At 71.6% G+C, this 54,745-nt stretch carries 53 protein-coding genes and 3 pseudogenes (1 of these 56 cut by a window edge); 21 read left to right on the top strand and 35 right to left on the bottom strand.

What is annotated here, in order from left to right; translation table 11 throughout:
- A protein-coding gene (locus LCH29_RS12440) for an SDR family NAD(P)-dependent oxidoreductase (protein ID WP_446461764.1) crosses the window boundary here: on the top strand, positions 1 to 491 show its 3' portion. 229 nt of this gene lie to the left of the window's left edge; 491 of the gene's 720 nt are visible here — the last part of the coding sequence; its start codon lies beyond the left edge, outside the window; its stop codon occupies positions 489 to 491.
- A 35-nt stretch (positions 492 to 526) separates the two neighbouring features.
- Here LCH29_RS12440 and LCH29_RS12435 read toward each other — a convergent pair whose 3' ends face one another.
- On the bottom strand, positions 527 to 1,075 hold the full coding sequence (locus tag LCH29_RS12435) for a DinB family protein (RefSeq protein WP_446461763.1): 549 nt from the start codon (positions 1,073 to 1,075) through the stop codon (positions 527 to 529).
- A 101-nt stretch (positions 1,076 to 1,176) separates the two neighbouring features.
- Entirely contained in the window at positions 1,177 to 2,184 is a 1,008-nt protein-coding gene (locus LCH29_RS12430; RefSeq protein WP_446461762.1) for a LacI family DNA-binding transcriptional regulator, read from the bottom strand.
- Positions 2,185 to 2,363: 179 nt separating this feature from the next.
- On the opposite strand from LCH29_RS12430, the gene LCH29_RS12425 reads away from it, so the two are divergent.
- From LCH29_RS12425 to LCH29_RS12415, 3 genes are all read left to right on the top strand, one after another.
- The gene (locus tag LCH29_RS12425; RefSeq protein WP_446461761.1) at positions 2,364 to 3,860 is read left to right on the top strand and encodes an argininosuccinate lyase; all 1,497 of its coding nucleotides are present in this window, start codon (positions 2,364 to 2,366) and stop codon (positions 3,858 to 3,860) included.
- A 78-nt stretch (positions 3,861 to 3,938) separates the two neighbouring features.
- A complete protein-coding gene (locus tag LCH29_RS12420; RefSeq protein WP_446461760.1) occupies positions 3,939 to 5,243 on the top strand; it encodes an MFS transporter in 1,305 nt (434 codons plus the stop codon).
- Positions 5,244 to 5,291: 48 nt separating this feature from the next.
- The gene (locus tag LCH29_RS12415; RefSeq protein WP_446461759.1) at positions 5,292 to 6,218 is read left to right on the top strand and encodes a Vgb family protein; all 927 of its coding nucleotides are present in this window, start codon (positions 5,292 to 5,294) and stop codon (positions 6,216 to 6,218) included.
- Between the two features lie 12 nt (positions 6,219 to 6,230).
- On the opposite strand, the gene LCH29_RS12410 is transcribed toward LCH29_RS12415, so the two are convergent.
- The 3 genes and pseudogenes from LCH29_RS12410 to LCH29_RS12400 form a co-directional block, all read right to left on the bottom strand.
- Positions 6,231 to 6,434, bottom strand: coding sequence for a hypothetical protein (locus tag LCH29_RS12410; protein WP_446461866.1), 204 nt, complete (start codon positions 6,432 to 6,434; stop codon positions 6,231 to 6,233).
- Positions 6,435 to 6,472: 38 nt separating this feature from the next.
- Positions 6,473 to 6,873, bottom strand: a pseudogene (locus LCH29_RS12405) (nucleoside hydrolase); the annotation flags it as partial.
- Positions 6,874 to 6,928: 55 nt separating this feature from the next.
- On the bottom strand, positions 6,929 to 7,753 hold the full coding sequence (locus tag LCH29_RS12400) for a class I SAM-dependent methyltransferase (RefSeq protein WP_446461758.1): 825 nt from the start codon (positions 7,751 to 7,753) through the stop codon (positions 6,929 to 6,931).
- A 158-nt stretch (positions 7,754 to 7,911) separates the two neighbouring features.
- Between LCH29_RS12400 and LCH29_RS12395 the strand changes: the two genes are divergently transcribed.
- Entirely contained in the window at positions 7,912 to 9,120 is a 1,209-nt protein-coding gene (locus tag LCH29_RS12395) for an RNA-guided endonuclease InsQ/TnpB family protein (protein ID WP_446461757.1), read from the top strand.
- Positions 9,121 to 9,313: 193 nt separating this feature from the next.
- Here the strand turns inward: LCH29_RS12395 and LCH29_RS12390 are convergent, their stop codons facing one another.
- The gene (locus tag LCH29_RS12390; protein WP_446461756.1) at positions 9,314 to 9,934 is read right to left on the bottom strand and encodes a TetR/AcrR family transcriptional regulator; all 621 of its coding nucleotides are present in this window, start codon (positions 9,932 to 9,934) and stop codon (positions 9,314 to 9,316) included.
- Positions 9,935 to 10,143: 209 nt separating this feature from the next.
- Here LCH29_RS12390 and LCH29_RS12385 point away from each other — a divergent pair, with 209 nt between their 5' ends.
- The 4 genes from LCH29_RS12385 to thrS all read left to right on the top strand — a co-directional run bounded on the left by LCH29_RS12385 (position 10,144) and on the right by thrS (position 14,321).
- On the top strand, positions 10,144 to 10,743 hold the full coding sequence (locus tag LCH29_RS12385) for an MSMEG_1061 family FMN-dependent PPOX-type flavoprotein (RefSeq protein ID WP_446461859.1): 600 nt from the start codon (positions 10,144 to 10,146) through the stop codon (positions 10,741 to 10,743).
- Positions 10,744 to 10,774: 31 nt separating this feature from the next.
- Positions 10,775 to 11,683 carry a PDR/VanB family oxidoreductase gene (locus LCH29_RS12380; protein WP_446461858.1) on the top strand — a complete coding sequence of 303 codons (909 nt, stop codon included), beginning with the start codon at positions 10,775 to 10,777 and terminating at the stop codon, positions 11,681 to 11,683.
- Positions 11,684 to 11,722: 39 nt separating this feature from the next.
- A complete protein-coding gene (locus tag LCH29_RS12375) occupies positions 11,723 to 12,493 on the top strand; it encodes a siderophore-interacting protein (protein WP_446461755.1) in 771 nt (256 codons plus the stop codon).
- A gap of 616 nt (positions 12,494 to 13,109) precedes the next feature.
- Positions 13,110 to 14,321, top strand: coding sequence for a threonine--tRNA ligase (gene thrS, locus LCH29_RS12370; protein WP_446461754.1), 1,212 nt, complete (start codon positions 13,110 to 13,112; stop codon positions 14,319 to 14,321).
- Positions 14,322 to 14,331: 10 nt separating this feature from the next.
- Here thrS and LCH29_RS12365 read toward each other — a convergent pair whose 3' ends face one another.
- Together LCH29_RS12365 and LCH29_RS12360 are read right to left on the bottom strand one after the other, a co-directional pair.
- Positions 14,332 to 14,685, bottom strand: coding sequence for a hypothetical protein (locus tag LCH29_RS12365; protein WP_446461753.1), 354 nt, complete (start codon positions 14,683 to 14,685; stop codon positions 14,332 to 14,334).
- A gap of 121 nt (positions 14,686 to 14,806) precedes the next feature.
- The gene (locus LCH29_RS12360) at positions 14,807 to 15,580 is read right to left on the bottom strand and encodes an SDR family oxidoreductase (RefSeq protein ID WP_446461752.1); all 774 of its coding nucleotides are present in this window, start codon (positions 15,578 to 15,580) and stop codon (positions 14,807 to 14,809) included.
- A gap of 127 nt (positions 15,581 to 15,707) precedes the next feature.
- Here LCH29_RS12360 and LCH29_RS12355 point away from each other — a divergent pair, with 127 nt between their 5' ends.
- Entirely contained in the window at positions 15,708 to 16,568 is an 861-nt protein-coding gene (locus LCH29_RS12355) for a helix-turn-helix transcriptional regulator (protein ID WP_446461751.1), read from the top strand.
- Positions 16,565 to 16,768 carry a hypothetical protein gene (locus LCH29_RS12350; protein ID WP_446461750.1) on the top strand — a complete coding sequence of 68 codons (204 nt, stop codon included), beginning with the start codon at positions 16,565 to 16,567 and terminating at the stop codon, positions 16,766 to 16,768. The genes LCH29_RS12355 and LCH29_RS12350 overlap by 4 nt, the downstream gene beginning before the upstream one ends.
- A gap of 6 nt (positions 16,769 to 16,774) precedes the next feature.
- Here the strand turns inward: LCH29_RS12350 and LCH29_RS12345 are convergent, their stop codons facing one another.
- The 6 genes from LCH29_RS12345 to LCH29_RS12320 form a co-directional block, all read right to left on the bottom strand.
- Entirely contained in the window at positions 16,775 to 17,191 is a 417-nt protein-coding gene (locus LCH29_RS12345; protein WP_446461749.1) for a DUF7919 family protein, read from the bottom strand.
- 29 nt (positions 17,192 to 17,220) lie between these two features.
- Positions 17,221 to 21,936, bottom strand: a complete 4,716-nt coding sequence (locus tag LCH29_RS12340) for a putative T7SS-secreted protein (RefSeq protein ID WP_446461748.1) — start codon at positions 21,934 to 21,936, stop codon at positions 17,221 to 17,223.
- On the bottom strand, positions 21,936 to 22,595 hold the full coding sequence (locus LCH29_RS12335) for a hypothetical protein (protein ID WP_446461747.1): 660 nt from the start codon (positions 22,593 to 22,595) through the stop codon (positions 21,936 to 21,938). The genes LCH29_RS12340 and LCH29_RS12335 overlap by 1 nt, the downstream gene beginning before the upstream one ends.
- Positions 22,592 to 23,047 carry an SseB family protein gene (locus LCH29_RS12330; protein ID WP_446461746.1) on the bottom strand — a complete coding sequence of 152 codons (456 nt, stop codon included), beginning with the start codon at positions 23,045 to 23,047 and terminating at the stop codon, positions 22,592 to 22,594. The genes LCH29_RS12335 and LCH29_RS12330 overlap by 4 nt, the downstream gene beginning before the upstream one ends.
- A gap of 87 nt (positions 23,048 to 23,134) precedes the next feature.
- Positions 23,135 to 23,641, bottom strand: a complete 507-nt coding sequence (locus LCH29_RS12325; RefSeq protein WP_446461745.1) for a DinB family protein — start codon at positions 23,639 to 23,641, stop codon at positions 23,135 to 23,137.
- Positions 23,642 to 24,184: 543 nt separating this feature from the next.
- A complete protein-coding gene (locus tag LCH29_RS12320; protein WP_446461744.1) occupies positions 24,185 to 25,150 on the bottom strand; it encodes a helix-turn-helix transcriptional regulator in 966 nt (321 codons plus the stop codon).
- Between the two features lie 95 nt (positions 25,151 to 25,245).
- Between LCH29_RS12320 and LCH29_RS12315 the strand changes: the two genes are divergently transcribed.
- Complete coding sequence (locus LCH29_RS12315; RefSeq protein ID WP_446461743.1) at positions 25,246 to 25,611, top strand: VOC family protein; 366 nt, start codon at positions 25,246 to 25,248, stop codon at positions 25,609 to 25,611.
- Between the two features lie 127 nt (positions 25,612 to 25,738).
- Here the strand turns inward: LCH29_RS12315 and LCH29_RS12310 are convergent.
- From LCH29_RS12310 to LCH29_RS12275, 8 genes and pseudogenes are all read right to left on the bottom strand, one after another.
- A pseudogene (locus tag LCH29_RS12310) lies at positions 25,739 to 27,014 on the bottom strand (IS701 family transposase).
- Positions 27,015 to 27,152: 138 nt separating this feature from the next.
- A complete protein-coding gene (locus LCH29_RS12305) occupies positions 27,153 to 28,232 on the bottom strand; it encodes a serine hydrolase domain-containing protein (RefSeq protein WP_446461742.1) in 1,080 nt (359 codons plus the stop codon).
- 482 nt (positions 28,233 to 28,714) lie between these two features.
- Positions 28,715 to 28,885 carry a hypothetical protein gene (locus LCH29_RS12300; RefSeq protein WP_446461741.1) on the bottom strand — a complete coding sequence of 57 codons (171 nt, stop codon included), beginning with the start codon at positions 28,883 to 28,885 and terminating at the stop codon, positions 28,715 to 28,717.
- Between the two features lie 3 nt (positions 28,886 to 28,888).
- Positions 28,889 to 29,098, bottom strand: a complete 210-nt coding sequence (locus tag LCH29_RS12295) for a hypothetical protein (RefSeq protein WP_446461740.1) — start codon at positions 29,096 to 29,098, stop codon at positions 28,889 to 28,891.
- A gap of 184 nt (positions 29,099 to 29,282) precedes the next feature.
- A complete protein-coding gene (locus tag LCH29_RS12290; RefSeq protein ID WP_446461739.1) occupies positions 29,283 to 29,468 on the bottom strand; it encodes a hypothetical protein in 186 nt (61 codons plus the stop codon).
- Positions 29,465 to 29,662, bottom strand: a complete 198-nt coding sequence (locus LCH29_RS12285) for a hypothetical protein (RefSeq protein WP_446461738.1) — start codon at positions 29,660 to 29,662, stop codon at positions 29,465 to 29,467. The genes LCH29_RS12290 and LCH29_RS12285 overlap by 4 nt, the downstream gene beginning before the upstream one ends.
- Complete coding sequence (locus LCH29_RS12280) at positions 29,662 to 30,081, bottom strand: hypothetical protein (RefSeq protein WP_446461737.1); 420 nt, start codon at positions 30,079 to 30,081, stop codon at positions 29,662 to 29,664. The genes LCH29_RS12285 and LCH29_RS12280 overlap by 1 nt, the downstream gene beginning before the upstream one ends.
- A 108-nt stretch (positions 30,082 to 30,189) precedes the next feature.
- The gene (locus tag LCH29_RS12275; RefSeq protein ID WP_446461736.1) at positions 30,190 to 31,374 is read right to left on the bottom strand and encodes a helix-turn-helix domain-containing protein; all 1,185 of its coding nucleotides are present in this window, start codon (positions 31,372 to 31,374) and stop codon (positions 30,190 to 30,192) included.
- 373 nt (positions 31,375 to 31,747) lie between these two features.
- On the opposite strand from LCH29_RS12275, the gene trxA reads away from it, so the two are divergent.
- The 3 genes from trxA (at position 31,748) to LCH29_RS12260 (ending at position 33,216) form a co-directional block, all read left to right on the top strand.
- Entirely contained in the window at positions 31,748 to 32,122 is a 375-nt protein-coding gene (trxA, locus tag LCH29_RS12270) for a thioredoxin (protein WP_446461735.1), read from the top strand.
- Entirely contained in the window at positions 32,115 to 32,717 is a 603-nt protein-coding gene (locus tag LCH29_RS12265; protein ID WP_446461734.1) for a histidine phosphatase family protein, read from the top strand. The genes trxA and LCH29_RS12265 overlap by 8 nt, the downstream gene beginning before the upstream one ends.
- Positions 32,718 to 32,790: 73 nt before the next feature.
- Positions 32,791 to 33,216: an OsmC family protein gene (locus LCH29_RS12260; protein ID WP_123099646.1), complete on the top strand. Its 426-nt coding sequence runs from the start codon at positions 32,791 to 32,793 to the stop codon at positions 33,214 to 33,216.
- Here the strand turns inward: LCH29_RS12260 and LCH29_RS12255 are convergent.
- The 9 genes from LCH29_RS12255 to LCH29_RS12215 all read right to left on the bottom strand — a co-directional run bounded on the left by LCH29_RS12255 (position 33,191) and on the right by LCH29_RS12215 (position 44,734).
- Positions 33,191 to 33,799, bottom strand: coding sequence for a hypothetical protein (locus LCH29_RS12255; protein ID WP_446461733.1), 609 nt, complete (start codon positions 33,797 to 33,799; stop codon positions 33,191 to 33,193). The genes LCH29_RS12260 and LCH29_RS12255 overlap by 26 nt on opposite strands.
- A gap of 36 nt (positions 33,800 to 33,835) precedes the next feature.
- Positions 33,836 to 34,045, bottom strand: coding sequence for a Trm112 family protein (locus tag LCH29_RS12250; RefSeq protein WP_446461732.1), 210 nt, complete (start codon positions 34,043 to 34,045; stop codon positions 33,836 to 33,838).
- Positions 34,042 to 34,947: a DMT family transporter gene (locus LCH29_RS12245; RefSeq protein ID WP_446461731.1), complete on the bottom strand. Its 906-nt coding sequence runs from the start codon at positions 34,945 to 34,947 to the stop codon at positions 34,042 to 34,044. The genes LCH29_RS12250 and LCH29_RS12245 overlap by 4 nt, the downstream gene beginning before the upstream one ends.
- Positions 34,932 to 35,660, bottom strand: a complete 729-nt coding sequence (locus tag LCH29_RS12240; protein ID WP_446461730.1) for a class I SAM-dependent methyltransferase — start codon at positions 35,658 to 35,660, stop codon at positions 34,932 to 34,934. Before LCH29_RS12240 ends, LCH29_RS12245 begins: the two co-directional genes overlap by 16 nt.
- Complete coding sequence (locus tag LCH29_RS12235; protein WP_446461729.1) at positions 35,657 to 37,021, bottom strand: condensation protein; 1,365 nt, start codon at positions 37,019 to 37,021, stop codon at positions 35,657 to 35,659. Before LCH29_RS12235 ends, LCH29_RS12240 begins: the two co-directional genes overlap by 4 nt.
- Positions 37,018 to 41,583 carry an alpha-(1->3)-arabinofuranosyltransferase domain-containing protein gene (locus LCH29_RS12230; RefSeq protein WP_446461728.1) on the bottom strand — a complete coding sequence of 1,522 codons (4,566 nt, stop codon included), beginning with the start codon at positions 41,581 to 41,583 and terminating at the stop codon, positions 37,018 to 37,020. The genes LCH29_RS12235 and LCH29_RS12230 overlap by 4 nt, the downstream gene beginning before the upstream one ends.
- The gene (locus LCH29_RS12225) at positions 41,580 to 42,308 is read right to left on the bottom strand and encodes a class I SAM-dependent methyltransferase (protein WP_446461727.1); all 729 of its coding nucleotides are present in this window, start codon (positions 42,306 to 42,308) and stop codon (positions 41,580 to 41,582) included. The genes LCH29_RS12230 and LCH29_RS12225 overlap by 4 nt, the downstream gene beginning before the upstream one ends.
- A gap of 6 nt (positions 42,309 to 42,314) precedes the next feature.
- Complete coding sequence (locus tag LCH29_RS12220) at positions 42,315 to 43,529, bottom strand: glycosyltransferase family 4 protein (RefSeq protein WP_446461726.1); 1,215 nt, start codon at positions 43,527 to 43,529, stop codon at positions 42,315 to 42,317.
- Between the two features lie 143 nt (positions 43,530 to 43,672).
- Positions 43,673 to 44,734 (bottom strand): DUF3068 domain-containing protein, encoded by a 1,062-nt coding sequence (locus LCH29_RS12215; RefSeq protein WP_446461725.1) that lies wholly within the window; start codon positions 44,732 to 44,734, stop codon positions 43,673 to 43,675.
- Between the two features lie 338 nt (positions 44,735 to 45,072).
- Here LCH29_RS12215 and LCH29_RS12210 point away from each other — a divergent pair, with 338 nt between their 5' ends.
- The 5 genes from LCH29_RS12210 to LCH29_RS12190 all read left to right on the top strand — a co-directional run bounded on the left by LCH29_RS12210 (position 45,073) and on the right by LCH29_RS12190 (position 49,145).
- Positions 45,073 to 45,270: a hypothetical protein gene (locus LCH29_RS12210; RefSeq protein WP_446461724.1), complete on the top strand. Its 198-nt coding sequence runs from the start codon at positions 45,073 to 45,075 to the stop codon at positions 45,268 to 45,270.
- Positions 45,271 to 45,279: 9 nt separating this feature from the next.
- Entirely contained in the window at positions 45,280 to 46,506 is a 1,227-nt protein-coding gene (locus LCH29_RS12205) for a PucR family transcriptional regulator (RefSeq protein WP_446461723.1), read from the top strand.
- A 414-nt stretch (positions 46,507 to 46,920) separates the two neighbouring features.
- Positions 46,921 to 47,700, top strand: coding sequence for an IclR family transcriptional regulator (locus LCH29_RS12200; protein ID WP_123105483.1), 780 nt, complete (start codon positions 46,921 to 46,923; stop codon positions 47,698 to 47,700).
- Positions 47,697 to 48,560, top strand: a complete 864-nt coding sequence (locus tag LCH29_RS12195) for an SMP-30/gluconolactonase/LRE family protein (RefSeq protein WP_446461722.1) — start codon at positions 47,697 to 47,699, stop codon at positions 48,558 to 48,560. The genes LCH29_RS12200 and LCH29_RS12195 overlap by 4 nt, the downstream gene beginning before the upstream one ends.
- A gap of 99 nt (positions 48,561 to 48,659) precedes the next feature.
- Complete coding sequence (locus LCH29_RS12190; RefSeq protein WP_446461865.1) at positions 48,660 to 49,145, top strand: hypothetical protein; 486 nt, start codon at positions 48,660 to 48,662, stop codon at positions 49,143 to 49,145.
- A 27-nt stretch (positions 49,146 to 49,172) separates the two neighbouring features.
- Here the strand turns inward: LCH29_RS12190 and LCH29_RS12185 are convergent.
- Together LCH29_RS12185 and LCH29_RS12180 are read right to left on the bottom strand one after the other, a co-directional pair.
- Positions 49,173 to 49,336, bottom strand: a pseudogene (locus LCH29_RS12185) (dihydrofolate reductase); the annotation flags it as partial.
- A gap of 88 nt (positions 49,337 to 49,424) precedes the next feature.
- Positions 49,425 to 50,120 (bottom strand): carbon-nitrogen hydrolase family protein, encoded by a 696-nt coding sequence (locus LCH29_RS12180; RefSeq protein ID WP_446461721.1) that lies wholly within the window; start codon positions 50,118 to 50,120, stop codon positions 49,425 to 49,427.
- Between the two features lie 91 nt (positions 50,121 to 50,211).
- On the opposite strand from LCH29_RS12180, the gene LCH29_RS12175 reads away from it, so the two are divergent.
- Complete coding sequence (locus LCH29_RS12175) at positions 50,212 to 53,379, top strand: ATP-binding protein (protein ID WP_446461720.1); 3,168 nt, start codon at positions 50,212 to 50,214, stop codon at positions 53,377 to 53,379.
- Here LCH29_RS12175 and LCH29_RS12170 read toward each other — a convergent pair.
- Together LCH29_RS12170 and LCH29_RS12165 are read right to left on the bottom strand one after the other, a co-directional pair.
- Entirely contained in the window at positions 53,360 to 54,157 is a 798-nt protein-coding gene (locus LCH29_RS12170) for an ABC transporter permease (RefSeq protein WP_446461719.1), read from the bottom strand. The two genes, LCH29_RS12175 and LCH29_RS12170, sit on opposite strands and share 20 nt — an antisense overlap.
- Positions 54,154 to 54,745: ATP-binding cassette domain-containing protein (locus tag LCH29_RS12165; protein ID WP_446461718.1), on the bottom strand; the 592-nt coding region annotated here is incomplete at its 5' end. The genes LCH29_RS12165 and LCH29_RS12170, both read right to left, overlap by 4 nt.

Raw genomic sequence — 54,745 nt, 5'->3', positions numbered from 1 at the left:
ACAACGCGGGCGGCAACACCGACTTCGACGCCGACGGAAAGTCGGACCTCGCCTCCTACGCCCGCGACTTCCGCGCCAACCTCGACGCGAACCTCGTCAGTGCCGCGCTGACGACACAGTGCGTGGACGAACGGCTCGCCTCCGGCGGCGCGGTCGTGCACATCGGGTCGATCGCCGCCGACCAGGGGGCCGGTTCCTACGGCGCGTCCAAGGCCGGACTCGCGGCATGGAACGTCGACTTGGCCGGTCGGCTCGGCCCGCGCGGTATCACCGCCAACGTGGTCTCGCCCGGCTACATCGCCGACACCGAGTTCTTCCGCGACCATCTCGCGGACGAACGCCGCGAGTGGCTGATCGCCTCCACCGCCACGGGCCGCCCGGGCTCGCCCGCGGACATCGCGGAAGCGGTCGCCTTCCTCACCTCTCCGGCGGCCCGCCACATCACGGGCCAGGTGCTGAACGTGAACGGAGGCGCCCACACGACGCGTTGATCAGCCCCCGGCGGTGGCGTGTCCCGGTCGGCGGCTCACATCCCGGTGGAGCCGTCGATGCACTCGCGCAGGAGATCGGCGTGGCCGGTGTGCCGTGCGTACTCGGCGATCAGGTCCACCATGATCCGTCGCAGTGAGATCGGTTCGCCGGTGCGCTTGCGGATCCCTGTTTCCTCCAGTGAGGCGGCAGCAGCCACGATGTGCCGGGAGCGCTCGCACTCCGCCCGCCAGACGGCGAAGGCTTCGTCGACGTCACCGTCCAGGGTGTCGAAGTCCTGGTCGGGGTCGTCGTCGGAGTAGTAGAGCATCGGAACGTCCTCGCCGGCGAACTGGATGCGGAACCACCAGCGCTCGACACCCGCCAGATGTCGCACGATGCCGTGCAGGGACAGACCGGACGGCGGCACCGCCCGTTCGGACAGCCGCTCCGGGGGCAGGCCGGCGCACTTGAGCTCGAAGGTTGCCCGGTGCCAGTCCAGGACGGCGCTCAGGGTCTCCCTTTCGCCACCGACGCCGGGCGGGGTGGGGCGGGCGTCGGTGTCCCACCGGGGTGCGTAGTGCTCGGGGGCGGGTGTGTCGGTCATCGTCTGCCTTCCTGGCCGGGGACGGACGGATCGAGCCTGACAGACACCACTGACAACGGGCCTGACCCCGCGGGTCGTCGGCCCACGCGGGACGTGCGGCCTCACGGCCCCACTTCGCCCGTGCCCCGCCGGACGAAGGTGCTGGCGACGGTGACGGTGCGCGGCGGGCGGTCGGGGGCGGCGATTCTGTCGATGGCCAGGCGTGCCGCCTGGCGGCCGACTTCCTGCGGGTCGCGGACGACGGCCGAGACGCCGAGCCCCTTGGAGATGTCGGTTTCGTCGAGTCCGATGAAGGCGAACGCGTGCCGTCCGGCGAGCCGTTCGATGAGGACCCCCGTGCTGATGCCGAGGTTGAGCGCGAGGACGGCCGTGGGGGGCGACGGCAGCTCCAGCAGGCGTACGACCGCGTCGCGGGCCTGCTGAGGGGTCGTGAGATCGCCGATCACCAGCTGCGGTTCCTCGCGGATGCCGGACTCGGCGAGGGCGTTCCGGTAGCCGCCGAGTCGCTGCGCGGCGCGGAAGGAGTCCAGGCGTCCGGTGAGTGCCGCGATGCGGTGGTGGCCGAGGCCGATGAGGGCTTCAGTGGCCTGCTGGACGGCCTGGTCGTCGTCGGTCATGACGACGTCGGCGGCCAGGTCGGCGGCGGGGCGGCCGACCAGGACGACGGGAGTGCCGTGGGTGTGCTCGGGGGAGAGGAAGTCGCGGTGGTCGCCGTCGGGCATCATCAGCAGGGCGCTGACGCGGCGGTCGATCATGGCGCGGGCGAGTTCGGGCTCCCGCGCGGGGGTGTCGTCGGTGGAACCGATGATCAGCTGGAGTCCCGCGTGGCGGAGTTCCCGTTCGGCGCCGGAGGCGACCCCGGCCTGGAAGAGGTTGGTGAAACCGGCGGTGACCAGTCCGACGGCCGCCTCGCGTCGGCCGTACCGCAGGTCGCGGGCGATGGGGTTGGGCGAATAGCCCAGGAGCCGGACCTGTTCCATGACGCGGCGGCGGGTCGCGGGCTCGACGCGGGGAGAGTTCTGGAGGGTCCGGGTGACGGTCGCGGTGCTCACACCGGCGGCCTTCGCCACATCACGGAGGGTGACCCGCTGTTCTGCCCTGCCCGGCATCGTGTGCCCCTCCCGAGGTGCCTCCCGAAGTGACCACTGGGTGTCGCCGAGTGGTTTCACCGCGATGTAACCGTTGACATGCTCCGGGGCGAGCCTAACACTGAGGGCCGTGTTGACGTTTACATAGCCATGTTGACGTTTACATGACGCACGCCGAACGATCCTGCGGAGAGTTGCCCATGAAGCCCCTGCTCACCGACGGCCGACTGGGCGCGAGCCCGGCCGCGGCCCTCGTCGACCACGTCAACGCCGTCGAACTGGACGACGAAGTGGCCGCCGCGGAGCACTTCGTCAAGATCGACTTGGCGCATGCCCTGATGCTCACCCAGCAGCGCGTCTTCGCCCCCGAACAGGGTCGGCCGCTGGTGGCGGCGCTGCTGCGCCTGCTCGACGGGGACGCCGAGAAGGTGCTCGCCGGGGACGCGGCGGTCGGCACGATCACGCTGCAACTGGAACGGCACCTGGAGGAGGAGTGCGGCCCGGCGGGGCTGGACATCCAGCGCGCCCGCAGCCGCATCGACCAGAAGGCCACCGGCGTGCGCATGGCCGACCGCGCCGCGCTGCTGCACGTCATGCGGGAGCTGCTGCGGCTCGGGGAAGTCCTGCTGGACGCGGCCGCCGAGTACGACGCGGTCATCGCCCCCGGTTATACGCATCTCCAGCACGCCCAGCCCACGACCCTGGGGCACTACTTCAACGCCCACTACTGGACGGTGTCCCGGAACCTCGCGCGGATGGCGCAGCTGTACGAGCGGCTGAACGAGTGCCCGCTGGGCGGCGCCGCGCACAGCGGGACCGACTGGCCCATCGACCGCGAAGCCACCGCCGCCTACCTCGGATTCGCCCGGCCCGTCCGCAACGCGCGGGACGCGGGGCTGTCCGCCCTGGACGCCGGGGCCGAACTCGCCGCCGTGCTGGGCCTGACCCTGTCCGGTGTCAGCCGGTGCGCGTCCGACCTGTTCTACTGGTCGTCCTCCGAAGTCGCCCTGGTACGGCTGCATCCCTCCCTGTGCGGCACGTCGAGCATGATGCCGCAGAAGCGCAATCCGATCGTGCTGGAGCGGATCCGGGGCCTCGCCGGGGACGCGGCGGGCTGGGCGGCCAGCCAGCTGGGAGTGCTGCACTTCGCGACGTCCACCGACGCCGACCAGGGCTATGTGCACAACCGCATGCCCGGGTACTGCCATGAGACGGCGGGCGCCATCCATCTGCTGGCCCAGTCGGTGGCCACGCTGGAGGTCGACGCCGAGCGGCTGCGCCGGTCCGCGGAACGGCACTGGTCGACGGCCAGCGCCCTGGCGGACGACCTCGTACGCGTCCACGGCATGAGTTTCCGCGACGCCCATGAGGCGGTGGCCCGCTTCGTCACCGCCCATGAGGCGGCCGGAGCGGCCGAGGGGACGATTCGCCCCGACCTCGCCGACGGCCCCCTGCGCGACTACACCCCGGACCGGCTGCGTCGGCTCCTCGACGTGCAGTCCTTCGTCGACGGCCGCCACAGTGCCGGTGGCACCAGCCCGGCACGGCGCGCGGAGCTGGCGAGCGAGGCCGCCGGTGACATCAAGGCGCACCAGGACACCGTCGTCGCACTCACCGCCGCGGCGGCGGAGGCCGAGGACCGGCTCGTACGTGACGCCGTGGCGTTCCTGGACGCGCAGCCGCCCCACGAGGTCTGACCGCCCGTCCCTCGGCGCAAGGCCGCCCCCTCACACGCCCCCACCGAAGCTCACGCCCGTGAACCCAAGGAGTCACCCGTGTCCGCACCCGCACCCCACGCCGCCCCCGTCGCGGCCGCCGAGACCGAAAGCAGTCCGGAACGATCCGCCCGGCTGACCGGCCAGCGTGTCGGCGGCGTCTTCACCGTCCTCTACATCCTCGCCATCATCGGCGTCTGGATCGCCCTGCTCACCCCGGCCTCGGTCACGCTGTCCCTGCGCATCGCCGACCTCGACCCCGAGGGCAAGACGTCGTCGCTGGCCCTGGTGGCGGGCGTCGGAGCGATCTTCGCGATGGTCGCCAACCCGGTCTTCGGGCACTTCAGCGACCGCTGTACCTCACGGTGGGGACGACGGCGACCGTTCGTCGTCATCGGCACCCTCGTGGGCGGCGCGTCCCTCTTCGTCATCGGTACGGCGCCCAGCATCCCCGTCGTCCTCGTCGGCTGGTGCCTGACCCAGATCGCGATGAACGCCGCCATGGCCGCCCTCATCGCCATCCTCCCCGACCGGGTGCCGGAGGAACGCCGCGGCACTGTTTCCGGTCTGATGGGAATGACCAACCAGGTCGCCACCGTCAGCGGCACCTTCCTGATCGCCACCACGGGCACCCAGGGCCTGGGGATGTTCATCGTCCCCGCGGCCATCGGCCTGGTCCTGGTCGTGGTCTTCGCCCTCTACCTGAAGGAAGTCCCCCGGAGCAAGGGCGAGGTGCCGCCCCGGACATGGCTCGACATTCCGCGCAGCCTGTGGATCAACCCCCTCCGCCACCGCGACTTCGCCTGGGCGTTCGTCAGCCGCTTCCTGGTGTGGACCGGCAAGGCCCTGCTGCTCACCTACAAGACGTACTTCCTGATGGACCACCTCGGGTACAGCTCGGACCGGGCCGCCTCGATCCTGAGCTGGGCCATGCTCGTCCTCGCCATCGGGGTCGTCCTCGGCAGCAACGTCAGCGGCTGGCTGTCCGACCGGCTCCAGCGCCGCAAGGTCTTCATCGCGGTGGCATCCGTGCTGTTCGGCATCGGTATGGGCGTCATCGCGCTCTCCTCCACGCTGACCGGCTTCATCGCGGGCATCGCCGTCGCGGGCCTCGGACAGGGCGTCTACGTGGGCGTCGACTACGCGCTGGTCGTCTCCGTCCTGCCCGACAGCGAGACCGAAGCCGCCAAGGGCATGGGGCTGTTCAACATCGCCAACGCCCTCCCGCAGAGCGTCGCGCCCGCCATCGCGCCCCTGTTCCTCGCCATCGGAGGCGGCTCGAACTACGCGGTCCTGTACGTCAGCGCCGCCGGATTCGCCCTCCTGGGCGCCGTCGCCGTCATGTTCATCAAGGGGGCCAGATGACGCCGGGAAAAGCAGTTGCACGCGCCGCCCCCTCCTCGGCAGGGTGCGGTGGTGACCGGAACAGAGAGCGAACGCCCCGACCCGGCCATCAGGGAGATCCCGGTGGCGGACCAGGACGCCGGGCCCTACGGCATCGCGGCCGGTCCCGACGGCGCCCTGTGGCTCACCCTCGTGCACAGTGGCCGCATCGCGCGGCTCACCCTCGACGGCCAACTCCAGGAATACCCCCTGGACTCGCCGACGTGCCGTCCTACGGTCATCGCCCCCGGGCCCGATGGCGCCCTGTGGTTCACCCGGTACCAGGACCACCGGATCGGCCGTATCACCGTCAACGGCGAAACGGAATCCTTCTCCGTGCCGACGCCCGACAGCGGTCCCTACGGCGTCACCGCCGGTCCGGACGGTGCGGTGTGGTTCACGGAAATGAACACCGACCGGATCGGCCGCATCACCGGCAAGGGTGAGATCACCGAGTTTCCCCTGCCCGTCGAGGGCGGCTTCCCTTCGGCGATCACCGCAGGCCCCGATGGCGCCCTGTGGTTCACCCTCAACCAGGCGAACGCCATCGGCCGCATCACCACCGACGGCGACACCGCCGTCCACCCCCTGCCCACGCCGGGCGCCGGACCGGTGGGCATCACCAGCGACGGCACCGCCGTGTGGTGCGTCGAGATCGCGGCGGGCCAGATCGGCAGGATCGCGATGGACGGCCGTATCGAGGAGTTTCCGCTTCCCGACCGCGCCGCCAAGCCCCACGCCATCGTCGCGGTGTCCACGGGGGAGTGCTGGTTCACCGAGTGGGGAGCCAACCGCGTGGGCCACCTCTCCGCGCGCGGGGAGACAGCCGAGAAGGCACGGATCACCGCGTACGACCTGCCGTCACCGTCATCCGAACCGCACGGCATCACCCTGGGCCCCGACGGCGCCCTCTGGACGGCCCTCGAGACGGGCAGTGTGGCGCGGGTGGCGCCGTAAGCCCTCGCAGGATCAGGAGGTGGCCAGAGCGCGGTGGATACGGTCCATGGCGGTGGCGGCATCCACGGTGGCGGCTATCCGGACCGGTGGCCGCTGGTCGGGGATGCCGCCGTGGCTGATGGTGAACTTCCGCTCGTCGAGCAGCGTGGCGCCCCGCGTATGCCCTGCCAGCTCGACCATGACCTGGTGCTCCTCGTAGGTGGCTCGTCGGCCCATGCGTGTTCGGTCATGTCCAGCGGCACCATGGTCAGGTCGAACCCCGCGCGCAGCACCTCTTCCGCTGCCTCCGGGTCATGAGCGGAGTTCGCCTCGGCCCAGGCGGTGACGTTGCCCGGGACATGGAAGGCGCCGCCCATGAGGACCACGCGGCGCAGGAGACGAGGGAGATTCGGCTCCATCCGGAGGGCGAGCGCGATGTTGGTCAGCGGGGCCAGTGCGAGCAACGTCAGTTCGCCCGGGCGTTGTATGGCCAGGCGCACGAGCTGGTCCGCCGCCGACTCCGGGCTGGTCCGGCGCGGGGACGTGGGACCGGCGCCGCCGCCGTGGCCGTGGGCACGTTGCCGTGCGCGGCCCCGATGGCGACGATCTCGATGTCCGGCTGGGCAGCCAGATACAAGATCGCCCAGGCGTCATCCACCCCGGGATCCGTAGTCATTCGTGCAGCATTGAAATGCTTTTCCCGGTCAGCGGCCGTCACCGCGGCTTCTGGTTCAACGGCACGCCAGAAGCCCGTACAGCAACGGGATCCGCGGCTCCGGCAGCTGCCACCAGCCCGACGCGGTGCGCGTCATGCGGGGCCAGCGGGGCCAGGGCAGTTCAGCCGACTCGCGCAGGCGCCGGATGCTCAGACCCGCTCCGACCAGGGCGTTGATCACCTCGTCCAGCCCGTGCATCCACTCGTAGCTGTCGGTGGCGCCCTCGACGGCCGGGCCGTCCGTGTACGTGTGCGTCGCGTCGCGGTGCACAGGGCCGCTGCCGCCCAAGTAGTCGTGCCGGAGCAGGAGTTCGGGACCCTCTTCCGGGGCGGGCTTCGGGCCGAGCGCGTTGAGGAGGGGATGGAACTCCGCCAGGTACACGTGGCCGCCGGGCCGCAGCAGCTCGGCGACCGTGCCCGCCCAGCGGTCCAGGTCGGGGAGGTAGCACAAGGCACCCTTGCCGGTGTAGACGACGTCGAACCGCCGCCCGCCGAGGGCCTCCACGGCGTGGTACACATTGGCCCGCACGTACGTCACCTCGACGCCCGCCCGCGCCGCGATACCGGTCGCCGCCTCCACGGACGCCGCGGAGAAGTCGAGCCCGACGGCCCGCGCCCCGCGCTGCGCGAAGGCGATCGTCTCCGTGCCGAGGTGGCACTGGAGGTGCAGTACGTCGCGCCCGGCCAGCTCGCCGAGGTCGTCCCACTCCCACGGCGCGAACCACCGCGAGGGGTCGGGCTCCTCGTCGACCCCGTAGAACCGGCTGGCGAGGTGGACGGGGGTCCGGGCGTCCCAGTTCGCCTGGTTGGCCTGCATCATCCGCTCGTACGCGTCGGTCATGGGGATTCCTTCGTGGATGCCCCGGCCTTCAGACCGGGGAGGAAGCGAAGCTCCTGCTGAGCAGGGCTGGGGAGGGTGAATCGCCTCCAGGGCGATGCGGTGTCTGCGATCACCGGCCGAAACCCGCCACTCACACGGAAGCTGATATGGTGTGATACGTGACGCGGCTGGTCAAGCGGGCTTTCAAGTGCCGCTTTTACCCCACGGATGAGCAGGCAGCTGAGCTGTCGCGCACGTTCGGCTGCGTGCGTCTGGTCTACAACAAGGCGCTGGAGGACCGCACTCGGGCGTGGTACGGCGAGCAGCGCCGCGTCTCCTACGTGCAGTCGTCCGCCGCGCTGACGGAGTGGAAGAAGACCGGGGAACTCGCCTTCCTCTCGGAGGTGTCCTCCGTCCCGCTCCAGCAGGCGCTGCGCCATCTTCAGACGGCGTTCGGGAACTTCTTCGCCAAACGCGCCAAGTACCCGCGTTTCAAGTCGCGGAAGAGGTCCGGTGCGTCGGCCGAGTACACCCGCAGCGCCTTCACGTGGCGCGACGGGCGTCTGACGCTGGCGAAGATGGACCAGCCGTTGGATATCCGCTGGTCGCGTCCGCTCCCCGGGGGTGCGGAGCCGACGACGGTGACCGTCTCCCGCGACAGCGCCGGGCGTTGGTTCGTCTCGATGCTGTGCGCGGACACCGTCGCCCCGGCGCCCGCCACCGGCGCTGCGGTCGGCCTGGATGCCGGGATCACCTCCCTGGTGACCCTGTCCACGGGGGAGAAGATCGCCAACCCGAAGCACGAGCGGCGTGACCGCGCTCGTCTTGCGAAGGCGCAGCGGGAACTGTCTCGGAAGGCGAAAGGCTCCGCGAACCGGGAGAAGGCCCGCCGCCGCGTGGCCTGCATCCATGCGCGGATCGCCGACCGGCGCCGGGACTTCCTGCACAAGCTGTCGACTCGGCTCGTCCGTGAGAACCAAACGGTCGTGCTCGAGGACCTCGCCGTCCGCAACCTGCTGAAGAACGGCAAGCTCGCACGCGCCATCTCGGATGCGGCCTGGACGGACCTGCGCATGATGCTGGAGTACAAGTGCGCCTGGTACGGGCGCGAACTCGTGACGATCGACCGCTGGTTCCCCAGCAGCAAGCTGTGCGGGGCCTGCGGCACGGTCCGCGAGAAGCTGCCGCTGAACGTCCGGGAGTGGACGTGCGTCTGCGGCGCCGTGCATGACCGCGACGTGAACGCGGCGCGCAACATTTTGGCCGCCGGGCTGGCGGTGTCTGCCTGTGGAGACGGTGTAAGACCTCAACGGGAGTCCTCCCGGACGGGGCGGTCGTCGGTGAAGCAGGAACTCCAGCGGGCGACCGCTGGAATCCCCAACCTTTAGGCGGGGGAGGATGTCAAGGGGTCACTATGGCAGGTGCCAATGGTGAGGAAAGCCGAAAGCGGGATCCGTCGGTCTCCGCCACTCCGGGGCCGGGAGGTGACCGCGGCCGCGACTGCGGCTACGACCGCGGCGCGCGGGATGCCAGGTGAGCAATGGGGCATCGCGCTGCGCGGTCTGCGTCCGGCGCCCGGGCCTACCCGAGGGTGAGGTAGCGGGTGAGCATCGCGACGAGTTCGTTCTCGAGCCGGGTGGCGTCGATGGGATCGGGCTCGGCGATGAGCTGGTGGATGACCAGCTCCACCGTGGAGACCAGGAGCCGGGCGGCGACGTACGTGTCCCCGACCCGGGCCTCGGGGTGGGTTTCGATCAACTCCTGTGCGTAGTCGATCAGTTCCTGCTGGAACCGGAGGACCTTCGCCAGCAGTTCGGGCGATCGCGGCGCCTGCTCGAACATCACGCGGAGCAGCTGCGGATCGTGGTGATGGTTCTCGATCACCGCTCGCACATGGGCGCGGAGGATGCCCTCGAGGGAGTCGGGCGGCTCTTCGCCCCAGTGGCGCCTGGTGGCGGCTATCCCGTCATCGAGGTGACGGCCCACCAGCTCGACCAGGATGGCGTCCTTGTTCGGGTAGTACTGATACAGCGAGCCGATCGAGATCCGGGCGTGCTCGGCAATGCGGTTGGTGGTCCCGGCGGCGTAGCCGTACTCGGCGAAAACGTGAGCAGCGGCGGTGAGGATGCGCTGCCGGGTGAGCTCGGCCCGGACCTGGCGCGGCTGTTTACGTGGCTGAAGCCCACGATGGCTCGACGTCATGACACCTCCTGGACGGCGCCCCGAAAGCGAGTAGCGCGGCACCTGAACAATTGCTCACAATAGTGCCATGACCTGCGACGAAGCGGTGATCGACGGCCGTTTGCAGGTGGGTGGAAACAGCTGAGCGACGCGCGCCCTGGGCGCCCGCCGCCTCCGCCTGATTCTCCGAAGGAGCCCTCGTGACGCATGCCCCTGCCCGCCCCCGGCGGATGTCACCGGCCGAGGTCCGCGCCCGGCTCGGGGAACCCGAAGCCATGATCGAGGCCAAGATCCGTGACCGTATCGACGACTACTTCCGCCTCTTCATCGCCCATGCGCCCTTCCTGACCCTCGCCACGGCGGACGCGTCGGGGCGCGCCGACGCCTCGCCCCGCGGCGACTACCCGGGGTTCGTGAAGGTCCTGGACGACCACACCCTCGCGATTCCCGACCGCCCCGGCAACAAAATCGCCGATTCGTTCCGCAATCTCGCCGAGAACGACGGCGTCGGGCTGCTCTTCCTCATCCCCGGACTGCGGGAGATGCTGCGCGTCAACGGCCGCGGCTACCCCACCGACGACCCCGATGTCCTCGCCCGGATGCGGACCGAGGCCAGAACCCCGGAGCTGGCCATCGTGGTCGAGGTCGAGCAGGCGTACTTCCACTGCGGCCGCGCGCTCGTCCGGTCCCGGCTGTGGGACCCCGCGAGCCAGGCCCTCGCCGAGGAGATTCCGTCGATCGGCCAGATCGCCGCCGCCCAGTTCGGACTGGACATCGACCCCGAGCTCCTCGAACGCACCCTCCAGGACAGCTACCGGAAGCTCTACTGACCACGCCACAAGGTGAATACCGATGCAGCAGATGCAGCACACCACCCTCGACCACATCGAGCAGATCGCCGAGGGCGTCGTCTCCCTCGTCCTGCGCGGCACCACCGGCCCGCTGGCGCCCTGGGAGCCGGGCGCCCACATCGACCTGGCCCTGCCGAACTGGCTGACCCGGCAGTACTCGCTGTGCGGGGACCCGGCCGACCGCGACGCCTACCGGATCGCCGTACGGCACGATCCCCTCAGCCGGGGCGGTTCGGAGTACGTCCACCGGTTCCTGCGCCGCGGCCGCACCCTCGATGTGTCGCTGCCACGGAACCACTTCCCGCTCGTACCCGCCCCGGAATACCTCTTCCTCGCCGGTGGCATCGGCATCACCCCCATTCTGCCGATGCTGCCGGCGGCGGCCGCTTCGGGTGTCCCGGCGTCACTCGTGTACGTGGGCCAGTCGCCCGCCACCATGCCCTTCACCGATGAACTCCTTTCTCTTTACGGCGATGTGGCGCGGATCGTCGCCACGCGCCACCACGGCAGACCGGACCTCGCCGCTCTCCGCTCCGGCCTGCATCCCGACGCCCTGGTCTACTGCTGCGGCCCCGCGCCCATGCTCGCCGCGGCGGAGGCCACGTTCCCCGCCGAGCGGCTCCACGTGGAGCGGTTCCAGCCGGTGACCAGGACGTTCGCCCCCAACACACCGTTCGAGGCGGTGTGCGCCCGGTCCGGGCGGACGGTCCAGGTGCCGCCCGACGAATCGCTGCTGGACGCCCTGACCCACGCCGGACACCCGGTGCCATCCGGATGCCGCGAGGGCGTCTGCGGCAGCTGCGAGGTCACCCTTCTGGACGGCGAACCCGAACACCGCGACGACATCGGCGCCCCAGCGGGCCGCATGTACGCCTGCGTGTCCCGAGCCCGGTCCCCCCAACTCGTAGTGGACCTCTGAACCGTGATCCCAAAGATGCGAACTCCCGAAACGCGGCGAATGATCACGCTGGAGGTGCGCAGGAACACCAAGCTGACCCCCACCTTCACCACCATCACCCTCGCCGGCGCGGAGCTGGAACACCTTAAGCCCACGGGCTTCGACCAGACCGTGCGGCTGTTCTTCCCGCGCGAAGGGCAGGACCGGCTGAGGATGCCGACCCTCTCCAACGAGGCGTGGATGGCGGAACTACTCCTCATGCCGAAGTCCCGCAGACCGTGGGTGCGCAACTACACCATCCGGGCCGCCCGCCCCGAACTCGGCGAGGTCGACATCGAGTTCGCCCTCCACGGCGACACCCCGGCCTCCACCTGGGCCCGCCACGCGCGCCCCGGCGACCCGGCGGGCATCTTCGACATGGGCGTGTCCTACCTGCCACCGCCGCACGCCGAACGGCAACTCCTCGCCGGAGACGAGAGCGCCGTTCCCGCGATCCTGGCCATCCTCGAACACGCCCCCGCGTCACTGTCCGCGGACGTCATCCTGGAGGTCCCCACCACCGCGGACATCCGCCCGCACATCACCGCCCCCGAAGGCGCCCGCATCCACTGGCTGCCTCGCAACGACGCATCCCCTCTGCCCGGCACCCTCGCCCTACAAACCGCCAACGACCTCCCCCTGCCACCACCGGGCAGGTTCTACACCTGGGTCGCCGGAGAAGCCACCCTGGCCACCGGCCTACGCCGCCACTTGGTACGCGACCGCGGCGTCCCGAAGCCGGACATCGCCTTCCAGGGTTACTGGCGCCACGGCCGCTCCAGCCCCGGCTGAGCCTTCCGACGGCGACCACCGTGGTGACGAACGGGGGTCAGCCCCGCGGGTGCGGGGACCACACCGAGGCGAGCCTGGGGCGTCGCGTGTTTGCGGGACCAACCCCGCGGGTGCGGGGACCACTAGAACGCGGCGGGGTCCAGGACCGCGCGGTCGGGACCAACCCCGCGGGTGCGGGGACCACAGAAGTTGACCTGGGGGTTTATGTGGGCGGGGGCTCGGTTTTACTCACTTCTGTGAATTCCGGCAAAGTAGACTTTTGTCGCATTGTTTGTTTAGTCAGTGGTGCCCCGTTCGGTGTAGGTACGCGGCCTCGGCCTGATTATCCCGGAGCCACCACGTGTGAGACCGCAGTTTTTGGTGGCAGGCAGCGTCGTCAGTGTGTCCTCGCTGGCCAGGGCCTGGGGAGCGTGGGGGCGGTGTGCCGGGATGAAAAAGGGCGGGCGGAGGAGGCCGGGGGTTGGTACCTTCGGGGGCATGAAGCGCGCTGGTATGACGACGACGCCGGAGAGAGTCCCGGCGCGCTGATCGATGTCTTGATCCGAAGCCCCGGGGCGAGTGCCCCGGGGCTTCTGCTTGTGGTGGCGCTCGTCTCGGCAGACGAGAGGGGAATGTGGTGTACGACCACCGCAAGCTCGGGCGCGAGTTGCAGCTGTTCGGGACCGATCCGTTGATCGGGGCGGGGCTGCCGTATTGGTTGCCGGATGGGGCGGCTGTTCGGGAGGCCTTGGAGGAGTACATCCGCGGTGAGGAACGGCGGGCGGGGTATCGGCATGTGTATTCGCCGGTGCTCGGGAAGCGGGAGCTGTACGAGGTGTCGGGGCACTGGGCGCACTACCGCGACGACATGTTTCCGCCGATGGATGTGGGCGGTGAGGAGGTCGTGCTGCGGCCGAGTCTGTGTCCGCACCATGCGGTGATCTACCGGTCTCGTGCGCGTAGTTATCGCGAGCTGCCGCTGAGGATGGCGGAGCTGGGTGGGATGTACCGAGCCGAGTTGTCGGGGGTGCTCGGTGGGTTGACCCGGGTGCGGGCCATTCAGCTCAATGACGCGCATATCTTCTGTGCTCTCCAGCAGGTCGCGGGGGAGGTGGAGGGCGCGTTGGGGATGATTCGGCGGGCGTATGAGGCGATGGGGATCCGGGCGGTGCGGTATCGGCTTTCGGTGCCGGGGGTGGGTGAGAAGTACGTCGAGGGGGCTGGGGTGTGGGAGCGGTCGGTTGAGGTGTTGGGGGAGGTTCTTCGGCGGGGCGGGGTGCCGTACGAGGTGGGGGAGGGGGAGGCCGCGTTTTATGGGCCCAAGATCGATGTGCAGGTTGCCGATGGGGCGGGGCGGGAGTTCACCTTGTCGACTGTGCAGGTGGATTTCCATCAGCCGGAGCGGTTCGGTTTGCAGTACGTCGGCGCCGACGGTGCGAAGCACCGGCCGGTGATGGTGCATCGCAGCGTCATCGGCAGTGTCGAGCGGGCTGTCGCCCAGCTCGTGGAGGTGCATGGGGGTGCGTTTCCGGGGTGGCTCGCGCCCGTGCAGGTGGTGGTTCTGCCGGTGTCCGAGGGGGAGATGGAGCATGCCGAGGCGTTTGTGGAGCGGTGTGTGGAGAAGGGACTGCGGGCGCGGGTGGAGGGGCCGGAGCGCGGGTCGCTGGGGGCTCGGGTCCGGGGCGCCCGGCTGGTGCCGTACCAGGTGGTGATCGGCGCGAAGGAAGCCGCCGAGGGGTACGTGGCGCTGCGGTTGCGGGGTGGTCGGCAGGTGGGGGCGATGGCTGCCGAGGAGGTGGTGGGGCGTATCGGTGGGGTCGTGGGGGCCCGTAGGGTCGAGCTGTGGTAGCCGTTGTCGGTCAGTGGAACTCGTGTACTACGTGGATCTCGCCGACGATGTGGGCATTGAACTCGTCGAGATCTTCGGCCGGGACCCAGAGCTCGAGGATGGTCTTTCCGCCCGCCTGCTGGACCGGGTAGCGGGCCAGGAAGTCCGACTCGACCTCGAAGCGGGTGACGTAGCCCGCTCCGTCGTGCTTGACGTTCCAGTCCCTCGCGATCTTGATCGCGTAGTCCTCGTTGAGCACCGGGTAGAAGATCGGCTGCTCGGGGAGGCGGGGCGGCCAGGCGCGCCAGTTGAGTTCGCGGACCAGGTCCAGCTCCTTGGGGCCGGTGGGGCGCCAGAGTGTTGTGGTCGCGGGGCGGCTGGTCATGCGGGTCGCTTCCGGTGGGCGGGTGGTGTCGGGGAGCGATGGTAGTCGGGCCGGGGGCAGCGACGCGTGCTGGGGGCGGCTGCCCGCTCCGGGGTTTCCGGGGTGGGCAGCCGCCTGACCGTCAGCCCTGCTGGACCGGGACCACCACCAGTTCGGCGATGTTCACGTGCGGCGGGGCCGCCACCGCGAAGGCGATCGATTCCGCTATGTCCTCGGGAGCCAGAGGGCGGACGGTGGCGCGCATGCGGGTGAGGGTTCGGCGCATGTCCCTGTCGTGCATGTCCTCGCCCAGTTCGGTGAGGGTCACCCCCGGCTCCACGTTCTTCACGCGCACGTCCCGCGGGCCGAGTTCGGCGCGCAGGTTGCGGGTCAGGTGGGCCACGGCGGCCTTGGTGGCGGCGTAGACGGACCAGTTGGGGTAGAGGACGTGTCCGGCGACGGAGCCCACGTGGACGAGGTCCGCCGGGCGGCCCTCGGCGGCGGTGGCGATGAGGTCGTCGGTGAAGGCGCGGGCGGTGTGCAGCAGGGCGCGCAGGTTGGTGTCGAGCATGCGGTCCCATTCGTCCGTGGCCGCGGTCTCGAAGGGGGCGCCGAGCATCACGCCGGCGTTGGCCACGACGAGGTCGACGCGGCCGAGGGTGGAACGGATCGTACGGGGGGCGGTGGCGAGGGCCTCGGGGGTGGTCAGGTCCACGGCCAGCGGGAGGACCGTACCGGGGGCCGTGGGGCGAAGCTCGTCGGCCAGGGCCTTCAGGCGGTCTTCGCGGCGGCCCAGGAGGGCGACGTGTGCCCCGTCGGCCGCCAGGCGGCGGGCGGTGGCGGCGCCGATTCCGCTGGTGGCGCCCGTGATCACCGCGGTTCGGTCGGTCAAGGGGTGGTTTCCAGGAGTGGTCATGGGGCCAGCGTTGCCGGGGGCCGGGGGTGGCTCCAGGCCGCGATCCACCGCGGCGGCGTCATCCTAGGAGTAGCGCGGCCACCTTCCGGTGCCCGGTGCGCCGCCGTCCGGGCGTAGCGTCGAAGACATGGACAGCGAGAACCTGCTCGGGCAGTTCCTCCGGGCCCGCCGTGCGCTGCTGCGCCCCGAGGACCTGGGGATTCCCGCCGGTGCGCGGCGCCGGGTGGCCGGGCTGCGGCGGGAAGAGGTGGCGATGCTCGCCGGGGTGAGCACCGACTACTACGTACGGCTGGAACAGGGCCGGGAGCGGCATCCGTCGGCGCAGGTGGTCGACGCGCTGGCCCGGGTGCTGGGGCTGGAGGAGGACGCGGTGGCCCATCTGCATCAGCTGGCGCGTCCCGTGCCCGCGCCGCGGCGCCGGAAGGGCGTACGCGGGGAGCGGGTCAGCCCGGTGCTGTTGCGGATGATGGAGGGCTGGCACGGGACCCCGGCCGTGGTGCTGGGGCGCTGTCTGACCGTGCTCGCCCACAACGCCCTGGGTCGGGCCCTGTTCGAGGGCCACGCCCACAGCGGGGATCTGCTGCGGCTGGTGTTCCTCGATCCGGACGCGAAGGTGTTCTACCCGGACTGGGACCGGGTGGCCGTCAACACCGTCGCCGGACTGCGGGCGGCCGTCGGCACCGACTACGACGACCCCCAGCTGATCGAGGCGGTCGGCGAACTGTCGTTGCACAGCGAGGAGTTCCGGCGGCTGTGGGCCCGCCACGACATCCGGCGTAAGGCCCAGGAGACCAAGCGTTTCCGGCATCCCGTGGTCGGCGAGCTGACGCTGGACTACGAGTCGCTGACGGTGAACGGCGCCCCCGGGCAGCAGCTGGTCGTCTACCAGGCCGAGCCGGGAAGCCCCTCCGAACACGCGCTGTCGCTGCTCGGCAGTCTCACTGCCGAAAACACGTCGCAAGAAGAACAGAAGGACTTTTCCGCATGAGCACCAACGACTCCGGCCATCAGCCCGGCGATCCGGACCGCGCCGCCGAAGCGATCATCGGCGCGGTCCGGGCGGAGGGGCCGCCGCTGCGGCTGCTGCTGGGCAAGTCGGCGTACGACATCGCCGCCGCCAGGCTGGACACCCTGCGGGCCGGGTTCGAGGGGTGGCGGGACATCACCCTCGGCGCCGACTTCGCGTGAAGCCCGCTATGACTTGGGGGCGCTTCGGCGGGCCGTCACCGCCTCGACGAACTCCTCCGGCGGAAGGTAGGAGTGCGCGGTGACATAGTGGTGGACCAGGTTCGGGGCGATCAGCCACCTGCCGTTCTGGTCCACGACCCGCACTTCGGCATTCCCGAGGACGACTTCCTGGGTACCGACGATGATGCTCACCGGGTATCCGGGGTCCTGCTGGTGCGGAAGCTGGCACGGGAACAGGCCGCGCATGGCGTTACGGGAATCGTCCCGGCACAGCAGCGCCAGCGACCGGACGAATTCCGCCGGTGCCTCGCCGCGCGGGAATTCGGAATCCTTCTCCAGCCAGCCGACGTTGACCGCCTCGACCCCGTACGGGACCGTTCCGGGACTGTATGCGTACGGGGAGCCGTCCTCGTACCGTGTCACAGCAGTTCCTCTCTGAATACGTGAGGGGCTCAATCCATGAGGGATCGGCAAGCGGCCCAGTGTACGCGGCCCATGTTGGGCTGGAGCAGATGGGAAAGGGGTGTCGCTTTGTCCACGGTGACGGGCGTTCCCTCGATATTCAGGCCCTTGGGCGGGAAGAGGGTGTAATCCGGCAGATGTTCGCCGGGCCCGTAGACCCGTACCGGGGCCGGATTTCCGGTCTCGATCTTATTGCCCAGGGCATCCGAGATGGTTTCCCCGTGCCTGCTGTACAGCGCGACGTGGGTTCCCTCGGGCACGGTGGTCAGCACGCCGTGCTTCGCGGAGATGCCGCCGTGGCCGCTGAGCACCACTTCGCCGTCGGGGCGGCCGAACGGGCCGGGGCTGGGGCCGAAGCTGCCCTGTGGGGACTGTTCGTGGGGGAACTTGGGGTTCAGGCCCAGCGGGTCGACCGCCGCGTGCGGGTTGGTGACGTACGCGGCGGGGTTGGGGGCGGCCTCCAGACCCAGCGGGTCCGGCGTGGCGTAGCGGGCCGTCTCCGGCTCGTAGTACCGGTGGTGGTTGTAGTGAAGGCCGGTTTCCGGGTCGTAGTACTGGCCGGGGAAGCGCAGCGGGGTGTACGCGGTGCTGTGCCGGGACCAGGTGGTGGTGCCCCACAGGGTGGCGCGGGTGCGCCAGGCGATCTCGCCGGATTCGTCCACGAGTTCGCTGGGGGTGCCCACCAGGTCGGTGACGATGCCGAAGAAGCGCTGGTCGATCTCGGCCTGGGTGGTGGCGTCGGTGATGCGCTCGGTCTGGGCCACCGGGCGCAGGCCCTCGTGGTCCCAGGTGAGCGTCACCGGGTCGGGCAGCCCGGGGGCGGAGGTGGTCTGCTCGACGAGGGTGTCGCCGTCCCAGGTGAAGTCCACCCGCTCGACGGCGGTGACGCCGTCGTCGCCGAGGCGCAGCTTGGCGAGGCGGCGGCCGAGGGGGTCGTAGAGGTAGCGCCAGACGGTGCCGTCGGGGGTGGTGACGGAGGTCAGCCGGTCCTCGGCGTCCCAGGTGTAGCGCCAGGTGTCGGGCTTCTTGGACAGCCGGTTCTTCTGGCGGAGGGTGATGCGGCCCGCCGCGTCGTGTTCGTAGCGGACCCGGCCCGCGCGGGCGATCCGGGTGCCCCGGTATGTGCGCGGGCCCGTCGCGTCGGCGCCGGGGAGCCGGTCGGGCCAGGAGGCGTGGGTCTGGTTGCCCGCCTCGTCGTACGCGTAGGTCTCGGTCCAGTTCTTGGCGTGGACGGCGGTGACGCGCCCGGCGGCGTCCACGTCGAAGTGGCGGGAGCCGCCGAGCCGGTCGTCGAGGCCGACCAGGTGGCCGTCGGCGCGGTAGGTGTAGGCGCGGTGCTGGAGGGGCCGGGCGGAGGGGCCGGTGACGGTCTGCTCGGCCAGTCGGCCCGCCGGGTCCCACACCTGGGCGATGGTGAGGCCGTCCCCGACGCGGCGGCCGGTTTCCCGGCCGAGGGCGTCGCGGTCGAAGGCCAGGGTGTGGCCGCAGGTGGTCAGCGCGGTGCGGTTGCCCGCCGCGTCGTAACGGAACGTGGACGTGGCGCCGGAGGGGGTGGTCCGCCCGCTGCGCCGCCCGAGCGCGTCGTACGTGTGGGTGAGGGTGCGGCCGCCGACCAGCTCGGAGGTGAGGCGGCCCGCGGCGTCCCGCCGGAACACGGCCTCGCCGTCGGGCCCGAAGGCGGTGGCCAGTCGGCCGACCGGGTCGTAGGAGTACGTGGTGACCTGGCCGGCGGCGTCCTTGCGGACGATGCGGCCGGTGGCGTCGCGCTCGAAGGAGACCGTCTGGCCCAGCGGGTTGGTACGGGAGACCAGCTTGCCGGAGGCGTCGTACGCGTAACTCAGGGTCCGGCCGTCGAAGTCCGACTCGGAGAGCGGGCGGCCCGCCGGGTCGTAGGTGTAGCTCCAGGTGAGGCCCTGCGGGTTGGTGACCTGGGTGAGGCGCAGTTCCTTGTCGTGGGTGAACTCGTAGCGGGCCCCGTCCGGGCCGGTCTGGGCGACCAGCTGGTCGAAGTGGGTGTACTCGAAGGAGGTCACCCCGCCGTTCGCGTCCACATGGGTCGTGCAGTTGCCCTCGCCGTCGTAGGTCCAGCGCTGTTCGGCGCCGTCCGGGGCGGTGTGCCGGGCGAGCTTCCCCTCGGTCGTCCACTCCAGGCGGGTGGTCGCGCCGAGCGGGTCGACCACGGCGGTGGGCCGCCCGAAGGCGTCCCGGTGGTAGACGGTGACGGCGCCCAGCGGATCGGTGATCTCGACCGGCAGCCCGGCCGCGTCACAGCGCACCCGGGTGGTGTCCCCGAGCGGGTTGGTGATCGCGGAGAGATGGCCGCGCTCGTCGTAGGTGTGGTGAGTGGTGTGCCCGGTGGGGTCGGTGAGGGCGGTGGGGTTGCCGCGTTCGTCGTACTCATGGCGCCAGATCGCGCCGTCCGCCTCGGCGATCTCCAGGGGAAGGCCGAGGTCGTTGTAGGTGGAGGTCGACACGAACCCGGCGGCGTCGGTGACCCGGGTGCAACGGCCCTCCGCGTCGTAGGCGTAACGGACGGTCCGGCCGAGCGGGTCGGTACGGGACAGCACCCTGCCGAAACGATCCTGCTCCGTCCGGACCGTATGACCCGAGCCATCCGTCACGGCCACGATCTGGGACCGCTCGTTCACCACGTAGCGGCTGGTGTTCCCCTCCGCGGAGGTGACCGTGGTGACCCGGTGACCGGTGCCCGGGTCGGGCGCGCCGTAGTGGATGCGGGCCGCGACGTGGCCCTCGGTGCCGCCCTCGGCGATCACCCGGTCGCGGTTGTCGTAGACGTAGTCGTAGGCGTGGCCGTTGGTGTCGGTCCACGCGATGATCCGGCGCTCGTCGTCGTAGGCGAACCGCATCGGGCGGCCGGACGAGTTGACGACCTCGGTGAGATCGCCCTCGGTGTAGCCGTACCGCACCAGCTCCTGGTCCGAGCCGTCCGGGGCGCCGCCCGCCAGGTGCAGGGCGGTGATCCGGCCGTCCCGCGTGGTCAGCTTCAGGTGGTAGCCGCCGTCGTGGACGATGGCCGCCGGGGCGCCGTCCGCGCCGTACTCGAACGTCAGCCGGTGCCCGTTGCGGTCGCCGATCTCCGCGATCGGCGCGTCGCCGTCGCCGCCGTCCGCCGGGCCGGTGAAGTACCGGACGCGGCCGGTGCCCGGCTCGGTGACCGTGAAGTCGCCCTCTGCGGTGCGCTCCAGCGGCCAACGCGGGCCCGCCTTCGGCAGCGTCGGCACGCCGGGCGCCGGATGCGGGTAGTCCAGCAGCATCCCGTCCTGCTGGACGAAGACCACGCCCGCGGGACCGATCTCCAGCCGCTCGTCGGCGGTGCACGCCCACGACGGGCCGAACCAGCGGCCCGCCCGGTAGCCGGACATCCCCTGCCGGGTGAACGCCAGCGGCAGCACACCCGGCAGCGACACATCCGTCTGCGGCAGATACATCCGGCCGGTGGCCAGGTCCACCGGGTCGGTGGGCCCGGGGGTCTTGGCGCCGTTCGGGATGGAGTGCGGCGTATGGCCGTCCTTCGCCAGGTGCGCGACCCCGGACTCCACCTTGCTCGCGGTCGTGGCCGTCTTGGCGGCGGTCGCGGCGCCCTTGGCCGCGCCGAGCCCCTTGGTGCCGATCAGCTCGGGGAGGAGCCGTCCGATGCCCTCCGCCGGGTCCTTGGTGAAGGAGTCGTACATGCCCTTCAGCGCCCCGCCCGGGTTGTTGGCCATCTGGACCAGACCGGCCGCGGTGCTGTTGAGGTTGGTGACGTACTCGGCGGGGTGGGTGAGGTTGTACGGGTCGATCGGATTCACCTGGCGGGCGAAGTTCACGACGCCCGCCGTGCCCTTGATGACGCCGCCCGCCAGGTGCGAGGCGTCCAGCTTCAGCCCCTCGAAGCCGTCCGAGACCTGCTCGCCGTACGACGGCTTCGCGGGCGCCTCGTCACGGGCCGTCTCCACCGACTTCTTGGCCGCGTCGTGCGCCTCGTTGCGCTGCCGCCGGGCCTCTTTCAGGATGTCCTCCGCCGCCTTGATGCCCTCGGCGCCCGGATCATGGAACTCCCCGGGCTTGTCCGGCAGCGTGCTCGGATCGCGCTCGTCGGCGGGGAGGAGGTTGTACTTCATGGCGGCCGCGTTGTACGCGTCCACCTTGCCGTTGTGCGCCGAGCGGGCGTCGTCGGACGCCTTCTTCGCCGCCTTGTACTTGTCGATGGCCAGCTGCGCCTGCTGTTGCGCCCACTCGACCGTCCCGGCGAAGCGGCTCAGCGCCCCGCTCGCCTTCTCGCAGGCGTCGGCGGCCTTGTACCACTTCTTCGGCTCGACCGAGACCCTGCTGTAGAAGGCGTTGGCGAACACGCCCTTCATCATCTGGTCGGGGTCGACGCCCTTGAGGCCGCGGCCGACGTTGTTGAAGGCCTTCGCGAAGTCGGTCAGGTGCTCGGCCGTGGACCGCAGCTTGTTGGGGTCACCGTGGACCAGCTTCTTGGGGTCGTCGGTCTGGTCCAGCTGCCATTCGTCCACGTCGGCGCCGAGCGCGTCGGCGGCGCTGGCGCTCTTGTCGCGGACCCAGTCCGCGCCGCCCTCCCAGCCGGCGTCGTCCAGCCGGTCCGCGGTCCAGCTGCCCGCGCTCTCGATGCCGTCGCCGACGTCCTCGACGCGGTCCTCGACGAAGTCCTCGACCGGGTCGGGTATGAAGTCGCCGAGGCCCATCAGTGGTCACCCCCGGTGGGCTGTTGCTGTGCCTGCGCCTGCGCCCGCTCCTCCGGGGAGGGGCCGAAGGTGTTGTCCAGAACCTGGTCGAACTGCTGGTCGTCGACCCCGGCGGCCTCGTTCACCAGGGCGACCCGGTCACCGACATACCCCTCGGTCAGCACGCTGCGGCCGGTGTCCTTCCAGGTCTGGCCCATCTCGGCGCCCGCCTGCTTCCAGGACTCGGCGCTGTAGTCGGGCGCGTCGGGCCTGAGGACGTCGCCCCAGCTCTGCTGGGCGATCTCTTCCTCGGTGGCATGCGGATTGCCGGTGGGGGAGAGGGCGTTCACGGCCACCTTGAACGTGCCGCCCCAGTACTGGTCCTCCTCCCAGGACGCGCCCGCCGCGATCCCCAGCCGGTTGGCGATCTCGTTGGCGTCCTGGATCAGGGCCCGTACGCCCCACTCCCAGCGGTCGCAGAACCCCTCGAACGCGTCGGCGAGACCGCCGCCACCGGCCTCCATCTTCGACATCGTCATGTCCTGGAAGCCGCTGCCCTGGAGGGCGCCGGTCGAGCTGCCCACGTCCTTCAGCTCGCCGATCGCGCCGCGCAGGCCCTTGGTGATGAGGGCGACGGACTCCTGGGTGACCTTGAAGTCGGCGTTGCCGCCGCCGCTCATCGGTCGGTCTCCGGAGTGGTGGCGGGGTTGGCCTTGGCTTGGGTCCGGGCCTCGGCTTCGGCCCGGATCTCGGCGGCCTCGGTTTCGGTGAGGTCCACGGCCACCTCGTCCGGCACGATCCCCTTCACCGGCGGGAACATCATCGAGCCGTCCTCGTCGGCCACGTCCAGCGCGACCCCCGCCGGACCGTCCAACGCGGGGACCAGCACATCCAGCAGCCGGGCGCCCAGCACGGTCGCGAACTCCCACTCCTCGCGCGCCGCGCCGCGGGCCTCGGCGAAGCGGGCCAGGGCGTATTCGTCCGTAAAGGCGTAGATCCAGTGGATTCCGCCGTACGTGGCCGTCATGAAGTCGTCGTCGACCAGCGGGACCAGTACCGCGGTGCGCCGGAACTCGCCCACCATGGCGGTGGGATCGCCCGATCCGTCCCGGACTGCCGCTATGTGTTCCACCAGCTCCACTGTGGACCCCCGTGTTCCGTTTCCGATCGCGGATACGGTAACGCAGGGGGCGGGGCGCCGGTGCGGTGCGGTGCGGGTTTATGGGCCTACCGTTCCGTCGATGCCCTCGCGGAGGAAGTCGGCGTGGCCGTTGTGGCGGCCGTACTCCAGCAGTACGTGGATCATGACCAGGCGCAGCGTCATGTCCTCGCCCCAGCGCTCGCTGTGCACGACGACGTCCAGCGACTCCGCTTCGCGCTCGATCCGGCGTGCGTGTTCCACCTCGCGCTGCCAGGCGTCGAACGCCTCGGCTCGGGTGGCCTTCGTCGCGTCGTACGCCACCTGGTAGTCACGCTGGTCGGACCAGACGAGGGGGATGTCTTCGCGATTCACGACGATGCGGAACCAGGTGCGTTCTACTTCGGCCATGTGGCGGACGAGGCCGAGCAGGGAGAGTGTCGAGGGTGACATCGACTGTTGCCGTAGTTCCTCGTCGGAGAGGCCGTCGCACTTCAGGGCGAGGGTGGCGCGGTGGAAGTCGAGGAAGCCGCGGAGGGTTTCGCGTTCCCCCGCGATGAGGGGTGGGGATGGGCGGTCGGTGGCCATGGCGGTGGGTACTCCCGGGAGTCTTTGGGGCGACGATCAGCGGTCGGGGGCCCTGGTGCAACCGACACCCACGACACCTCTCCCGCCCCAGCTCGGACCGACCGACGAGCCGCCGAGGGTGAAGTGCCACGCCATCGAGGCCGCATCCGAGATAATCGGAACGAGATCATGTCCCCATGGCGGACTGGGCATAGGGTTCGGGTGTTTTGCCCCCTGTGTGAGGAAGGGTGGATTTGCCGGATCTTGCGAAAGTGGTTGCAATCGACCACTCGCCTAATTAAAGCCCCAGGTCAGCTCCTGTGGTCCCCGCGCACGCGGGGTTGGTCCCACTTGGAGCAGCTCGTGGGCCGCGCGCGGTTGTGGTCCCCGCGCACGCGGGGTTGGTCCCGCCAGACTCTATTATTTTGTGCGCAAAACTACGTGGTTCCCGCGCACGGCGTGCTTGGTCCCGGTGACCGTGGCCAGGGCAGTAGGCGCGTGGTGATCCCCACTAGGTGTACTGACTGGAGACGTTGATTGAGAGCAGGGCGTTCCGCTCGGCAGTCACGAGGCCGGGGTTGAGTGCCTTTCAATCAGGTCTCTGGCGAGCTGACTGATGCGTTCGCGGGCTGTCTCTGGGGTGAGTATCTCGATGTGGTCGCCGAACTGGAGGAGCTGACGCACTGACTCGATGTCGGGGTAGCGGACGACGACGGTGCACCAGCCGTTTTCCGCGTCGGAGACGTCGTGGATGCGGTTGCCGAGGATGCGCCGCGCCAGGTCGAGTCCATTCTCTGGCAGACGGACGGTCACGCTCACGCGCCCTTGCCCCTCGGTGCGTTCCTTCAACGCGGCCCATCTGGTGCGGAGGGTTTCGCCTGGTCGGAGAGCAGCTGGCGCGTCGAGTTGTTCGTAGGACGAGAGTCGTTGCAGAGCGAACAGCCGACCGTTCCCCTGGTCATCGGCGATGAGATACCAGCGACCGGATTTCGCAACGATCCCGTACGGGTCGACCACCCGCGTTGAGGCCTGATTCTCGGCGCTGCGCCGGTATTGGATTCGCAGCCGGCGGCGGTGTCGCAGTGCCGAGGCCAGATCCGATACGTCGACCCCTGCCTCTGAGTCAGCAAACCACGCGGTGCTGTCTACCAGCACCAGGTCCGCCAGTTGCAGCAGGCTCGGCGATCCAGGTGCTGCAGCCTGCCGAGCGGCGATCTTGCGCGCGGCCGACTCCCACACCGCAGACAGACCCATACGCTCAAGTTGCGCGCTGTCCAAACCGGCTACGGAGAGTGCCTCCAGCTCTGATGGTTCCAGATGCGATGCGTTGAGCCGCGCACTGGGGAGCAAGACGATCCCGCCGTTCCGCCCGCGTTCGGCATAGACAGGCACACCTGCCGTCGAGAGCGCCTCGACATCCCGCAGCACGGTCCGCCGAGACACTTCCAGACGTCCGGCGAGCTCGGTGGTGGTGATGCGCTGACGGGTCTGAAGGAGCAGCAAGAGATGCAACAGCCTCGAAGCCTTCATACTGACCAACCTTTGCAGAAAAGGTGACAGGCTCTGTCGCGATGCGGCGGTCGACTGGAGCAGTACCGAGAATTCAACGATCTGAGGAGCGCACTATGCCCGCACCCAACCTGTTCCTGATCGGCGTCCGCGACGCCGAGACCGCTACCGCCTTCTACAGCGACCTGTTCGAGATCGAACCGACCTTCATCAGTCCCCACTACGTAGCTTTCGAGGTTGCCCCCGGCGTCCTGTTCGCGCTGTGGACGGGCTACAGCGAGCGTGCGGTCCCGAGCACCCCTCGAACGAGCGAAGTCGGACTGATGGTCCCAGGAGGAGCGACCGCGATTGACGAGATCTTCACGAGCTGGGTCTCGAAGGGAGTCCATGTCGCGGAGGAGCCACACGACGCTGTCTTCGGTCGCACGTTCGTCATCACGGACCCCGACGGCAACCTCATCCGGGTCTCCCCGGTGGACTGATCTTCACGCCCTCTACCCACACTTCTAGTAGGACTCCGTTAGGTTGCTCCGACTCTTGGGTTTGGGCTGGTGGTGGATGTTCTGGGCAGGGGGCGGTGGCAGGTGGTGCAGGTGCCGGTCCAGCAGTTCAGCAGGTCCTGGATGGTGTCGAGGATCTGGTAGAGGGTGAGTCCGCTGTATCGGCTTTTGGGGCCAGGCGCTGTTCGTGAGGAACGCGTGGGCGGCGGTGACCAGGGTGACGTGGTGGTGCCAGCCGTTCCAGGAGCGGCCCTCGAAGTGGTCCAGGCCGAGGCCGTGCTTGAGTTCCCGGTAGTCGTGCTCGATGCGCCAGCGGATCTTGGCCAGGCGGACCAGTTCGGCCACCGGGGTATCGGCGGGCAGGTTGGACAGCCAGTAGTCGGTGGGTGCCTCGGCGCCAACGGGCCATTCGACCAGCAGCGTCATCTCGGGCAGGACGCCGTCCCAGTGGCCGTGTTCGGCGGTGGCGGCGGCCTGGGCCAGGCGGCGGGCCCGGACTCCGGCCGGCCGCACCCGCAGCGCCGAGAAGTGCGAGCGCATCGGTCCGCGGGAGCCTTCCCGCCAGGTCACCTCGGTGAAGGCCTGCCGCCCCTGGCCAGCCGCGAGCCCGGCGACCGAGGACGGCTTGTCGCGGTAGCGGCGCTGCGGCTTGCGGCCGTTGCCCGACCACGCCGGGGCTGTGGGCTGCGCGTCGTGCGGGTGGACGGTCACGTCCGGACGGACCGCCACGACATATTCGATGCCCCGGTCGCTCAACCCGGCCCGGAAGTCGGCGTTCTGCCCGTGGCCGGCGTCGGCCACCACCACCGGCGGCACCAGACCCCATCCGGCCAGCTCGTCGATGGTGTCCAGGGCCAGGCGCCACTTCTCCCCGTGCCTGACCTCCTGCGGAATCCCGGTCTTCTGCCGCCGTACCGTATCGTCCGCCCACTCCTGGGGCACGAACAACCGCCACTGCAGGGGACAGGACGCGGCATCGGAGACCGCGTGCACGCTGACCGCGACCTGGCAGTTGGCCCGCTTGCCCAGCGCCCGACAATACTGGCGCGCGACCGCCATCGACATCTTCCCGTCCTTTGGGACGACACGTCATCGACCGCCCACGCATCCGGGCCGATCAACGGCACCATCCGCTCCGCGATCCGCCGCCGCACCGGCACCGGATCCCACGTAGACTGGTTCACGGACTGCTGCAGGTTCTGCTCGTTGCCATCCGGCAGCCGCTCAGCCATCGGCTGGATCGACTTACGCCGCCCCTCCAGCATCAGCCCCCGCAGGTAGCAGTCACCCTTCGCCCGCTGGTCCTTGCGCGGCACCGATGCGAACACATCAGCAACGAATAACGCCAACGTCGCCCGCGCACGGTTCACTTCATGTGCATCCACATCGCCAATGTGCCCCCAAATGAGCCGAAGCACGACAGATGTCACCACCGGCAGCCGCCGAAGTGCGGATCTGGAACCACAAAGCACGGCAGCTGTCACCGAATCAGCACGCTACGTGTCAGCGACTGCGAATGCGTGTCAGCGAGCGTCACCGTCACAGAATTCAGCCTCGACGGCTGCGTCCTCCAGTTGCTGCGCGCCCCAGTCACCGTTGCGGTTGATGGTCATGATGTGCCGGCCGTCCGCCGTGGCGAGCGTCCGGGTCGCGGACCCGGGGATCATGCCGCCGTGGCCCCACGCCCAGCAGCCCTCTTTTAGCTGAAAACGCCGTATGCCGAGGCCGTAGACGTCACTCGGACCGCCGTGTCCCTTATCCCCGTCGACGGGAACCGCGTCCAGCAGCTGCCGTTGCTGGGCGGGCGGCAGCAGCTCACCGGCCAGCAGCTTGGAAAGGAAGGTGTTCACGTCTCCGGTGGTCGAGATCATCTGCCCGGCGGAGAAGGCCACTGTGGGGCTGAACTCGGTGACGTCGCGCACCCGGGCCTGTGTCCCGTCCTCAAACAGTGTGGAGTAGTGCGTTGCGTGCGGTGAGGGCAGCTCGGGCGAGAGGCCGGGCACGCTCGTGCCACGCAGGCCGAGCGGGTTGATGATGAGGCGCTCGACGGCTTGCCCGTAGGTACGGCCGGTGGCCTGTTCGATGACCATGCCGGCGAGGATGTAGTTGCTGTCGGAGTAGTCCCACTTGCCGGGCTTGCCGGGCCTGCTGCCCTGTTCCGGCTGAAAGTTGGGCGAGTGGGCGAGCGCGATGTCCACCAGATCTCGCGGGGACCACCTGACGTGGCGGTTCCGCTCGAACTCGTCCCCCGCATAGCGGGCGCGGAAGCCCTGGTCCATGTTGTAGTCGAAGATGCCGCTCGTGTGATTGAGCAGGTGCCGCAGGGTGATGTTCCCTGGCCGGTAGCCCTTGCCGCGCACCACCCCGGGCAGCCATTCCGCCACGCTGTCGTCCAACGACAGCTTCCCTTCGGCTTCCAGCTTGAGCAGCACTGCGGCGGTGAAGGTCTTGGTCACGCTGGCGATACGGAACCTCTCATGAGGGCTCCGCGGCCGCCCGGAGGTCAGGTCCCCGGCACCGGCCCGGCCGTTCCACGCCCCGTATGCGTCGCGCACCTGGACAATGACACCGGGGGTGCCCTGCGCGACGATCTCGTTCAGCACGGCCTGAGTCGGCGCGTGCGGGGCCTGGTGCGTAGGGTGTAATCGGGGCGCAGGTCGGTGGGGCGGGCCGGTCGGTGCGGCGGTGGCGGCGAGTGTTCCCAGGCCAACGGCGAAAACGACGGCGACGGTTAAACGATGAGACGACTTCTGATGACTCATGGGAACAGCTCACCAAGTGGTCGACCCCTCACACCATCGGGAACCACCCGGAAACAGGTCAGGGACACGACCTAGGGGCGTGAGGTTTGCTGAGACAGAAGGCCGCACGGGCGGCGCTCCGGAACACTGCTCGTGCTCCCGGTGACAACAAGCGTGCCAATGTGACATCTATCGTGCTCAGCTGAACGCGTCGGCGTCGAGCGAAGGATGATCCTCCGCATCGAACTCGGTCTCCACTCGCACCCGCTGGACCACGTCCTGCACATCGCTCGCGCGCTGGATGTCCCACCAGCCGAGCTGATGCCCGACACCCGGGCGGAGGATTAGCGGCTGGCGTACGTGTAGGCCAGCAGCGCCACCGGCATCGCCGCGCACAGCACGAAACAGACCACCCACGCGGGCACGCGGAAGAAGCGGGTGCCGTGGTCATCCTCGTGGGCCTCGACACCGGCACACTCCGGGCGCTGGCACGCACCCACTGTCCTGATCTTCATGGTCTACCGCTTCCGCATCCAGGTGAGAACCACCGCCGTCAGTCCTCCGAGAGTAGCGACCGGTAAGGCCGCGACCATGCAGCCGCTCGACCCTCCGGCCACGCCCTGGTCGCCGCCCGGCGCGGGCTCGCGGTGCTTCCCCGTGTTGTTCTTGCTGTGCTTCCCCTTGCCGATGCCAGCCGCCTTGTCCTGATATTCGCTGTAGTCGCTCATGGTGCTGCCTCCAGGGGTGGGCGTCGGGGTGCTGTCGACGGGACCCAGCACCGGGCAGACGCTTGGTTGCCGGGGCCCGTCTCCCTGCGGTCGACAGCCGCACATCGGACCGCAGGGGGTGAGGGGCGAGCCGCTGTGGACGCGTCCGGCACGGGGGAATTTGGATCACAGCGGGCCGCCCGGTCTATGGGGCCGAGGTATCGAGGGCCGCCCGCACCGCGCGGTGCAGCCTGTCCCCGTAGCCGCACCGGTCGCCGCCCCCGCAGTCGGGGCAGTCCATGGCGTGGTCGAGGAACCGGCTCCAGGCGGTCGGCCGGACGCGGACGACTGCGGCGGGCTCCCGGTGGAGCTTCCTCCAGAAGGCCTTCACGGCTGCCGCCTGACGGGCTCGTTGCGGTCGAGGAGACGGCGGCTGCAGTCGAACGGGTCGCGCTGCTTCGGGAACGTGGGCGCGCAGCCGGGGCAGGCGTGTACGGCGCCGCCGCCACCGCTCCCGCCGTAACCGATCGCGACAACGACCGGCTGCCTGGTGGTCTTCTGGCAGCGCGCGCACGTCTGGGGCATCACCGGGCCGTCGCCTCCTCGGCGGGTTCGGCGAGCGCTCGGGCCAGGGCCAGGCGCAGACGGTGCGGGTCGGTCAGGTACCGGTCGTCGCTCGCCGGGGTCCGCCAGTGCAGGCGCGGGCCTTCCGTCCAGTTCGCGGGCGGTACGCCGACGTAGGTGACCTCGGCGCCATGTGCGCCGAGAGCGTGAATGCCGTTGTGGAGACGCCCCCAGTATTGGGCGTGGCCCGAGGGGATGAACCAGTACATGAGGCCGTAGTCCGCGATGACGGCGCCGGACGTGTCGCCGAGCAGTTCGAGGGCGCGTTCCCCTAAGTCTGCGGGGGCTCGGACGATGTCCCAGTGCGGCCCGACTTTGATCATCTCAACGTCGGTGCCTGCTGGCGGTGCCCATTGGTCGGCTCGGGCTCGGGTCGTCATGGTTCGGCTCCATGTACGGACGGTGTGCTGACCGTCACATCGTGCCGACGCGGAAAGGCCGGAACTATCAGTCATCACTGATAGCCCCGGCCATAGATTGACGTGCTGTTATGCCCCCAGCCAGGCGCCGAATCCGCTGAAGGACTCTGACATCTGCCTCCGCGCGTGCGTCAGCCCGGAATAGGTCTCCCGCACCATCGGGTGATATCGCGTCTGCTGCGGAGCCACGTGACGAGCCTTTCGAAGGCTGCCGAACGAATCCTCCGTCCGCCCCATCCACAGTTGCGCCCGCGCAACCTCGGCGTAATGGTGGGCCAGCCGCGACGGCGGCCAGTCCTCCGGCACGTTCAGCGTCTTCGCGGCCGCCACCGCCTCGGGATACATGTCCCGCTCGGCCAAGCTGCTGACCTTGTGGACACCCACGTTGGTCGGTCCGAACGCCAGCCAGTGGGTCTGGACTGCCTCGCCTGTACGGGCCGCGATCCGCTCGGCCTCCGCCAGATGCCCGTCCGCGGCGTCCCCGTCCTGGCTGCGGGCGGACAGCACAGCGGCGCCGAGGTGGAGCTGCCCGGTTACCACGTCGCGCTCCCGGCTGGCCTCCGCATGCTCCATGGTGGACATGCCCATCCGGATCAGCCGTTGCCCGATGCCGTACTGCGCGGCCCGCAAGTAGACCAAGGCCCGCATGTACTGGCGCATCCCGCTCAGCACCGGGTCGGAGCCGCGCTGAGCTGCCCACTCCACGCGGTCCAGCGCCACCGTGCACAGGTCTGCATACCCGAGCTTCGTCGTGATGTCGTAGGCCGTACGGTACGTACTGGCAAGGATCTTCCACGCCCGGTCGCTACCCGCCTCGTACGCTGCGGCGGTCGCCTCGTGGATCAGTGGCGGCAACTCGGTCGCGGCGGTCTTGAGGTCGGTCGCGCGCACCAGCTCGCACAGCCGCTCAGCGTCGCCGTGCAACTCGTCGAGCCCGCGCGGGGCAACCTCGGGGTCGAGCCCGAGATCGTAGATGTCCAGGGCCTCGCGGATGGGCTGGATCAGGCCGTCGAGCTGGTCGTGCCGCAGTTCGTCCAGATAAGGCTGACCAGTCAGTTCGCTGACCGGTACGGACAGGGCACGGGCGAGGGCCCCGATAACGGATGGGCTGGCGGGCATGGCCCCTTGCTCAACCTTGGTCAGGGTGCTGTACGAGACATGGGCTTTGTCGGCCAGCTCGCGCTGGTTCAGGCGGCGGGTTTTGCGCGCCCTCGCGATCCGCTTACCGGTGTGCTCTTCGATGCTCTGTGGCATGCTGAACTCCGTTCTGCTCGACACTCAGAACGGTACCCGCGGTCGACTCCGCTGGTACGGCTGAACGGCCCCCGCTTCACGGCGGGGGCCGTCGTGCTGTATAGGGCGAAAGCCCCCTCGCCCAGCCTTGAGGCCGGACGAGAGGCACGGGTGTGCCGTGTTACGAGGCGGCCCGTAGCTCGTCAGGGCCCGCACTGTTGCGGGCCGCTGGGGCTGCCGAAGTGGTCGAAGATCTTTCCGACACCGAGCGGATGCTGAAACTCCTCGCAGGCTGAGCACGACGAAGGCCCATGCGACGAAGCCCCGGGGGCGCGCTGACCTGCGCAAGCGCCACCGGCAGGAATATCAGAGCCAGGCCCGGGGTTACGGACGCATGGGTACGAGCACTGTGGAACTCACCAAGGACAACTTCGACGAGATCGTCTCCGGCAGCGACTTCGTCCTGATCGACTTCTGGGCCTCCTGGTGCGGCCCCTGCCGGATGTTCGCGCCGGTTTACGAGAAGGCCGCGGAGCGGCATCAGGATCTGATCTTCGCGAAGGTCGACACCGAGGCGCAGCCCGAGCTGGCTGCCGCGTTCGACATTCAGTCGATCCCCACGCTGATGATCGTGCGCGACAACATCGCCGTCTTCGCCCAGCCCGGCGCGCTGCCCGAGCCGGGTCTTGAGGAGGTCATCGGGCAGGCCCGGGATCTGGACATGGACGCGGTCCGGGCCTCCGTCGCCACGCCCGCGAGTGATGGCTGAGCTGGTACTGATCCGGCACGGCGAGACCGAGTGGAGCCGGACCGGAAAGCACACCAGCTGGACCGACCTGCCGCTGACGGCGCGCGGGGAGGAGCAGGCGCGGGCGCTGCGTCCGCTGCTGGCGGGGCGCAAGATCGGGCTGACGTTGGTGAGCCCGCTCGGGCGGGCCGTGCAGACGGCCCGCCTCGCCGGGCTCACGGACGTACGCACCGAGCCTGAGCTGCACGAATGGGATTACGGGGGGTACGAGGGGGTCACCACCGCCGAGATCCACGAGACCCGCCCCGGCTGGGAGCTGTGGACCGACGGGGTCGCGCCGGGCGACTCCGGCCACCCCGGGGAGTCGCCCGGGGAGGTCGGGGCACGGGTGGACCGGGTGCTGGCCAGGATCGAGCCGGAGCTGGACCACCAGGACGGCGGGGACGTCGTACTCGTGGCGCACGGGCATGTGCTGCGGGTGCTGACTGCCCGCCGCCTCGGGCTGCCGCCGTCCGCGGGGGCGCTCTTCCGGCTGGAGACCGCGACCGTCAGTCGACTGGGAACCGAGCATGGGCGCCCGGCCGTCGTGGCGTGGAACGTAGGCTCGGAGCCGTAGGTCCCGTAAGTTCCGTACGAGTCCCATAAGAGTTCCGTACGCCACCGAGCAGAGGAAGCAGGGAACAGCGAGCATGGCTACGACGCGTACCGCGCACACCGTCTGGCAGGGCAATCTGGCCGAGGGCAAGGGGACGGTCACCTTCGACTCGTCGGGGATCGGCGAGCAGCCCGTTTCCTGGCCGTCGCGGGCCGAGCAGGCGAACGGGAAGACCAGCCCCGAGGAGCTGATCGCCGCCGCCCACTCCAGCTGCTTCTCCATGGCGCTGTCGCACGGCCTGACCCAGGCCGGTAACCCGCCCACGCAGCTCACCACCCAGGCCGAGGTCACCTTCCAGCCGGGCACCGGCATCACCGGGATCCACCTCACGGTGGAGGGCACGGTCGAGGGGCTGGACGAGGCCGGGTTCACGGCGGCCGCCGAGGACGCGAAGAAGAACTGCCCGGTGAGCCAGGCGCTCACCGGTACGGAGATCACGCTGACGGCGAAGCTGGCCTGACGTCCTCCACCCGCTGGAGCAGTCCCCAGGTGAACTCCGCCGCGTAGTGGCGGAGTTCACCGCTTTCCGTGTCGGCCGGGGCGTCGAAGGCGAGCCGGGAGCGGGTCGGCGCCGAGCCTTCCATCGGCCGCGCGGGCGGGAAGGCGCGCGCCACGTCGTCCACCGTGCAGGACCAGGGGGTGAGGTCGGCGGCCGTGTGCAGGGCGGGCGCGGGGGCGCCGGGGGCGCGGACCAGCCACTCGTTCCACACCGCTCCGCCCGGCGCGGTCAGCACCTCGAACCGCAGGTCCGGCCACAGCGGGACCGGCCAGCTCAGCGCGTCGCACGTCAGATCGCCGATCCGGCGCCGCGCTGTGGTCTCGGGCGGGCCCAGCACCGAGCGGTAGCGGGCGACGGCGGGGCGCCGCCGCGGCGAGCGCTGCATCGCCTGCCAGCGGCGGTTGGCCTCGCGCATCACGGCACGCCCGTGGCCCAGCTCGCGCAGCGCGTCCTCGACCAGGCCGGGCTGGTGGTCGGCCATGCGGCGCAGCAGGACGAGGACGAAGGGGAACGGGGTGGGGAACGCGTCGGGTGCGGAGTCCATGGGTCCATCGTGGCGTACGAGCAGCGTCAACGAGTGTCACGCAGTGAGCCGCTGCGTCAGCCGTTCGTGTTCCTCGTCCGGGACCCGTTCCCCGGACGACGGCAGCAGCTGCGGTACGCCGTCCACGATCGGGTAGCGGCGGCGCAGCCGCGGGTTGTACAGGACGTCCTCGGGCAGCAGCAGGGTCAGCGGGCCCTTGTCGAGCGGGCAGGCCAGGATCTTCAGGATCGGGTCGTCGGGGGTCATCGGTCACTTCCTTCGCGTACCGGATCGGGGTGGGCGGCGTCGTGGCGGGGGTGGGTCAGCAGGACGCACACCGCCAGCGCCGTCCCGCCGAGCCGCAGCGCGAGCCGCCACGGCTCGTGCGGCAGTGGCTCGCCGAACGCGACCGTTCCGCACACCACCGTGAACACGCAGGTCACCGTCGTGCACACCGGCACGATGAGCGACGCGCGGCAGCGCTGGAGCGCGGTCTGCGACAGCACCAGGCCCGCCGCGCCGGTGAACAGCAGCAGATACGGGTACGGGCCGCTCAGCAGCGTGAGCGCCAGGGAGCCGAGGTTGTCCGTCGTGAGCAGCCCGGACACGCCCTTGATGGCGAGCGAGCTGACCCCGTACAGCAGCCCGACCGCCACCCCGTACTCCACGCCCGTGACCGACGCCTCCGGGCGGCGGGCGCGACGCTCCGTCGCGCCGTACAGCACCATCCCCGCCACCAGGGACGGGACGCAGAGGGCCAGCAGTGTTCCGGTGGCGGCGGTGCGGCTGACGTCGCCATGGCCCCGTAGCGACGCCACCACCATCATTAGGGCGCACAGGATCAGCCCGATCCCGACCCGTTCGCGGCCGCTGGTCCGCTCGCCCAGCACCCGGGACGAGAGCAGCAGGAGCAGCACCAGACCGGACACGAACAGGCCCTGCGCGGCCGCGATCGGCAACGTGCGGTACACCACCAGCTGCGCCGCGAACCCCGCCGCGAGCGCCGCCGAACCGGCCAGCCACAGCGGGCTGCCCAGCAGCAGCCGCAGCAGCCGTGCGGGGCGGGTCGTGCTCAGCGGCGGCAGGGCGGAGAGGGCGCGCTTCTCCAGGACGAAACCGGTGCTGTACGCGACGTTCGCGAGCAGCGCCGCCATCACGCCCCACCCCATGCGCCCTCCCTCCGCCGCGCGTGCACCAGCAGGATCGACGCCGCCGACGGCACCCGGCAGGCGCCCCGGTCCAGCGGCCGCAGGACCCGCGGTACGCCGTGGAACGGCGCCCCCGCGAGCCGTACCACCTCGAACCCGGACGCGGTGAGGAAGCCGCGCAGCGCCCGCGCCGTGTACAGCCGCAGATGGCCGACGACCTCGCGGCCGGGGCGGCCGTGGATGCCCCGCAGGCTGACCTCCGAGAACACCGGCTGCACCCCGGCCAGCAGCAGCCCGCGGTTGTACCAGGCCGCCAGGTTGGGCGTGGACAGCAGCAGATGGCCGCCGGGGCGCAGGACGCGGCGTATCTCGTCCAGCGCCGCGTCCGGGTCGACCAGGTGCTCGACCACCTCGCTGAACACGCACGCGTCGGCGCTCGCGTCGGCGAACGGCAGTCGGCCGTGGTCCAGTTCGCCCCGTACGACGGGCAGGTGGCGCGCGGCGCGGCGCAGCGCGTCCTGCGACCAGTCGACGCCGATGACGCGGTGGCCGCGGAGGAGGGGGAGGGCGGTGGCGGCGGCGGTGCCGTCGCCGCAGCCGATGTCGAGGATGGTGGCGCTTGCTTCGGTGCGGAGAGCGTGTGCCAGCATCCGCGCCTGGCGGCGGCTGCGGTCCGGGCCGGACGCCACGGGGACGGCCGGGTTCTCGTAGAAGTCCCGGAGCGCGGGGCTCATGCCGTGTTTCCCGGGTGTGCTCGGGCGGTGGCGGCGAGCGCGCGCTGGAAGAGGCCCGCGAGCCCCGCCCCCGCCGCGTCGTCCAGCAGCGCCCGCGACCAGCGCAGCGTCACATGCAGCCGTCCGCCGGTCGAGGCCGTCGTCACCGTCAGCCCGCGGGGCATACGGGCCGGGGCCGAGAACCATACGGCGGTGGCCCCGCCCGCCTCGCCGAAGTCCAGCGCGTACGGGATGCGGCCGATGTTGCTCAGCAGCGTCGTGGAGGTCCACGGCCCGGCCGCCCGCCGCAGCCCCCGCGTCACCGCCGCCCGCAGCCCGACGGGTACGGCGGGCACCGTGAGCAGTGTCCCCGCCACCCCCAACTGCGCCCCCGGCGCCGCCTTCAGCGCCCGGGTGCGGGCCGCGGTGCGGCGCAACAGCCGCGCCACCGCCGCCGGGTCGGGCGTCTCCCGCGTCAGCAGCGTCACGTCCGCCCGCTCCTCGGGCCCGAACCCGACCTCCACGAGCCGGGTGCCGTTGCCGATGGCCATCCCGGACGCGCCGCGCGGCCGGTCGTCCACGGGCATGGTGATCCGTACGGGGGCGGGCGCGCGGCCGTGCATCTCGTTCCAGCGGGCGGCCATCAGGAAGGTGGCGACGAGGAGTTGGTCGTTGACGGTGGGCCCGCCGGGTGCTCGGGGCGGTACGGGCAACTCGGAGAGCAGCATGGCGTTGCCGGTGCGGGGCGTGTGGGTGTCCTTGGCGATCCGTACGGGCCGGGCGAGCCCGCGTGAGCCGGACCGGTCGGGCACGGTCGCGGGCGGCAGGGCCGAGGTGTTCGGGGCGTCCGGGGTGTCACCGCCGCCGTACAGGGCGGCGGCGGTGGCCAGCACCCGCAGACAGGACGGCCCGTCGAGCGCGGTGTGGTTGACGGTGAGGACCAGCACACAGCCGGTACGGTCCGGCTCGGTCACCACCTCCAGCCGCACCGGAGGTGACGCCGTGAGCGGCGGGCACACCGCGAGCGCCCGCTCCCGTGCCCGGGCGAGGGCGTCGGCCGCGCACGGGGAGAAGCTCACCGGCTCGACGTCCGGACCGTCGGTCACCTCCCACTCGTACCGCCGCCGCCACCACCGCCCGGGCGCCTCCCGCACCAGAATCCGCGGATGGCGCCGCAGGGCCTCGCGGAACGCCTCCCGCAACCGCCCGGGCTCGGGCCGCCCCGGGAGGTGCACCTCGATGTGCACGGTCTCGGGCTCGTCGTCCTGGAGACAGTGGCGGGAGATCTCGTCGACGGTGGGGAACGGGATCCGCCGCGCGCGGTGCGGCTCGCCCGGCCCGGCCGAGGTGAAGCCACCGCCCCCCTGCTCAAGCGCGGTCACCGGCCGCCGCCTTCCCCGGCCTGCCGGGCGCCCGGCGAGCCGGGGGTGTGCGGTGCGCGGGTGCCGTCGCCCGTACTCGTGACCTGCTCGGTGCGGGGTGCCGGGGCCGCTGCCGTGCCGCCGCTCGCCGCCGCGTGGGGGCCCGGTGGTGTTGGCTGTGCGGGCGTACGTGGCGTGCGGGCGCCGTCGTCCGCGTGTGCGGTCTGACCGGTGCTCTTCGTCGTGCGGTCGCCCGGTGCGGCGTCGTGGTGCGTCCGCGCTGCCGCGCCGCCGCTCGCGGGTGTGGCTTCGGGGGCACCGGTCGTGGGCGGTGCCGGATCGCCCGCCGCCGCGTCGGCCGTGCCCGGCCCGGGGCCCGCGTAGTCGGGTGTGCGTGGTGCGCGGCTGTCGTCGCCGGGGTCGACGGGCGGTTTGGCGGCGTGCGCCGGATGCGCGGCCGTCCCGCCGCCCGCTGCGGCGCCCAGGGGCGCGCCACCGCGGGCCGGTACGGTCACCAGCGCCGCCGTCAAGGCCACGATCGCCAGCGCCTGAGCGACACCGCTGAACGCGCCCTCGTTCGCCGCCGCCGGTTCGCCCGCGCCCGTGGCGGCCACGACCGTCGCGGCGGCCATCGCCGTCAGGGCCGTCGGGGCGAGCCAGGCGGGGCGGTACCAGGCGAGGAGGGCCAGGGCGGGGACGGCCAGGGCCGGCCAGCCCGCCACGGCGACCATGACCACCGTGACGGCCACCGTGCCGAGGATCCAGCCCGGTGACGGAGGCACATCGGCTTCCGGAGCCGAGACGTCGCGGCGGCGGGCGAACGCCAGACCGGCCAGGATCAGGATGGCGGCTCCGCCGCCGATGAGGCCCGCGTAGTACGTCGTCGACGGTTCGTACGTGAGCGTCACCGTGCCGCCCTGGCCCGCCGGGACGAGGAAGGCCTGTTGCCAGCCGTCGATGCGCAGCGGGGTGAGGTCGCGGCCGTTCAGGGTGGCCTTCCAGCCGTCGTTGTGGTTCTCGTACGTCTGGAGGTAGACGGCCTGGCCCGCGGCGACCTCGACCGTTCTGCGGTCGCCCGACCAGTCCTCCGCCCGGACGGTACGGGTCTCCGTCGCGGCGGCGGCGGGCTTGCCGCGGGTGAGCGTCACATCGGTCAGCGCCAGCGGCCCCGTGTCGCCCGCCTCCACCGTGTGGCGGCTCGCGTCCAGCCGTAGCTTGCTGCCCTTGGCCTCGTCCCCGCACAGCTCGACCTTCACCGGACGGCGTTCCGTCAGGTCCCGTACCCGCCCCGACGCCTTCGTGGCGTGCAGGGTGCCGTCCACCGCCAGCGCCGGGCCCTGGCCGCAGGGCAGCGAGAAACGGGCCGTTTCCGAGGGCGGGTTGGTCCGCAGGATGGTGGCCAGTTCGGGGAGGTAGACCTCGTTCAGACCCACCGGGAGCTGCAACGCCTGTCCGGCGACGGGGTTGTGGAGGGTCAGCGGCGCGGTCTTGCTGATGGTGATGTCGAGCCGGTCGGTGGTGATGGCCGGGAAGCGGACCCAGCCGTTGGCGTCGACTCCGGCGGTGGCGGCGCCGTCGGGGGAGTCGATGAGCACTTCCTCGGGGCGGCTGGAGAGTCCGCCCGCCGCCGCGAGGACGAGTTCGCTGACGCGTTTCTTCCCCGGCCAGCGCAGATGCAGGACGGGGGAGTCACCGGCGATCCACGCCGTGGTGATGTCGCCGTCGAGGAGGTTGCGGGCGCTGAGCGCGGTGCCGGTGCGGCTGGTGGAGTCGGCGGTGATCTCGACCCGGGGACCCTTGGGGCCCACGCGGTACAGCAGGGCGTCGAGCGCGCCGCCGGGGACGGCGAGGGCCCGGCCCTCGATGGCGTACGTACCGTCGCTCCCGGTGCGGAACTGGCGGTGCAGCCCGACCTCCGCCGACGCGGGGGAGAGGCCGCCCGGGTCGGCGGACCGGTGCAGCGAGACGACCTCGGCCGGGGCGTCGCTGCGCTCGGCGTCGGCCGGGAGCGACAGCAGCCGGGTGACCTGCACACTTGGTATGGACACCTCGGAGAACCCGGCCCCCGACAGGCCCGCCTTCGGGGCCTGCGACCCGGTGATGGTGATCTTCAGCCACTTCGCCGGGCCGGACGGGACCTTGACGGACTGCGGGTTGCCGTGCGGCTGGAGCGGGCTGTCCGCCGACCCGCTGTCGGTCTCGACGCGTACGGAGGTGGGCGCGGCGCGCATGCCGTCGCCGGGCAGCGGGGTCAGCTGGATGGAGTCCGGCAGGCGCAGGGTCTGCGCGAACTCGATGCGCAGCCACTGCCCCACCGGTTTGCCCGCGCTGCCCTCGGCCCACGCCGTGTCGGGGTTGCCGTCGAAGGCGCCGACGGGGTCGTACTGCGGCAGGTGGAACAGCCAGTTGCCGCTGCTGGAGGCGGTCACCGAGAGCGCTCCGCGCAGCGCGGCGGTCGTCTGGTGTGCGGTGCCGCTCTTCGGCAGGATCTGGCGCGGTGCGTCGCCCGGGTCCGTCAGGCTGCCGGACGGGTTCCGTTCGTCGGCGGTGTACGTGTACGAGGTGTTGGAGTTGACGAGCCCGAAGCGGGTGTCGGCGCGCCGCATGCCGTCGCCGGTCGCCTGCAACGCGGGGGTGCCGGTGCCGGGGTGGCGGTCGCCGGTGAGGACGGTGGGCCGGTCGGCCAGCGAGGGGTCGGCGGAGAGCTGGAGCAGGGATTCGGGGCCGCCGCTGACGGTGGCCGTGGCGGACACCGGCTTGGCGGCGACCGCGGCGGGTCGTTCCGTATCGAGTGGCCGGTAGATCTCGACGGCCTGGCGGCGCGGGAACAGCCCCTGCACCTGTACCGGAGTGCCCGCCGCGATGCGGCCACCCGTCATGAGCGGCCCGAACCCGGCGGCCTTGCGGTAGCCGGAGGCCTCCAGGGTGCGGGCGACGGTCTGCGGCGGGACGTAGCCGATCTGGTCCGGGTCGAGGTCGTTGCGTACGACGACCTCGTGCAGACCGGCCCGGGCGAGGAAGTCCCGCAGCCCCGGCACCTCGCCGCCGCTCAGCAGCGCCTGTTCGACGGCGTCCATCGCGCGCCGCGATCCGGCGGTGCCGAAGGGCACGAAGTCGCGCTGCGCCCAGCGGGATTCGGCGAGGACGTCGAGCGGCTGGTCGATGGGGCTGCCCCAGGTGTAGAGGCCGTGCGCGGTGGCGGGGACGACGAGGGCGCGGCTCCGCGCGGCGTGGTCGTCGAGCCAGTCGGCGGTCTTCTCCCAATAGGCGGGCAGCGCGGAGAAGCGGCCCGGCTGGAGCACCGTTCCGTTGAGGTACGGCCAGGCGAGCCCGGGCAGGAGGAGCAGGGCCAGCACCCCGGGGAGGAAACGGCGGCCACGGAAGCGGCGTCCGACCGTCAGCACGTGCATGAGCCCGAGGGCGAGCGCCAGGGCGAGCCCGGTCTGGAACTTGTAGATGTTGCGGAACGGCCGCAGCCACCCGTCCAGCCACCCCTGCACCGTCTCGTGGAACGGCCCGCCGAGCGTGCCCCCGTACCCGGCGAGGGTGACCAGCGCGACGGACAGCACGACGAGCAGCAGCCACCGCCGCTCGGGCAGATCGCGCCGCGCCAGCCCGGCCAGACCCAGCGCGGCGGCCAGCCCCGAGCCGAGGACGGCGACGACGGAGGCGGCCACGGTCCAGCCGCCGGGCAGCCACGCCTCGCCGAAGTGCAGGTACGCCACCCAGTTGCCCGCGCCGCGCAGCGTCTCGGTGGCGGCCATGGTGGCGGTGGTGGTGTCGGCCTGCTCGATGTACGGCAGGAAGTTCTCGCCGTACACCCCGAGCAGCAGCAGCGGTACGACCCACCACAGCGTGGCCAGCAGCACCCCCGGGACCCACCACCCGAGCAGCGCCCACCGGCGCCGCCCGGCGGGGCGGCTGAGCAGGTACAGCGCGACCGGCAGCAGCGAGGCGAGCGTGGAGGCGGCGTTGACGCCGCCCATGCAGGGCACCAGCAGCGCGGAGCGGGCGGCGGCGATACGGGGGAGGCTCGCCGGATTGGTGAGCGGCAGCACGACCCACGGCAGCAGCGCGCCGGGGAGCGCGGCCGCGGAGGTGGAGCCGACGACGATGGTGAACACCGGCCACAGCGCGTACCCGGCCGCGCCCAGCAGCCGGGTCGCGGGTGCCCCGACGCCCAGCCGCTCCGCCAGCCGCAGCGCACCCCAGAACGCCACCGTGACGATGAGGGACATCCACAGCCGCTCGGCGAACCACACCGGGATGTGGAGGAGGTGGGTGAGGGCGTAGTACGGCAGCATCGGGAACGCGTAGCCGACGTACTGGTCCGCGATCCCGCCGAACCCCGCCCGGTCGTGCCACAGCGAGCCGAGGTCGGCGAGGAAGCCGAACGGGTCGAGGACCACCGGCAGTTTGGTGTCGAAGCTCATCTTGCCGGGCGACGGCGCGAGGAACGCCACCAGGACGGCGGCCCAGAACCCGAACAGCCAGCGCCGCCCGCGCGGCCGTTCACCGGGGGCGGGCGGCGGCGGGGCCGCCGGGGTGCGTAACCGGGGCGGGGACGGGACGACCTGGGTCATGGCGACCGCCTAAGGATCAGGAGGAGGTTCCACGTCGCGACCTCCCGCAGCCCCGGCACCCGCGTGACCGCCTCGGTGAGGAACGGCCAGTAGCGGGAACGCGCCGAGACCACGGTCACGTCCGCGCGGCTGCGGACGTGGCGCAGGACGGGGCCGATGTGGAGGGGGAAGAGGTTTTCGCCGAGCGTGTGCTTGGCGGCCCGGCCGGTGCGGCGCCGGTAGCGGGCGCGGGCCCGCTCGGCGCCCAGATAGTGCCAGGGCGCCCACTCGTGGCCGCCCCAAGGGGAGAGCCAGTTGGTGTACGAGACGTAGATCAGCCCGCCGGGGCGGGTGACCCGCACCAGCTCGCTGAGGAAGGTGTACGGATCGGCCACGTGCTCCAGCACGTTGGAGGAGAACGCGATGTCCGCCACGCCGTCCGCCAGCGGCAGCAGATACCCGTCGGCGAGGACGGCCCCGGCGGGCGGGCGTCCCCGGGCGTGCAGCTCACCGGTGTCCGGCTCGAAGAGGTGGGCCTGAGCGCCGTGGCGGCGGAACTCCTCGGTGAAGTGGCCGCTGCCGCCGCCCACGTCGACCACCACCCGCCCGCGCAGTGGACCGGCGTAGCGTGCCACTTGCTGCGCGGCGTCCCGGGCGAGGAGCCGGTAGCAGTGTTCGGGGTCGGTCTGTTCGCGCAGGAAGGCGCGGAAGAGGGCGACGGAGCGACGGATCGAGGGGTCCCGCACGGCCGCTCACCCCCAGGGTCTGAGCGACGATGGCAGGGAAGCCACGGGGACGGGCGGGAGCGGCGGCCCCGGTGGCGCCGACAGGTACGCCTCGGCGGCCACGGCCCGGAAGCCCCGTACCGTCGCGCTCCACCGGAACCGCTCCGCGCGCAGCCGCGCCGCCCGGCCCAGCGCCTCGCGCCGCTCCGTACCGAGGGCGAGCGCGCACCAGGCGGCGGCGAACGAGCTCTCGCCCCGCGCCAGCACGCCCGTCACCCCGTCGTCGACGGAGTCGCGCAGCCCGGGGATGTCGAAGCCGAGCGTGGGCGTGCCGCGGGTGGCCGCCTCCATCACCACCAGGCCCCATCCCTCGATCAGGGAGGGGTGCAGCAGCAGCCACGCCTGGCACAGCAGCCGGTGCTTCTCCTCCTCGGTGACATGGCCGGTGAAGGTGACACCGGGACCGGCCGTCGCCTCCAGCCGGGCCCGTTCGGGGCCGTCGCCGACGATGACGAGCCGCCCGCCGGTGACCGGCCGCACCCGCTCCCACAGCCGCAGCAGCAGGTCGACGCGCTTGTACTCGACCAGCCGCCCCATCGCGAGGAACAGCGGCTCGGCGCTCCTGGGCAACAGGGGCCCCGGCTCCTCGACCCCGTTGTGCACCACCCGGATCCGGGACCGGTCGACGCCGAGGGAACGCAGCGCGGCGGCGGTGGAGTCGGAGACGGCCACCATGAGGTTGCCGCGGTGGGTGCCCGCGAGCGCCCAGTGTTCGAGCCGCCTGCCGAGCCGGGCGGCCGGACCCCGGAAGCGCAGTTTCCACAGGTCGGTGTGGACGTGGTTGACCAGGCACAGGGTGGGGCCGCGATGCCAGAGGGGGGCCAGATAGGGCAGTCCGTTGCACACCTCGACCAGCAGATCGCACGGGCCGACCCGATGGGCCAGGGTGCGCGGGGTGCGCAGGAAGTGGCCCAGCTCGCCGAGGGTGCGCCCGTGGCCGCCCGCGGACACCACCTGGTAGCCGCGGGCGTCGGCGGGACCGCCGCACACCAGGGTGACCTGGTGGCCGTGGGCGGTCAGCCCCTCGGCGATCCGGTCCACCAGCAGCTCGGAGCCGCCGGCCGCCGGATTGCCGAGGTCGCGGCGGGCGAGGAAGACGATCCGGCGCGGGTCCGGTGTCGTGGTTTCGGGCACGGCGGTGGTGTCCGGGGCCGTGGGGAACGTTCGTACGTGCTGGGGCATGGCAAGGTGCTCCAACTCGTCTCAGGGTGCGGAGACTTCGTGGGAAGACTGCGGCTTCGTAGGAAGACTGCGAGGGGGGGGAGAGACGTGCCGAACCGGGGGTGTGCGATGAGGTGTGCGATGGGGTGATGCTCGTGGGGTGGTCAGTTTTCGCTTCCTCGTTCGCCCCGGCTACTCACCGGCGTGACAAATTGCCCGCCCCCGGCCGCTGACGCTTCATCACATCGCGCAGTATCACTCACGCGCGTCCGCCTCCCCCGCGCCACCAGCACCGCTCCCGCCACCGTCAGCACCGCCCCGGCGATCCCCGCGGCCAGCGGTGCCGTCTCGCCGACCAGCTCCAGCCTGCGGTTGTCGTCCCTGGCCAGCTTCACTTGGCCGCGCTGGGTGGCCTCGGTGAACGCCAGCCCCTCGCCGCGCAGCAGCGTCACCCGGTCCCGGTTGCCACCGGGCGCGCGCAGGGTGACCTTGGGCGAGATCCCGGCGTAGATGATCCGGCCGGTGCGGCGGTCGGCCACCAGCTCGATGCCGGTGTTGGCGTACCACTCCTCGGCCTGCACCTGACCCTGCCTGCCCCGCCCGACCAGCCGTCCGGGCACCTGGCGGGTGCCGGTGCGGGTGGGCCGCACGGTGCCGGTGAAGCGGTAGCCCTCGTACCCCTGGATCTTCGCGGTTCCGGCGAAGCGGAGCGGGACGGTGTCGCCCAGCGTGCTGTCCCACCAGCGGTACGTCTGCTTCTTCACATCGAACGGGAACTTCAGGTAGGCGTCCCCCTGGAAGGGCCCCGGCGACTCGCCGCAGCAGTGCACCGGCTCGTTGGTGCGGCGGTCGGTGACCCAGCGCTCGGTCTTCCACTGGAAGGCCCGGCGCGGATCCCGCAGCCGCAAGGTGCGCGGGGTGTCGACCGTCGTGGACACGTCCCAGACGGCGCGCCCGGTGCGGTCGCTGTCGTGGACGTCGCCGAGCACCCGGCGGGTGATGGTCAGCCGCTGGTCCCGCACCTCCTTGACGTCGCCTGTGTCGAAGTAGCTGCCGGGGCCGGTGAACACCGTGGTCACGTCGGTGTCGATCGGTGTGCGTTTCGCCCGCGGTTCGACGTACCAGGCCAGCAGGGGCGCGAGGACGAGGAGGAAGACGCCGAGCCCGAGCGGGATCAGCGACAGCGGCCAGAAAGCGGATGAAGTGGGTGATACCGAGCGGCGCATGGCAGGCACTCCGTCTCGATGCGGCCGGATATTACCGGCGAGTCTTGGGGGTGTCTTGTGGGTCAGGCCGGATCAGCGAGCGGCGTCAGGGGGCACCTCCCAGCGGTAGCTGGGGGAAGCTCGCACGTCGCGTGAGGAGAGCGCAGCGGCGCTGCGTGCGACGAGCGCGGCGCCGCGAGATGCCGTGCCAGGCGTCGGGAGCCTGGCATGACCCACAAGACACCCCCCTGGGCCGGGACCGTAAGCGCAGGGTTGACGGAGTGTCAATCCTCCTTCCATGCTGGGGAGTTGCCGGGCCGGGCCGGTGCGCATGCCATACGGAAGGGGCTCACCGCGCCATGCCCAGACTGCTTGCCGCCGCCGTTACCTGCGTCCTCTCCGCCGCCCTCGCGGTCGGCGCGGCGCTCGGCATCGTCGCCCTGCTGGGCGTCACACCGGACCAGCCGAACGTCCCCCTCGTCACCTTCCCGACGTCCTCGGGCGCCTCCTCCGACACCGACCCCGGCCCCACCGCGACCCCGGCGGGAACGCGATAAGGGCTCCGGATGGCGTCGCCGTTACGTTCGGCCTGGCGGGAGGTGCCCCGGTCGCGGGTGCGCCACTTCGCCCGGCTCGCCCTGGACGAGGTGCCGGTCCTCGCCGAGGACATCTTCCGCGAGATCCGCCGCGAATACCCCAACCTGGTCATCGTCCCGGACGAAAGTGGCGAGCCGGTGGCGCTGGTGGGCATCCGGCGCGCCCTCGAACACTTCGTCCGTGACGTGTCCGACGGCTCCGGCGGCCCCCGCGAACACCCCGAGGTCTTCCAGGAGTTCGGCCGCGGCCAGGTGCAGCACGGCCGCAGCCTCGACTCCCTCCAGGCCATGTACCGGCTGGGCGTACGGCTCGCCTGGCGCCGCCTCGCCGAGATCGGCCAGCGGGTCGAGATCCCCGCGCCCGCCATGTACGAACTCGCCGAGTCCGGCTTCGAGTACCTGGACGGGCTGGTCGCCGAGTCCATGCGCGGATACGCCGAGGCCGCCGCGCGCCAGGCGGGGGAGCGGCTGCGGCTCCAGCGGCGGCTGCTCGACCTGCTCCTCGCCGAACGCCCCCGCAAGAGCCCCGCCGACGCCGACGCCCTCGCCGAGCGGGCGGCCCGCATCGGCTGGCCGCTGCCGGAGCGGGTCGCCGTCGCCGTCCTGCTGCGCCCCGCGCGCGAGGCGCTGGCCCCCGCCGTCGGCCGGGACGTCCTCCTCGACATGGAGTGCGAACGGCCCCGCATGGTGCTCCCCGACCCCGAGGAGGCGGGCCGCCCCGAGCTGCTGCGCCGCGCCACCGCCGGGTGGTCGGGCGCGGTCGGCCCGCCCGTACCGCTCGCCGAGGCCGCCAAATCGCTGCGCTGGGCGGAGGCCGCGGTCCGGCTCATGGAGCGCGGGCTGCTGCCCGCCGGGGAGGTGCTGCACTGCACCGAGCACACCGAGGCGCTGGTGCTGCTGCCCCCGGAGGAGCTGATCGACGCCCTGGCCCGCCGCCGCCTCGCCCCGCTCGCCGGATGCGGCACCGCCCAGGGGCGCCGCCTCGCCGAGACGCTGCTGGCGTGGCTGGAGACGCGGGGCGGGGCGCCGGAGATCGCGGACCGGCTGGGGGTGCATCCGCAGACCGTGCGCTATCGGCTCCGGCAGATCAGGGAGCTGTGGGGCGACGAGGTCGAGGACCCCGACCGCCGCTTCGAACTGGAGCTGGTGCTGCGGGCGCAGCGGCTCCGCGGCGATCTGCTGCCGCCCGCGACGTAAGGGGGTGTCTCCGCTGCCGCGGCGGGCGGCACCTCGCGGCCCCGCGCTCGTCGCTCCCCCAGCTACCGCTGGGCGGTGCCCCCTCGCGCCTCCCCCAGCTACCGCTGGGCGGTGCCCCCTCGCGCCTCCCCCAGCTACCGCTGGGAGGTGCCCCCTGCGCTCTCCTCACGCGGCTTGCGATGCTCCCCCAGCACCGCTGGGAGGTGCCCCCTGACGCCGCTCGCTGATCCGGCCTGACCAACAAGACACCCCTAGAAGCGCTTTCGCGGCGCCTCCGTATCGTCGATGACCTCAGGGTCTTTGCCCGGCCATTGCCGGGAGAAGTGGCCTGCGCGTAACCTGTGTTCGCGATACCGGCCACCGGCCGGAATCTCGAACACTTGCCATCTGGACCAGAAGGGGTGGGCGAACCACATGGGACGCCTCGTGCCCGCGGTGACCCGGGCTCTGGACATTCTCGAACTGTTCCTCGACGGCGACGGTACGCTCTCCGCCCCCGAGATCACCCGCCGCCTCGGACTGCCCCGGACCACCGTCCATGAGCTGGTGACCACTCTGGCCGCCCGCTCCTATCTGGTCCACGTGCCCGACCAGCCCGGCCGCTACCGGCTCGGCGTGCGCCCGTACCAGCTCGGCAGCCGGTACGCGGAACAGCTCGACCTGGCCGCCGAGGGCCAGCAGGTGGCCCGGAGCGTCGCCGAGACCTGTGACGAGACCGTCCATGTCGCCATTCTGGAGGGCACGGACGTCATCTACATCGCCAAGGTCGACTCCACCCACGCCGTCCGCATGGTCTCCGCCGCGGGCCGCAGGCTGCCCGCCCACTGCACCTCGGTCGGCAAGATGCTGCTCGCCTCCCTCCCGGAGGACGAGCTGACCGCCCGGTTCCCCGAGGACCGGCCGCTCGTCGCCATGACGGACAACAGCATCACCTCTGCGGCCGAGCTGCACCGCCACCTGGCCGCCGTGCGGGAGCACGGCATCGCGGTCGAGCGGCAGGAGTCCAACCCCGACGTGAGCTGCGTGGCCGCGCCGGTGCGGGATTCGGCGGGCAAGGTGGTGGCGGCGCTGTCCATCTCGGTGCCGACGATCCGCTGGAGCGAGGAGCGCCGGGCGGAGCTGGAGGAACTGGCGGCCAAGGGCGCGGGCGAGCTGTCCGTCCGCCTGGGACACCGGAGGGGGCGCGGCGTATGAGCGGGCGTACGGCACCGCGATGGGACGTGGCGGTCCGGGCGACCGCCGAGCTGGGCGAGGGCCCCACCTGGGACGCGACGGCCGGGCGGCTGATCTGGGTGGACATCCTCTCCGCCCGCGTCCACACCTACGACCCGGCCACCGGCCGGAGCACCACCCTGGCCACCGAGCAGCACGTCGGCGCGGCGAAGCCGCGGGCGGGCGGCGGGCTGGTGGTCAACCTGCGCGACGGGATCGGGCTGTACGACGCTGCGGCGGCCTTCCGCTGGCTGGTCCGGGACCCGGTCCCCGGCCGCCGCGGCAACGACGCGGCCGTCGCCCCGGACGGTTCCCTGTGGGCGGGCACCATGCGCTACGACGAGGCGGCGGGCGGCGGCACCCTGTCCCGCGTCGGCTCCGACGGCTCCGTGGCGGAGATCCTGCCGGACGTGGCGGTCAGCAACGGTACGGGCTGGAGCCCGGACGGCCGCCTCATGTACTACGTCGACTCCCCGACCCGGCGCATCGACGTCTTCGACGTGACCGGGGAGGGCGTCACCGGCCGCCGCCCCCTCGCCCACATCGAGGACGGCGCGGGCTTCCCGGACGGGCTGTGCGTGGACGCCGACGGGTGTGTGTGGGTCGCCCTCTGGGACGGCGCCGCGATCCGCCGCTACACGCCCGACGGCGCACTCGATCGGGTGATCCGGCTGCCCTTCCCCCGCCCCACCGCGTGCGCCTTCGGCGGGGCCGATCTCCGTGATCTGTACGTGTCCTCGGCCCGGGTCGGCCTCGGCGCCGCGGCCCCGCCGCTGGCGGGGTCGGTGCTGGTCATCGCGGACGCGGGGCGGGGGCTGGCGCAGCCCGCGTTCGCGGGCTGAGCGCGGCCGGGCCCGCCGCGGGCCCGACGGCTCTCCGCACAGGATCCTCACCCTTCCCGCTCCTGCGCTGTGTGCGGGTCACATAACCTGCCCGGCGACATGAACGACGCGCACACGTCCCGCCGAAAGCCTCGCCGCCGCGGCCGCCGCGCCCGCCGGGGGCGGGGCCGCCGGGTGCTGATCATGGCCGCGGTGCTGGGTCCGGTGCTGGCCGCGGTCTTCGTGGCGGAGCTGGCCACCGAGGGCCACTGGCGCGCCCCGGCCCCGAAGCCGTCCCCGGAGTCCCCGGAGTCCCCGGCGCGTCCGGTGGCGGACCGTACCGACTCCGCCGAGCCGGGCGGTACGCGTACGCCCACCCCGGCCGGGGAAACCAGCCGCGATCCGAAGTCCGAGCCCACCCACGACGACGACGCGCCCCGACCCACCGACCCGGCCGACCCGTCCCCGGACGAGCCCCGCACCCCCGCCCCCGGGGACGCCCCGACCCGGGCCCCGGACCCCACGCATCCGGCTCCCCCCTCCCCGGCGGCACCGACCCCCGGCCCGTCGCCGACATGCACCCGCTTCCTGTGGTGGTGCGCCTGACCGCGGCTGTCCACACGAAACTGGCCAGCGGCGGACCCGATAGCGCAGGTGGAGCACCCGATCGCCCTGGATCACGACGTGCGGGTCCTCGAGGAGATGCTGGGCATCGACCGATCCGAAGTACCGCTTGCCCGAGCCGAAGACCAGGGCACGACGTCCATCGCCACCTCGTCCACCAGACCGAGGGCCAGCATCACCACGGTGCTCATCACATCTCCTAGGCGCCCACGGGGTTCCGGACAGCCCCTTGCATCCATAGACCGGGCACGCCCCCGAAACTCATCCCACTGATCCGCACTTGGTGAAGACCGCACGCGCGAGGTCATCGGGGGCGGTGCTCGCCTCGGCGAGCAGCTTTCCGTCGGCGGACCAGATCCCCGAACGGCCGGACGTACGGTCGAAGCCGCCGCCGGTCGGGCCCGCGAAGGCCGCCGTGGCGACCCACACGCCGTGGTCGGCGGCGACCCGGCGGGCACGCTCGCCATGGACCGCGGCCTCGTGATCGGCGTGGACAACCCCGGCCACGTAGCCGTCCATGCCCAGCGCGGCCGTCGTCGCGGCGTGCTCGGGGCAGCCTGTGTCGCGGCAGACGGCGAGCCCCAGCGCCCATCCGTCCACGTCGATCACGGCGGGCTCGCCGGGCGCGAAGTGGGCGGCCTCGCTGCCGTGCAGGTGGACCTTCCCGTAGGCCACGCGCGGGCCGTCCGCGTCCACGGCCAGGATGCCGATGTGCGGACCCGGCACGGGCGCGCCGACCAGGGCGAGCGTTCCGGTCTCGGCGCACGCGGAGACGATCGGAGCGAGCCGTTCGTCGTCCGGAGAGACCGGCGCCGCGTCCAGCTGGTATCCCGTCAGCGACATCTCGGGGAACACCACCACCCGTGCGTCCGCTGCCCGAACCGCCTCGGCGTGAGCCACCGCGTTGGCCGCCACGTCGTGAGCCGTGCACCTCGGCTGTGCCACCGCGATGCTCAATGGCTGTACCACCTTGAACTCCCCTGTCGCATCGCACGATCACCCTGTACGGCGGGCCGCACGGCCGAGCCCTTGCGCCTAGTCTGCACGGGTGACCACCGACCTGATTCTGCTGCCGCGTGTCGCTTATCGCGGACAGGAGGTCACCGCGCCCCGGCTCCGCGCCCTCCTCGCGCTGCTCGCGGGCGACGTGCGCACGGGCTGCGGCACCGAGCAGCTCGTGTCGGGGCTGTGGCCGGACGAGCTGCCGGAGCGGCCGGGGAAGGCGGTGCAGGTCCTCGTGTCCAGGGCGCGGGCGCAGCTGGGCGCCGACGTCATCGCGAGTACGCCGACCGGATACCGGCTCACCCTCGCCGAGGCGCAGGTCGACAGCTCCGCCCTGCTGCTGCACGCCGCCGCGAGCGCGGACCGGGCCAGGGCCGGGGACCACGCGGGGTCGCTGGCGGCGGCCGAGGCCGGGCTCGCGCTGTGGGAGGGCACCCCTGACGGGACCGGTGACACCGACGACCCCGTAGCCGCGTTGCGCACCGAGCGCGCCCCCGTCCGCGGCACGCTCGTCCGCGCGCGGGCGCTCGCGCTCGCCCGGCTGGGGCGGCACGCGGAGGCGGCCGGGCCGCTGGCCGTGGCCGCCGCCGAGCGTCCGCGCGACGAGGAGGTGCTCGCCGAGCTGCTGCGCGGCGAGGCGGCGACGGTGGGCCCGTCCGCCGCGCTGACGCGGTACGAGGCGTACCGCCGTGAGCTGCGCGAGACGCTCGGCACGGATCCGGGCGCCGGGCTCAAGGCCGTACAGCGGGAGCTGCTGCGCGGCGAGGCGCCGGTGGCCCGGCACGGCGTACCGCACGAGCCGAACCCGCTCCTCGGCCGGGACGAGGACATCGCGGCGGTGGAGCGGCTGCTGCGCGCCTCCCGCGCCGTCACCGTCGTCGGCCCCGGCGGCCTCGGCAAGACGCGGCTCGCGCACGCCGTCAGCCGCCAATGGGGTCTCCCCTGCTCGAGCGAAGCCGAGAGCTTGGGGAACGAGCAGCGGGTGGTGTATTTCGTGCCGCTCGCCGGCGTCACCGCGGACGAGGACGTGGCCGCGGAGGTGGCCTCCGCGCTCGGTGCGGGGGAGAGGCGGCACGGTGCCCTGAGCGGCCATGCCGCGGCCGACCCGGTGACCGGCATCCTCGGTGTGCTCGGCTCCGGGCCCGCTCTGCTGGTGCTGGACAACTGCGAACACCTCGTCCGGGGTGCCGCCGAGCTGGTACGGGACCTGGTCTCGTCCTCCGGGGACCTGCGGGTGCTCGCCACCAGCCGGGCCGCGCTGGGCCTCACGTCGGAGGCGGTGTACGCGCTGCCGGAGCTGGGTCCCGACACCTCGGTCGAGCTGTTCACGCAGCGGGCCCGGGCCGCCCGGCCCGGCGCGGTGCTGCCGCCGGACGCGGTGGCCGGGCTGTGCCGCCACCTCGACGGGCTGCCGCTCGCCGTGGAGCTGGCCGCGGCGCGGGTGCGCGTGCTGTCGGTGCCGGAGATCGCCCGCCGCCTCGGCGACCGGTTCGCGCTGCTGCGCGGCGGGGTGCGGGATGCACCGGAGCGCCACCGCACGCTGCACGCGGTCGTGGAGTGGAGCTGGAACCTGCTCGCGGAGGACGCCAGGGCGGCGCTGCGCACGCTGTCCGTCTTCCCCGGCGGCTTCTCCGGCGAGGCGGCGGAGCGGGTGCTGGGGGAGGACGCGCTGTCCCTGCTGGAGCAGCTGGCCGGTCAGTCGCTGCTCACCGTCGCCGACACCCCGGTGGGGGGCGTGCGGTTCCGGATGCTGGAGACCGTACGGGAGTTCAGCGCGGCCCGGCGCGCGGAGGCGGGCGAGGAGGAGGAGGCCATCGGCCGGTTCCTCACCTGGGCGCGGGACTTCGGGGTCGCGCACCACGACTGGCTCTTCGGCCCGGAATCCCTGGCAGCCGGGGAGCGGATCAGGCCTGAGCAGGACAACCTCGTGCTGGCCCTGAGGTACGCCCTGGCCCGTACGGACGGCCCCACCACCGCCGCCCTCACCGCCGTCCTCGCCGCCCTGTGGTCCACCGACTCCGACTACCCCCGCCTCGCCGCCCTCGCCGCGGACACCGGCCCGCCGCTGTCGCACTACCGCCCCGAGCCCGCGTACGTCGAAGTCGCCCGCACCGCAGCGGTGTTGTGCACGGCGGGCCTGTTCATGAACTTCGGCCCGCACGTCGTACGCCACCTCGTCACCCTGCGGCGGCTGCCCCCGGCCCCGCCGGACACGCTGCTGCGCGCCACCGCTGTGGTGCTGAGTGCGGTCCCCGAGATGCTGCCTCCGCGCTACGACGTGCTGCGGAAGCTCTGCGACAGCGAGCGGCCGCTGGTCGCCGGTATCGCCGAGTGCGTCGCCACCTACGTCTGGGAGTACGAGCACGACATCGACGGCGCGCTCGCCTCCGCCCGCCGGATGATCGCCGCGCTGGCATCGACCGACAACCCGTCCCTCCAGGTCATGGCCCACTCCCGGCTGAGCGAGCTGTGCTTGAAGCTGGGGGAGGGCGAGGCCGCGTACGGGCACCTCACGACCGCGCTGGAGACGCTGCGGCGGCTCGGTGGCGAGCACGACTACATCGGCATCCGCTGGGGCCTCGCCCTCGCCTGTCTCCAGCGCGGCGATCCCGACGAGGCCGAGTACTGGCTGCGGCAGGCGGAGGGGGACAGCGTTCGGCAGCAGGACGCCTTCTACAGCCCCGACCTCGGCGTACGTGCCGAGATCGCGCTCGCCCGCGGGCAGACGGAGGCAGGGCTCGGCCTGTGGCGCCGTGCCGTGGAGCGGATGCTCGACGCCGGTTCGCCGTACGGCGACGACCCCTGGGTCGACCAGTGGGCGCTTCAGATGCACTCGGCGGCGGTGACGGCGCATGCCCACGCGGGTCGTCCCGGACTCGTCGCGGAGCCGGTCGATCGGCTGCGGACGCTGTTGTCCGGCCCGTCCTGCCCACCCGTGGAGCTGCCCGTTCTCGGGACGGTGCTGCACGCGCTCGGCGTGGCCGGGCTCGTGTCCGGCGACACCTCCGCCGTACGGATGATCGCGCTGGCCGAACGGCTGCGGGTGCTGCGCGAGTTCCAGCCGACGATGTCGGAGGCCCGCGCCCGGCGGGCGGTCGGGGCCGCCGGGAACGCTGCCGGGGCGGCGTACGCCGACGCGGTGTCGCAGTACGCCGCCCTGGGGCGGGACGAGTTGTGGGAGGCAGCCCGCGCGCTCATTTCGGGTCGCGCTTGAACAGCGACTTCGACCAGGAGTAGCCGAGCGCGGTCAGGCCCAGGGACCAGCCGAGCGTGAGCCACCCGTTGTTGCCGATCTCGCTGCCGAGCAGCAGGCCGCGCAGGGTCTCGTTGGCCGGGGTGAACGGCTGGTACTCGGCGATCGGCCGGAACCAGCCCGGCATCGCGTCGACCGGCACGAAGGCGCTCGAGATGAACGGCAGCATGATCAGCGGCATCGCGTTGTTGCTGGCCGCCTCGACGTTCGGGCTGGCCATGCCCATCCCGACGGCCATCCAGGTGAACGCCACGGCGACCAGCACGAGCAGCCCGAACGCCGCCAGCCACTCCAGGGCCGTGGCGTCGGTGGACCGGAACCCGATGGCCACGGCGACGGCGCCGACGAGCACTACGCTGATGACCGCCTGGAGCACGCTGCCGATGACGTGCCCGATGAGCACCGACCCTCGGTGGATCGCCATCGTGCGGAAGCGGGCGATGATCCCCTCGGTCATGTCCATGGCGACGGAGACCGCGGTTCCCGCCGGGGTGGCCCCGATGGTCATCAGGAGGATGCCCGGAACGAGATAGGCGATGTACTGGGAGCGGTCGGCGTCGCCGCCCCCGAGGCCCGCGCTCATCACGTCGCCGAAGACGTAGACGAAGAGCAGCAGCAGGATGATCGGCGTCAGCAGGATGTTCAGCGTGAGGGACGGGTAGCGCCGGGCGTGCAGGAGGTTGCGGCGCAGCATCGTGGTGGAGTCGCGGATGGCGAGGGAGAGGGCGAGGGAACTCATCGGACGTTCTCCTTGGGCTGGTGGGGGACAGTGGCCGGGCCGGTGAGGGCGAAGAACACGTCGTCGAGGTCGGGGGTGTGCACGGTCAGCTCGTCCGCCTCGATCCCGGCCGTGTCCAGCCAGTCGAGGAGGGAGCGCAGCTCGCGCTGGCTGCCGTCGCTGGGGATCCGCAGCGACTGTGCCTCGTCGTCCCGGGTCACCTCGCGCAGCGCGGAGGCGGCCGACTGGTACGCGGACGGGTCGGTGAAGCGGAGGCGTACGTGTCCGCCGGGGATGAGCCGCTTCAGTTCCTCGGCGCTCCCTTCGGCGGCGATCTTGCCGTCGTTGAGCACGGCGATGCGGTCGGCCAACTCGTCGGCCTCCTCCAGGTACTGGGTGGTGAGGAAGACGGTCACCCCGTCGGAGACCAGCTCGCGGATGATCTGCCACATGGTGTGGCGGCTGCGCGGGTCCAGGCCGGTGGTGGGTTCGTCGAGGAAGATGATGCGAGGGTTGCCGACCAGGGTCATGGCGATGTCGAGGCGGCGCTTCATGCCGCCGGAGTAGGTGGAGGCGGGCTTCCTCGCGGCCTCGGTGAGGTCGAAGCGC

This window comes from Streptomyces sp. BRA346 (assembly GCF_052851135.1).
Note: the sequence above shows the minus strand (reverse complement) of the source record. Positions and strands in the feature narration are given on the sequence as shown.

Excerpts from the sequence above, each read along its gene's own strand:
- LCH29_RS12230 (WP_446461728.1), bottom strand. The coding sequence starts at position 41,583 with ATGACCCAGGTCGTCCCGTCCCCGCCCCGGTTACGCACCCCGGCGGCC.
- LCH29_RS12380 (WP_446461858.1), top strand. The coding sequence starts at position 10,775 with ATGCAGCACACCACCCTCGACCACATCGAGCAGATCGCCGAGGGCGTC.
- LCH29_RS12360 (WP_446461752.1), bottom strand. The coding sequence starts at position 15,580 with ATGACCACTCCTGGAAACCACCCCTTGACCGACCGAACCGCGGTGATC.
- LCH29_RS12430 (WP_446461762.1), bottom strand. The coding sequence starts at position 2,184 with ATGCCGGGCAGGGCAGAACAGCGGGTCACCCTCCGTGATGTGGCGAAG.
- LCH29_RS12275 (WP_446461736.1), bottom strand. The coding sequence starts at position 31,374 with ATGCCACAGAGCATCGAAGAGCACACCGGTAAGCGGATCGCGAGGGCG.
- LCH29_RS12355 (WP_446461751.1), top strand. The coding sequence starts at position 15,708 with ATGGACAGCGAGAACCTGCTCGGGCAGTTCCTCCGGGCCCGCCGTGCG.
- LCH29_RS12285 (WP_446461738.1), bottom strand. The coding sequence starts at position 29,662 with ATGCCCCAGACGTGCGCGCGCTGCCAGAAGACCACCAGGCAGCCGGTC.
- LCH29_RS12350 (WP_446461750.1), top strand. The coding sequence starts at position 16,565 with ATGAGCACCAACGACTCCGGCCATCAGCCCGGCGATCCGGACCGCGCC.
- LCH29_RS12250 (WP_446461732.1), bottom strand. The coding sequence starts at position 34,045 with ATGACCCCCGACGACCCGATCCTGAAGATCCTGGCCTGCCCGCTCGAC.
- LCH29_RS12260 (WP_123099646.1), top strand. The coding sequence starts at position 32,791 with ATGGCTACGACGCGTACCGCGCACACCGTCTGGCAGGGCAATCTGGCC.
- LCH29_RS12400 (WP_446461758.1), bottom strand. The coding sequence starts at position 7,753 with ATGACCGACGCGTACGAGCGGATGATGCAGGCCAACCAGGCGAACTGG.
- LCH29_RS12325 (WP_446461745.1), bottom strand. The coding sequence starts at position 23,641 with ATGGCCACCGACCGCCCATCCCCACCCCTCATCGCGGGGGAACGCGAA.
- LCH29_RS12255 (WP_446461733.1), bottom strand. The coding sequence starts at position 33,799 with ATGGACTCCGCACCCGACGCGTTCCCCACCCCGTTCCCCTTCGTCCTC.
- LCH29_RS12265 (WP_446461734.1), top strand. The coding sequence starts at position 32,115 with ATGGCTGAGCTGGTACTGATCCGGCACGGCGAGACCGAGTGGAGCCGG.
- LCH29_RS12170 (WP_446461719.1), bottom strand. The coding sequence starts at position 54,157 with ATGAGTTCCCTCGCCCTCTCCCTCGCCATCCGCGACTCCACCACGATG.
- LCH29_RS12365 (WP_446461753.1), bottom strand. The coding sequence starts at position 14,685 with ATGACCAGCCGCCCCGCGACCACAACACTCTGGCGCCCCACCGGCCCC.
- LCH29_RS12320 (WP_446461744.1), bottom strand. The coding sequence starts at position 25,150 with ATGAAGGCTTCGAGGCTGTTGCATCTCTTGCTGCTCCTTCAGACCCGT.
- LCH29_RS12300 (WP_446461741.1), bottom strand. The coding sequence starts at position 28,885 with ATGAAGATCAGGACAGTGGGTGCGTGCCAGCGCCCGGAGTGTGCCGGT.
- LCH29_RS12315 (WP_446461743.1), top strand. The coding sequence starts at position 25,246 with ATGCCCGCACCCAACCTGTTCCTGATCGGCGTCCGCGACGCCGAGACC.
- LCH29_RS12375 (WP_446461755.1), top strand. The coding sequence starts at position 11,723 with ATGATCACGCTGGAGGTGCGCAGGAACACCAAGCTGACCCCCACCTTC.
- trxA (WP_446461735.1), top strand. The coding sequence starts at position 31,748 with ATGGGTACGAGCACTGTGGAACTCACCAAGGACAACTTCGACGAGATC.
- LCH29_RS12425 (WP_446461761.1), top strand. The coding sequence starts at position 2,364 with ATGAAGCCCCTGCTCACCGACGGCCGACTGGGCGCGAGCCCGGCCGCG.
- LCH29_RS12335 (WP_446461747.1), bottom strand. The coding sequence starts at position 22,595 with ATGAGCGGCGGCGGCAACGCCGACTTCAAGGTCACCCAGGAGTCCGTC.
- LCH29_RS12390 (WP_446461756.1), bottom strand. The coding sequence starts at position 9,934 with ATGACGTCGAGCCATCGTGGGCTTCAGCCACGTAAACAGCCGCGCCAG.
- LCH29_RS12220 (WP_446461726.1), bottom strand. The coding sequence starts at position 43,529 with ATGCCCCAGCACGTACGAACGTTCCCCACGGCCCCGGACACCACCGCC.
- LCH29_RS12195 (WP_446461722.1), top strand. The coding sequence starts at position 47,697 with ATGAGCGGGCGTACGGCACCGCGATGGGACGTGGCGGTCCGGGCGACC.
- LCH29_RS12295 (WP_446461740.1), bottom strand. The coding sequence starts at position 29,098 with ATGAGCGACTACAGCGAATATCAGGACAAGGCGGCTGGCATCGGCAAG.
- LCH29_RS12280 (WP_446461737.1), bottom strand. The coding sequence starts at position 30,081 with ATGACGACCCGAGCCCGAGCCGACCAATGGGCACCGCCAGCAGGCACC.
- LCH29_RS12240 (WP_446461730.1), bottom strand. The coding sequence starts at position 35,660 with ATGAGCCCCGCGCTCCGGGACTTCTACGAGAACCCGGCCGTCCCCGTG.
- LCH29_RS12245 (WP_446461731.1), bottom strand. The coding sequence starts at position 34,947 with ATGGGGTGGGGCGTGATGGCGGCGCTGCTCGCGAACGTCGCGTACAGC.
- LCH29_RS12435 (WP_446461763.1), bottom strand. The coding sequence starts at position 1,075 with ATGACCGACACACCCGCCCCCGAGCACTACGCACCCCGGTGGGACACC.
- LCH29_RS12210 (WP_446461724.1), top strand. The coding sequence starts at position 45,073 with ATGCCCAGACTGCTTGCCGCCGCCGTTACCTGCGTCCTCTCCGCCGCC.
- LCH29_RS12340 (WP_446461748.1), bottom strand. The coding sequence starts at position 21,936 with ATGGGCCTCGGCGACTTCATACCCGACCCGGTCGAGGACTTCGTCGAG.
- LCH29_RS12385 (WP_446461859.1), top strand. The coding sequence starts at position 10,144 with ATGTCACCGGCCGAGGTCCGCGCCCGGCTCGGGGAACCCGAAGCCATG.
- LCH29_RS12200 (WP_123105483.1), top strand. The coding sequence starts at position 46,921 with ATGGGACGCCTCGTGCCCGCGGTGACCCGGGCTCTGGACATTCTCGAA.
- LCH29_RS12205 (WP_446461723.1), top strand. The coding sequence starts at position 45,280 with ATGGCGTCGCCGTTACGTTCGGCCTGGCGGGAGGTGCCCCGGTCGCGG.
- LCH29_RS12215 (WP_446461725.1), bottom strand. The coding sequence starts at position 44,734 with ATGCGCCGCTCGGTATCACCCACTTCATCCGCTTTCTGGCCGCTGTCG.
- LCH29_RS12190 (WP_446461865.1), top strand. The coding sequence starts at position 48,660 with ATGAACGACGCGCACACGTCCCGCCGAAAGCCTCGCCGCCGCGGCCGC.
- LCH29_RS12410 (WP_446461866.1), bottom strand. The coding sequence starts at position 6,434 with ATGGGCCGACGAGCCACCTACGAGGAGCACCAGGTCATGGTCGAGCTG.